This window comes from Vibrio kyushuensis, assembly GCF_050337325.1.
Classification (GTDB): Bacteria; Pseudomonadota; Gammaproteobacteria; order Enterobacterales; family Vibrionaceae; genus Vibrio; species Vibrio kyushuensis.
In genome coordinates, this window is record NZ_JAKJSV010000011.1 from 1 (window position 1) to 57,437 (window position 57,437).

Sequence of the window (57,437 nt, forward strand, 5' to 3'; positions counted from 1 at the left end):
TGAGCTGAGCATCTGGGGTTAAGTCGAATAGGGCTTCTAACGTTTAAGTTTGCAGGGGCTTCAATAGAAAATAACGTGTATCAGTCAGCCCACACATAACAAAGCATTTAAGACGGATTCCCAACGCTCGGCATTTTTGGTTTGCTTCAACTTTAGTCTTTACGGCACAATGCTTTAGGTTCAGTGGTCTGTGTTGCTCACCACTTAATGCGGCGTTATACATTATTCAGAGGTTGTAAATTATATGGCAAGATTAATTTTGGTTTGTGGCCCAACAGGAGTTGGCAAAACAACTTACTCATTATCACTTGCTAAAGAAATAGAGGCAATAAAGTTCTCTATAGATCCATGGATGCAAACACTATTTTCAAAAGATATGACCAGTCTAGATTTTGATTGGATGATGGAAAGAGTGAATAGGTGCTCAGAACAAATTTGGCAGGTTAGTGAGCAAATTTTGGCGATTAATGGAAACGTGATATTAGATCTTGGTTTCACTACTAAAGAGCAAAGAGATCTTTTTTCCAATCGTAGTAGAGAGCTTGGTCTAGCTCCAGAAATACATTATTTGAACGCTTCGACAGATACTCGTAAACAGCGTGTCGAAAAACGAAATATAGAAAAGGAACCGGCTGTATACGCTTTTGAAGTGACTGATATAATGTTTAACTTTATGGAACCAAGATTTGAGGTTCCTGATGAAGATGAACTCAAAGGTGGTCGTACAATTAATGCATAACAAATTGCTTAAACGGAAAAATGAAAATTGGCCATCTTTTCGCGATTATAGCCAACCATCACTTACCGCTTAGCAAGGCGTTTAGGCTCTAAAATAATTTAAGTGTCATGTCCGAATATGGCCAGTATTAAATAAATGGGTGTTTATAATCAAACTCTTTATTTAAAGTAAACAGGTTTAATAAATGACAATTAAATTTTTGATAAAAGCACTAACTGAAGATAACTTTCATGAACTCATGTTCAAAAATAAAAAAGAGTTAAAGTTACTAGGTGCCGCCTGGGTCACTGTAGATGCAGAGCCGGGATACCCGTGTCGTGTTTCGCTCTTAGATGCAAAAATAGGTGAGAGAGTACTAGCGTTATCTTTCTTTCACCATAATGTCGATTCACCTTACAGGGCATCTGGACCCATATTTGTCCGTGAAAAAGCTCAAACGGCTAAGTTAAATATTGATGAAGTACCCAAAATGCTAAGACATAGATTACTTTCAGTAAGAGCTTACGATTCAGAAAAGCTAATGATCGGAGCTGAAGTAGTACAAGGAAAAGAGTTAGAATCCGCAATTGATAGGCAATTTCAGAATAAGGATGTTGAATACATTCATATTCACAATGCAAATCCAGGTTGCTTTAATTGTAGTGTTCACCGAGCCTAACAAGTGGATCAACCGGACAAAAAACATTAGCTTTCACTCGTTCCTCGCTAATTCTAGCCAACTATTTTATATCCACTTAATAAGGCGTTAGGTTTTATTTCATTATCTTCATATCATGAGTAAGGAAACTCAAATGTCATATGAATCTCAATTACAAGCTGCACATAAGCAGCTTGAGGATAAAGGTGTATGGAAATCCAATTTTAATCCTCCAATCGCTAAATTACTTAGATTCTGTGGTTTAAAATTCCCACCACCCTATTATCAAAATTTCATGATCAACTTTAGTTTTTCCAGCATTGTCTTCGGTCTATTATTTAGTGTTTTGAATTGGTTTATAAACACCCAAAGGCTCAATAAGCCTTTAACGCAATTAATCTTAGAAGGCGTGTGTGGCGGCTTACTTTTCGGGTTGATTATGTCTGTTTTTTATCTGGTACGTAGAAAACAGCTAGGCTTATCAAGCTGGAAAGATCTAGCATAAACATATAGAAAACCTAACAAATGGTTCAACTGGATTCCAAAACGCTTGGTATTTTTGTAATGGTCAGATTTTATGGTTATGGTGGTCAGATTAGATTTGGTGGCGTTGTTTTTTACTAGTTAACAAGGTGTTATAGCGACTAAGCTGAATGGAAGCTGAACCCATTTCATATAATAATGTATTTATAGTAGTAGAATACGCTTGGAGCTGATTAAACGTATCCTTAAGTGATAATTTACAAAGCTTTATAAAATAAATGAACGAGTGTTATGAAAAAGGTTGTAGTTATTATAGGTTGTATTTTACTCTCAGGCTGTTCAGCTGAATTAAGCACATTGCAGGAAGGGAATTTTGTATCAGCAAATTACGCTAAAAACATGAGAACCAAATGTGTTTTTGATAGTAGTCCAAATATCGAATATCAATATCTTAAACCTTTAAAAGCAGCTAGAGGAACTTATGGTTCTGTGAGTCGTGTTATGCCAAAATTACTTAATAATGCAGATAGAGCAGGTTCAAATACAGTTGTTAATTTCCAAGGTGGTCAACGCTTTGGATTTTGGCCTTGGCGAATTATTAGACCTGTAATGTACGGAACAGGTGTAAACTGGAAAGGTAAAAATGACTTAGAATGTAAAGCTCTTGGTGGAAGAGTTTATGCCATAGAATCTAATCGTAGGGTTTATGATATTACAAATTCTCTAGACCAATAGTACCTTGTCAATTATATAAACGTTTTCAGTTGCAGCATAACAAATGCATCAGCACCTTTTACTACACTCGGTAATCTCAGTTTGCCGGGTGTTTCTCGTTTTTAAGGCTTCAGTTTCAAGTATGATTGTATAGTAGTAAACATGTTATGCAGGCGTTAGGGAGATTGAGGCTATTAAATGGCTATCTATATTGAAAAAGGTTGGGATGTAGCAAATTCGACTTTAATTGCAGAACTGTACGAAGAGGCGTTTGGTTCGAAATTTTGCCGAGCCATTCCTGATAAAACAAACCGTATTTTAGTGCTTTCTAAGAGTTTTCAGCCCGAATATTCATTTGTGGCTTATCGTGATGGCAGCATTGTTGGCTTATCCGGCTTCAATGTTATTGCAGGCTCTCTAACTGGTGGTATTGGTGTTAAAGGGTTAGTCAAAAGTCTTGGGATTTTTCGTGGGCTTTGGGCATGTGCAGTATTCAGTCTCTTTGAGCGTGAACCGGAAAAGGGGGAACTCGTGATGGATGGTATTGCAGTAATTAATGAGTGTAGAGGGCAAGGAATCGGGTCTTTATTGCTAGATAAAATCATTAAATATGCGAAAACGAGTGGCTTCGAGTCTGTAAGGCTAGATGTCATTGACAGCAATCCACGAGCCAAAAAGCTATATGAGTCAAAAGGCTTTACTGCAGTAAAAATAGAGAGCTTTCCATATTTAAAGTGGCTAGTAGGTTTTTCTGGTTCAACAACAATGAAGCTTGACCTAAGAAAGCTTGCCTAACAAGTGGCTAAGGTTCAACGATTTAGGTTGGGTTAAAGACATCGCTCACCACTTAAAACAGCGTTATGTGTACTTATAATTTGGTGCTAAATTTGAGCACTGGTAATCAATTGATATTCTAGGAAGGTAGATGGAAATATTATTTATCGTAAATCTAATTAGTATGCTCTTATGTTATTACGTAGCGAAACAGCGTAAAGCTAAATTAATATTCTGGGTGTTGGCTGCATTTCTTGTAGGGCCTTTAGCGATCCCATTTGTTTTCTTTTCAAAGCAAGCAGGTAAACCTGATAACTAAACTAAAAATTTGGGCCTAGGTACACATTGCAAGTAAACAAATCAGGACAAATAACAGTTAGTTTTTTCTCCTGCGTCACTTATTTTAACCAACGGATATTTGCCCTTTATTTGGGCGTTAACTGGTTGCCGTTTAAGGTGCATCAATGAAAGAACTAATAGAGCAATATACAGGTGTTGATGAAGATTCTCGCCTTACGAGGCAATTCATTACGCAAATGGAGTTTGATACTACAATGCATGTATTAAGCGAGTATCTTTCTCCCGGAACAAAGGTCATTGAACAAGGCGCAGCAACTGGACGCTACTCTCTAAACTTCGCAAAGATGGGCTGTGACGCTACGGCGATTGAGCTTGCTCCTGACCAAGTGAAAATTTTAGAGAGTAAAGCTACAGAGCAGAGTTTATCGCTTTCTATATATGAAGGTAATGCTTGCTCTGTTCCTTTTATTGAAAGTAACTCACAAGACGTATGCGTTATTCTTGGTCCGCTATATCACCTGAAAACACTAGAAGAACGCGAACTCGCTATTTCTGAAGCTAACCGTGTACTAAAGAAAGGTGGCATTCTGGCTGTGGCGTATATTTCTCGTTATTTTGTCGCGGGCATGTTTGCCCAACAGTCCCCAGAGTTGGTCACACCTGAAGTTTTATGTACGTTATTTGAAACAGGCCTAGTGCCAAGTAAATTGGCTGATGGCTTCTTTAACGTTGGTTACTTTGCTACACCACCAGAGATTGAAGAGCTAATCAATAAAAGTAGTTTCACCAAACTACGTCATGTCTCTACAGATGGATTCGGTCGCTATATATCATCAGGTGTAAATAACTTCACTTCAGAGCAATATAACACTTGGCTAAACTACCATTTAAGGACTTGCGATGAGCCTTCTTTATTAGGTTCTAGTAATCACGGATTGTTAGTCGCAAGAAAAACCAGTTAACAAGACGCTAAACCAGAGACTTCACGCTTGGTATTTTTTGCTCTGAAAAAGTATATGCCAAGGTGCTGTGCAGGTTAGCTTAGCGTTATACACAAGCGGAAATGGAGATTATTTATCATGGAAGATTTGGCGAACTCATTACAAAGCATTGGCTTCAAGACCAAAGTCAGAAATGAGAAAATTCCAGTTAAGCTTGATGAGCTTTCAAATCCAATTTCGGTTATCAAAGACATAGCAGCTGACGAATACGAAGTTAAAACGAATGATTCGGCTCTATCGATAGTAGCCTGTTTATTATTATTTAGCGGTTTATGGGGTATCGATGAGAGTACAGGTAACAACTGGATAAACATCGCGCTTATCTCAGCGTCAATATTGTCTTTAGTCACTGTTTTGCTTACAGAGCTTAAATCAAACAAGTTACGTACTACTATAGCTGAGCTTAATCGTGATAAACGCGCATAACAAACTGTTCAACAGGACGCCAAGACGCTCGGCGTTTTTGTCTTTTTCAATCTCTGTGCCTAGGATAGTAACATTTAGGTCGATGGACATCGTTTTTTCACTAATTAACACGGCATTATTTTTACATCGGAGTATTTATGAGTATCGAACTATGGTTCACATTTGTCGCTGCATCAGTTGTATTATTGCTTATACCAGGACCGACAATTCTGACAGTAATTAGCTATTCGATGTCCCATGGTTATAAAGCTAAGATCCCGCTAATTTTGGCCGTTGCACTTGGAGACTCTACAGCGCTTGCTCTATCTTTACTTGGCTTAGGCGTTTTATTAGCTGAATCGGCTTTTTGGTTCCAAGTAGTAAAATGGATTGGTGGTCTTTATTTAATATTCTTAGGTATTAAATTACTAATGGCTGGTGTTAAACCTGCGGATATCAGTAAAAATGAAAACAAGGCTTCAAGTTGGAAGCTATTTATCAACACTTATTTAGTTACGGCTTTGAACCCCAAAGGCATTGTTTTCTTTGTTGCTTTTTTACCTCAATTTATAAATACAAATGCAGAAGTTACATCCCAATTATGGATTCTTGCAATTACATTTGTAGCTTTAGCTGCCCTAAATGCAACGCTGTATGCTGTATTCGCAGGTAAAGCTCAGCAGGTATTATCGTCACCAAAAACTCAACGTATATTTAATATTTTCGGTGGCTCGTTACTTTCTACTGCTGGGGTATGGGCATTGTCAGCTAAGCAGGCACAGTAAAACTAATATGCATTATAATCCCCTCGAGTGTTGATGAATAAAAGGAGTTTTAATGATTTTGAATCACGTATCGGTTGGAGTTAAAGATATCGTATCAGCAATGAATTTTTACGATGCTGTGTTTAAAACGCTATCTATTAATCGAACTCACCTAATTGAAGGTGTCGCGGCAGCCTATGGCTCTAACTTTGAATTTTGGGTTGGTCTACCATCTGAAGGTTATGCGTCGAATGGCAATGGAACTCACGTAGCCTTTAATGCCCCTAATCAAGAGGCAGTTGATAACTTCTACGCAACCGCTATTGAGTTTGGCGCTAAGTGCGAAGGGAAGCCCGGCTTACGCCCAGAGTATGGTGAATGCTATTATGCCGCCTTTGTCCGAGATCTTGATGGTAATAAGATAGAAGCTGTTTCAATGTAGTAAGCCACAAGATAAATAACAATAGTTTCCAGCTAACTCACGCTGCTTAATTTGGCGTTATAAAACTAGGGGATATATATGCTCAAGGAAATTGGTAACACTATAATTAAAACTCATCATATCGCGAAATGTCATTGTGGTTCAGTCGAACTAGAGCTACATCTGCCCAATGGCATTGAAAAACCAAGACGTTGCGATTGCTCAATATGTCGTAGAAAAGGTGCGATTGTTGCGTCGGTTAAATTAGATGGAATTCGTGTAATCAAAGGCCAAGGGTCCATTAAGCTCTATCAATTCAACACCCTCGAAGCTAAGCACTATTTTTGTTCTAATTGCGGTATCTATACCCACCATCAACGACGTTCAGACCCAACTGAATACGGTTTTAATATTGGGTGCTTGCAAGACGTAAACCCTTTTGATTTAGGTGACGTTGTTACTAATGATGGGATTAACCATCCAGCAGACCGATAGTTTTCTAACAAATTGTTCAACAGAAATCTAATGCACTTGGCTATTTGGTATTGGTTTTGTTCGGTTTATTAGGTGGTAGTGGGTTTGTTATTTCTTCTGTCTTAACTAAGCATTCTTTAAAATATCAAAGATTACCTTTTAAGTACCTTGCCATATTAGGTTTGTTGATTGGAACGAGTCACATTATTTCCCAACTTAATATAGCGTACTTTTTATCTATGCTACCACTACCTCTTTTCATCTCTTGGTTTTCAGTTCTTTCTTGTATCAATTTTGTGGCAAGGTCGGTTAAAGGTATACCTAACAATCTGTTCACAGGACTAAAACAGCAATCATTTTGACCCATAATTCTTATCCTGCTAATAAGGGCATTGGCCGCCATGCTGAAAAATACAGAGGCGGCCTAAATATTAGTTGTTTACAAACATATGATTGGCTTTGGTAACACCTCTGTCATAAGTACAAAAAGTGTCTGTAGCCGCTTCAGTTTTACTATGGATCTTGATGTTGGTAATAACCTCAACAGCCCCTGCGTCATAACAAGCTTGTTGTGCATCTTTTACTACTTCGAGTAGTCGGTTTAATTCGCCTTTCATTGTTGTTTCCATCGCGCTCACTTGAAAAGGCACACCAGAGGCTTTTACCGCCTCAATAGCTTTGTCTACTACTTCAAAGTTATTACCTTCTTCTACTCTAGGGATAACTTGGAATGCGAGCATGACTTCATTTAGTAGTGGTTTTTGAGCTGACATCAATAATCTCTCATCGGTTTCTGTTGGTATCGGATAGCGAATAGTAACATTGTTTTTTACTGCCAAGTTTTACCCTTGAGAATAATGGCTAACTAACCATTCAATACAGCAGCTGGCACTTGGCATTTTTGGTCGAAGCGCTTTATTAATCCAGAGTGGTTAATCGAAGTAGAAGTTGATGCTATTGTAAGTCAAGTGACATAACAAAGCGCTAATTAGGACTCCCAACGCGGAGTGTGCTCAACTTGGAGTCTGATGTGCTTGGAGAAGGTATGGAAATTCAAAAAGTCATAACCACCGATTTAGATGCAGTTACAATGCTTGTTTCTGAGGTATCAGAAAAGGATGTACTTCCATTTCTTAATACCCAAGGAAAACAAGAGTATAAAGAACGAGTTCTACCTGATTTAGCTAGTACATTGGATAATAACAAGTTTCTCTCTATTAAGGCTGTTTCAGGTGAGGAATTATTAGGTTTTGCTGCTTTACGTGATGGAAATTATCTAACCCACTTATTTGTTTCAAGCTCGTTGCAGGGTTCGGGATTAGGAAGTGATTTGTTAAATCACTTGCTGAGCAAGACAGACGCCAATGAAATTAGCCTACGTTCGTCGGTTAATGCAGTCGGATTTTACAGTCGAAATGGCTTTACAGCTACCAGCGAGGAAGCTGAGTTTAATGGTATTAGGTTCGTGCCAATGTCTTTAGTTCGCACATAAATAATTCGATACTTAAGAAACAAGTTCCCATTTAGGTTGTTATGCCAAACTATCAAGGTAAAGGGATTGGTAAAAAACTAACTGTCGAATCACTAACGCACGTTAAAGTTCAGCTTGCTCGTAAAAACTCCATATTAAAGCATGTGTTGGTCACCACAAGAGCCGATAATTACGCTCAAAAATTGTATAAAAATACGCTAGGAGCTGAAGTTGAGACGACCATCTCTAACTTATATTCAGCGGACGAGGTTCTGATGATTGCTCGAAACATCAGCCCAGTTTACGAATAAGACATAGGCACAAAAGGCTTTCGATGAAAAACTTAGCAATGGCCATTGTTATTAGAAATGGAAAAGTCTTAATCCAACAACGATTTAGACGGACTAAAGGTATGGTCTATGAATTTCCCGGTGGAGCCATCGATCAGGGAGAGTCCGGTAAACAAGCCGCTATACGCGAATTATGGGAAGAAACGGGGCTCAAAGCCTGTGAGCTTTTGGGGTCACACGTTGCTGAAAATGACTTTGGTGGAGAGATTCACTATGCCCTACTCTCCATTCCAGAAAATACGAATCCGATTGCCATTGACCCTGAGCGGCAACAAGTTTTCTATTGGTTCCCAGTAGAAGACATTCCACTTCAAGACTTCTTCAAGGCTGATGTTTCTTTTATCCGAAAGCAATTAACCGTGTTCATCACCTCTTAACAAAACACTAATCGCTCCAGAGTGCATTCAGATCAGCTAATGACTTAACTTAAACTAATATCAATTGAATTTTACATACCATTAACGTTATCGTGCTCATAGTAGTAACGACTATAATGAGAATGAATGTGATAAAGCTGAGAAAAATGCAGCAGAAAGAGTTCCCTGCATATTGCCAATATTTCGTGGATGACTACAGCAATGAAATTTCCCAGAACTATGGCCACTCTATTCCTGTCGCCATTGAAAAGGCGAAAAAGGACTTACAACGCTGCTTCCCTAATGGGCTAGAAAGCAACCAACACTCTTTATTATGTATCGATGCTGAAATTAAAGGTATAACAACGTTGGTTGGATACTTATGGCACTCCATCAATAACGATGAACAATCGACCTTTATTTATGATTTTTATATCGCTGATGAGTACCGAAGTTCTGGCTACGGCAAACAAGCGATGGAAGAGCTTGAAAAGCAATTAAAGTCAGTGGGAATTCACCAAATCAAACTCAGAGTGGCTTACCACAATAAACGTGCAGTTAAACTGTATGAGAAAGTTGGCTTTACTATTACAGGGTTTAACATGTCTAAGAACCTAGCCAGAGAGCAAGACGCTTAATTAATATCTAAGGATGGATAGTATGAAATACGGTGACGTTTTAACGTTTTGGTTTGACGAACTAGGTCCATCGAAATGGTGGATCAAAGATAATAAAGTCGATGAGCTTATTAGACGTAGATTTTCTGAACTGCACTCTAGTGCGATAGGGTGTGAGCTTTTTGAATGGCGTGAGTCAGCCAAAGGTCGGTTAGCTGAAATTATTGTTTTAGACCAATTCTCTAGAAATATGTATCGAGATACACCTGAGTCATTTGCATCTGATCCTTTGGCATTGGCACTTGCACAAGAAGCGGTAAAACTTGGGCAAGATAGCGATCTAAACGCCACAGAGAGAAGCTTTCTTTACATGCCTTATATGCACAGTGAATCATTAAAGATTCATGATGTTGCAGTTGAACTCTACAAGAGTAACGGTATTGAAGCTAATCTTGAATTCGAGATCAAGCACCGAGATATAATCGCAAAGTTTGGGCGATATCCGCATCGAAATAACATCCTAGGCCGAACCTCTAGCAAAGAAGAAATTGAGTTTCTAACTCAACCAAACTCTTCATTTTGAAGGTAGTCGAGTCAGATAAGCGAATTTAAGGATAAATACAATGCCAGAGAAAAAAACAGCAAGTTGTCTGTGTGGCAGCATTAAAGTAAAGGCCGCTGAGGTTAACCCTAAGTTTACCGTGTGCCATTGTGATACGTGTCGCGCTTGGGGCGGAGGCCCTCTATTTGCCGTTCAGTGCGGAACAGATGTGACTTTTGAAGGCACAGAACACTTGAAGGAGTTCGCCTCGTCACCCTGGGCAACACGTGGTTTCTGTGGTAATTGTGGCACTCATCTTTTTTATCGCTTGAACAAAGTAGGCAGCTATAACATGCCACTAGGACTATTTACTGATATAGATGGCTTAGAGATGAGTATGCAATATTTCAGTGATCAAAGACCAAGCCATTACTGCTTTTCAAATGAAACTAAGGAATTAACAAAAGCGGAAATTGAAGCTTATTTTGCTTCAATGGGCTGACGAGTAGATAGCCTTAATACCGCTGCAGAAATTTTCCACTAAATAGATGCCCAAATAGCTTGCTGATCTCAGATCGCTGTGGGCATTCATTTTCACACTATGTTCAAAAGTAAGTTGGAACTCAGCTCGTTAGACGGTAAATACAACTCTAAGCGCTAACAGAATTAATACGACACCTGACAAACGATCAATCAAAACCGCTTTTGAGCGAATTTTATCAAGCAGCATTGGGCTTGATAGCATAAAGGTGATGAGCGTATACCAAAGGCCATCCACAACCAGTGGAGTCATGACTATCAAGCCCTTGCTAAAAGTATCACTACCTACCGCCACAAACTGACTGAATAGTGCGATAAAAAACAGTGCGATCTTAGGGCTAAGCAGTGAGATTAGGAACCCTTCCTTCGCTGATTGCCAAAGACTCGTCGTTTCACCTGATTCCAACTTAGCGGCTACACCACCTTTAGACTGCAGCGCATTTACCCCTAAGTAGGCAAGATAAGCAGCACCAGCATAACTAATGGTTTTAAATAATAGAGGCGATTGCTGTAATACCACAGCAAGACCAATAAGCGTGATAAAAGCATATATGCCGATACCAAAGGCGTGTGCCCAGGCAGTAGCCAAACCATTAGCTCGACCACCAGCCAAACTATGCTTAGCAACCATGGCAAGACTCGGACCCGGTGACATTGCGCCCAATAAGCAGATAGTAAGAAGTGATAACCAGATGGTGAATGTCATGAGTAACCTATTTATTTTGAGTTGCGTTATGCAGAGATGAAGTATTAAAAAATTCAGTAAGAACCGTATGAGTAATTAAGTGGCGTAGTTCTGGATAAGATTGCAGCTCATCACGAATTTCGTTTAAACGAGCCATGCTTGCCACTTCAACAAATAGCATCATGTCCGTTTCGCCACTGATAGCGTGACACCACTTAACACCATCAATGGTGTATATTTTCTTAGCGTAGCTTTCACAGTGCTGCGTGGTACTCGTCATATCAAACCTGAGAGCAAGGTAAGCCTTAATGATCTCTTGCGGGCTGTCCTCAGCAAGGTGTGCGTGGTATCCCAGTATGATTTGGTCCGTTTCCAATTTCTTGATTCTGGCCGTTACAGCTGAGCGAGATAAGTTAGCTTCTCTGGCAATATCACTGACCGAACGACGCGCATCTTGACGTAGTATATCGACAATAATCTGATCAAATTTATCCACATTTAGCTCCACTACTCATAACTTTCCTTCTATCAGAATCACTTTTTGTATCTCAACATCGCCAGATAGAACGTAATATTTCATTGGTATAAATATCGTTATTTATCAATTAACCATGTTTAAAGCAGCTGTGCAAGCGTTGCAATTCGATGGTCAATGTCTTCTATATCAATATTTCCAAAACCTAGAACAGCACTTTGCCATTGCCTGTCGTTTGCTGTTTCGTGCTCATACATAGCAAGCGGTCTAATAGTAATACCCTTTTCTATCGCCTTCTCGCACAGCTCTAACTCGCTAATCCCAGCTTCCCACTTTATGGTCACATGAAGCCCTGCAGCTTGACTGATCACTTCAACTTTGTCTGAAAAATGACGTTCAATCGCATCTATCATTAGTTCATATTTCTGTTTGTAGAGTCTTCTCATTTTTCTAATATGGCGTAAAAAATCGCCCTCAACGATAAAATCAGCCAACGCTGCTTGTACATGAGATGGAGTATCACCGCTTAACGCGTCTTTGACTTCTAAACAGCGAGCAACCAATCCTTTCGGTACCACCAAGTAACCTAGCCTTAAACCATTAAACATCACTTTACTTAACGAACCGATGTAGAGAACACGTGCGTCTGCACCTATCTTTGCCGATAATCCTTGCAGGCTTGGATTAGGCCGGTGCGCGAACTGAAACTCACTATCGTAATCATCTTCAATAATCCAACGGTTGTTCTCTTTAGCCCATCGCACTAGCTCAATTCTCTGCTCTAGATTTATCGTTGTTCCCATGGGGTATTGATTACTGGGTGTCACATACAACGATTTGGCACGGCTTGTTTTTACTTGGTCCAGATTTAAGCCCACTTTAGGTGCAACATCGACCGGTTCGAGATCAAGCCTTAACAAGCTGATGACTTTACGCATTTGGGCGTAGCCTGGCGTTTCCATTAATATTTTGTCATTTGGCTCCAATGTCGACATTAATGCGATTGATAACGCTTGCTGTGCACCTGAGGTTATGATGATTTGATCGGCACTACAACTGACTGAGCGACTGCTCGATAGATAGTCACACAGGGCCTGGCGTAAATCGGGATCACCTTGAAGATCTTGGCTTCCCAATAAGTTAACGCGAGAAGCGTGTCGTTGTAATAGACGACTCCATTTGCTCATAGGGAAGTGGGTTAAATCAGGAACGCCCGGAGCAAAGCTGCCATTCAGATCTTGTACCTGTGCTCTGTCACAGCCGGAAATATTCGAATTTGATATTGGTGCGTTTTTTTCAAAAATATAATCAGGGAGTTCAATCGCCACATAAAAGCCCGATCCAACTCTAGACTCAAGATACCCTTCAGAGACCAACTGTTCGTACACTGCTATTGCGGTGTTCCGGCTTATGGCCAATTCATTAGCGAGTTTACGAGTCGACGGAAGCTTCCCGCCCTTGGGCCACAGGTTAGCCGAGATCTTCTCTCGGATAGCCGAAAACAACTGCTTTTGCAGTGAGGAGGTAGCTCGGTCAAATGGCAAGTCACCAATATCAATTGGCTGCATAACTGGATCTACTCTTATTTATAAAGTGGCCCTATTTAACCTACCAGTTTGCTTTTATATTGCAACCATCACTGAGTTCTCAGTTATCAAGTAAACGCTGCCGTTTAAGGCAGTATTGAGCCAAAGGAGTGGGATATGTTATCGACAAGCCAAAGAACCCAAATTAAAAAAAGTGCGAGAAAAGCCGATTTTGAGGTTAAAAACCTTTATCAGATCATCGATGAAAGCCTCATTGCTCACATTGCTATTGAAGATAGTACAGGGCCAATTGTTATTCCTATGCTTGCATGGCGCGTGGACAACAATGTCTATATACACGGTGCTAAAAATAGCCGCCTGATCAAACAGTTAAAACAGGCGAAACAGACTTGTCTGACATTTACGTTGTTTGATGGATGGGTACTTGCTCGGTCTGCTTTTCATCATAGCGCGCATTATCGTTCAGCTGTCGTTCTTGGTCAGTTTGAAGCGATTGAAGACAACGCAGAGAAAGACCGTCTACTTAATCACTTTGTCGAGCAAATCGCTCCAAGTCGATGTTCTGATATACGGTTGAGTAACCAAAAGGAACTAACGGCCACAGACCTTTTAGTCATTCCATTGACCGAAGCGTCAGTAAAAATCAGCAACTCGGGAGTAAATGACGACTTGGCCGATCTGGATGTTGAGGCATGGGCGGGAGTTTTACCTTATCGAACGGTTATAGGACCGCTAGAAGCTAGTGAAGACTTACATTCATCGATACCCACACCCGATTACTCACAGGCTTATGGTCATCGATGGCATAAAGAATAGTTAAGAGTACTAGTCATTGCTTATTTGATTCACCATTTATCAGAGACAGCAGTTAGTTTATTCAAGTAAACACAAAGTGACGTGAACTAACCGAGTAAACCGTCACTTTGACGCATAACTACGACAAATTGATAGCTGTGTTTCTAATTGAGAACGAGTAAGCTGATCATCTGAATCATTCAAGGAGCGAATTGATGAGTCAATTAAAGCAGGAAATAACGTTAATATCAGGTATAGGTCAACTCTCGACCACACTTATGGGAACGGGGTTGTTTATGATCCCTGCGATTGCCGCTGGTATTGCCGCTGAAATGTCTCTATGGGCATGGCTTCTACTTTTTATCGCAATTTGCCCTATCGCCTTAACGTTTGCTGAACTTGGAAAACAGTATCCTAGTGCTGGCGGAACCGCATTTTTTGTTCGCAAAGCTTTTGGTCGCCGACTGGAACGCAGTGTGGCATGGCTATTTGTTAGCGTTATTCCTGTTGGTGTACCCGCAGCCGTTGCGCTTGCTGCTGGCTTTTTACAACAGATCATGCCCTCGCCTATCAACACCCCACTAATTACCCAGATACTCACTGTATTTATGCTTGTGAGTGTTAGCTTAATGGGCAGCAAGTCATCGGGACGACTTCAAACTGTGATTGCTCTTAGTATCTTTGCTCTTATTGGCGCATTTTTATGGCAGGGTGATATTTCAACCGCCGATATGGCAATGCCGCCGTTAACCATCGATTCTTTATGGCCGATCACCGCTGCGCTTGGGGTTATGTTTTGGTGCTTTGTCGGCATCGAAGCCTTTGCTCATATGGGAGAGGAGTTCAAGAACCCTCAGCGTGACTTCCCCATTGCAATACTCATCGGCTGTTTTATTGCAGGCGCTACGTACTGGGCATGTTCCGTCGTGATCTTAAAGTTTTCAGCGTATGGTAGTGCTGAGTTTGAATATGCTTCAATCCCTTTTCTTAGTGATCTTCTGTTTGGGTCAAAGTTTGCGTTACTGATCAGTGTACTTGGGTTTTCAGCCTGCTTTGCTAGCGTCAATTTATACACTCAAAGCTTAGCTCGCATGGTCTGGGCTCAAGCAAGAGAATATCAACCGGAAGGTGCAATTGCGAAAGTTTCATCCAGAGGCGTACCCGCTAATGCCACACTCGTCGTTGGTATAATACTGTTGCTTTCTTGCGTGGGAGGTGAAGTTTCAGGGCTCAACTTAGAATTCTTCTTAAAGTTAGCCAATGGAATCTTTGTACTGGTTTATCTACTTGCAATGCTCGCCGCGTTTAGGCTGTTAAACGGTGTTAAAAAAGGATTAGCTTTAGTCTCACTGGTTCTCTGTACGTTAGTCTTCATCTGCCTTGGATGGTCCATGCTCTACGCAGTATCTATTTTCACTTTATTGAGCCTTCCATGGGGTCGATGGATAAAACGGAATAAACGCCAAACAACCTAGCTCTTATAAACACAAAGATAAAGCCGTGATTATTTATTGATTTCCTTAAATTTTCCGGCTTCAACTTGCTGCCAGAACTTAGAAAGATCACTGACCAACTGCGGATTCGTTAACACACTAGTATGACTCTCATTATATCCAGACATTTGTTCAGCTTGCTGCTGAGCAAAAGGGGTTAACTGGCTTGAGAGTGTGATTGTGCCATCACCGCTTGGGTTGGAAGAAACCCGACCATTGTCATAAGCAAACATCAGATAGTGAGGCGGCTTATTTGAGGCGAGTTCTTGGTTAAATAGATTTTTGATGGTGGTACTGTTCGGCGCGATGTCTTTCCATGAAGGCATCACTACAGGAGACATCTCAACCCCAAGCTGAGCAGAATTAACGCCAGCAAATGGTGATGAAATCGATGTGAAGGAAAGAATGTTCTCGCATCTCTGCTGAGCACTACAAATATTAAAGTAGTGCTGGGTTAATACCCCTCCCATACTATGAGCCACAATATGAATAGGCTGGGTGTGTTGATAATCTTCAGCAATCATAGTGACCATCGCAGAGAGTGAGTGTGCAACGAGCGTTAATGATAGTGCAGTTGGATAATTGACTACCCAAGCTTGATAGCGCTCTTTATCCATTCGGTTAATAATTGATTCAAAATCACTCCCGCTTGCGCCCATCCCATGAATAAACAAAACTGGGATTTTGTTTTTGTCATAAGGCTCCATAAAGATCACGCCAGAGTATCGACGTTCAACAAACTCCAACGGGTTCCACATGCCGAGGTATTTCGCCTCATCGCTGAACATTTCATCATCCAGCGGAACTATTCGACCAATGTTCGATCTATTCACTTCAAGCTCGATATAATCGAGTAGCGGTGCTGTCTCTAAGCCTTTAACATAGTTTGTCGTTGAGAGTTTTTCGTCAACATTAATCACCGAATTATTATCCAGTAAATCTTTAATATCTACACGATAGAGTTCTTCACTCGGTTGATAGATAAGATCTCGACTGACATCTTTAAAAAGATAAATAACACTTGTTTGAGCAACAATGGCAGGTATAGCGACTTTAAGGCTGCCCTCATGGATATCGACACTGATGATATCCTCGATACTCTCGGTGCCCATTTGAATAATGACGTACCGATCGGCAGAAGGAAGTTGAAAGGTTATATCCTGAAACTGCTTATTAACTTCGTTGATATCTCGTTCGAGTGTCGCCAACGGGCCACAGCCACTTATCAATAGTACCAGTAGTATTAATATCGCTTTCAATGGAATATCCTTCCCCTAATCAATGTCGGATCTGACCTATCTGCCCCACTGAACAACTGAACATCGTAAGCACGTCAAAACCAACAATGAGTGTTCAAGCATTACTCACTATAGCCATATGCGAGGAAACTTTCTTTGTAATACAAAGAATTGAATCAGCAAAACCACAAATACGCGCATCAATTAACGTTTTCAATTAACTGATTCATAAAAATTAATGAGACTGTGCGATATCGGTTGGTCCCATCGATACGCCTTTTATCTGAGCGTATACATGAGAACCGCAAGATAGCTTGAGCTCTTCACACGCCCAAGTCGTCACGTTGGCCCAAAGTTCATCCTCGCCAAGCGCTACTTTTATTTGCACTTGCTCGCCGTTGTCATTTGGATGTAACTCTTTAATAAACCCTTTTAAAATATTTCGAATACTTGAATTTTCAGGTTTTGACGTACATATCGAGACGTGATTAGCCTCTACACGTACCTTAAGAGAAGTGTTGTGTAGTGATTCATCTAATACACCATTCACCCATAAATGATTACCGTCTTGAAGCTCTAACCGTGTCATTGGATATTGGGTATGACGCTCAACCACTTTGGCATGGAGTAGAGAACTCAGCTCTTGAGCTGCAATCCACGGTCTCATTTCATCACTATTCCAAACTTGGGCAAGCGGGCCTTGCGCTACAACCTTACCTGCATTTAACACCAACATATGATCGGCAAGTTGTAGGATTTCACTTAAACTATGACTGACATAAACGATAGGAATACTAAGCTGCTTAGCGAGCTTTTGAAGATAAGGGATCAACTCTCTTTTACGAGGCAAATCAAGTGATGCTAACGGCTCATCCATTAAAAGCATAGTTGGGGATGTTAATAGTGCTCGGCCAATGGCGACCCGTTGCTTCTCACCACCAGACAATGAGTTGGGATAGCGTTCGAGTAGATCTTCAATTCCCAGTAAGTGAATGATCTTTTGAAAGCTCTCTTTATCTGACTTCACTACGCCATAATTAAGGTTTCCTTTTACGGTGTAGTGTGGAAACAGGCGAGCTTCTTGAAATACATAGCCAATCTTTCGTTTTTCAGGCGGCAGATTAATGATCTTCGAGCTTGTTGTATTTTTTGAGAAAAGAACTCTTTCCCCTAAATGAATATCACCATAATCTGGATGAGATAAGCCACCAAGTACATTAACCAGCGAAGTCTTTCCAGCACCAGAGCGGCCAAAAATAGCGCAAACACCTTGCAGTGGGATCTCCACTTGAACATCAAGTTCAATATCCCCAAGCTGCTTTTTAATATCCACTTTTAGCATGCTGTTACCCCCTTTTTCTGCGCTTTCTTCGTCAGCCACTGAGAAGCAATTAGAGAAGCAAGGGCAATAACAATTGAGATAATGCACAGACGCATTGCCTGAAATTCAGCACCCGGCGTTTCGATAAATGAATACATCGCCAATGGAATCGTTCGCGTCTCGTCTGGAATATTTGAAACGAACGTAATCGTTGCACCAAACTCGCCAAGGCTTCGCGCAAACCCAATGATCATCCCAGATATTATTCCCGGAGCGGTCAAAGGCAGTGTAATCGTCGCAAATACCCGCCAAGGGCTACTACCCAATGTGCGTGCAGCTTGCTCTAAGCGAGTATCAACCGACTCAATCGATTGACGAATAGCTCGAACCATTAAAGGAAAAGAGACAACAGCTGATGCTAATGCAGCCCCTTGCCAACTAAACGAGAAGCTGACACCAAAGGTTTGATAAAGCCACTGTCCAATAAACCCTTGTCGACCCATCGCTACTAGTAGTAGATAACCAATAACAACAGGGGGTAACACTAAAGGTAGGTGTATAACACTATCTAGTAGTGCCTTACCTCTAAACTCAATACGAGCTAAAATCCATGCCGCTAAAATGGCCAATGGCAAGCTTACAACCACCGCAACAGTGGAAACCTTGATACTTAATACTAATGCAGAGAGTTCATATTCTGTCAGCACAATCAATTCACTCCAAAGCCATGTGCAAGAAATACCGCTTTCGCTTCGTCACTTTGCAAATATTGATAAAACTTTTGGCTTTCTGGTGTCGGTTTTTCGCTTACCATCACCATTGGGTATTCAATATTCTGATGGCTAACAGAGGAGAACGTTGCAATTGATTTTACTTTTGAAGAGATCATGGCATCGGTTTGATACACAATACCTAATGGCGATTCACCTCGTTCTACTAGCACTAACGCCCCACGAACATTATTCGCACGTGCTAAATGAGATTTAACGCTTTCCCATTGCTCATAGTGTTCTAATGCTTGCTTTGCGTATTGCCCAACAGGTACGTGATCAGGATCTCCGACCGCAAGGCGTCCACCGTTTAAAAGGTTAACCAAATCCCATGATTTTGCAGCGCCCTCAATTTTTTCACCAACACCTTGATTAACTGGAACAATGAGCACCAAAGAGTTATTAAGCAATGTAACACTGCTATCTGCATCGACGGCTTGCTGCTCAATGACATAATCTAACCATTTTTGATTGGCTGGGAAGTAGATGTCGGCAGGCGCTCCATACGTTATCTGCCGAGCTAAAGCAGAAGAAGATGCAAAAGATAAACGAATGGTCACTTGATGTTGCTGTTGATATTCGTCAGCAATCTCTGACAATGCATTAGTTAGAGAAGAAGCCGCAAATATGGTTACTTTTTCTTTTGCAAATGATGCAGGTATAGCAGTGATAAAAGTCAGCATAAACACTGATATTAAACGCCATACAGCCCCAAATTTATTCCATTTAATCAACATCTACCTATCTATACATCTTATTAATTCGACCACTGTATGACAACACAACGAGCTAACCTTTTAAAGTGATAACCTCTTAATCTGTGAAAGCTCATACTAGACACTGCGACAAGCTAATAAAAGTTATCATCAAAACGTTTCACATATTGTGTTGGCGTTAAACCACGGTGCTTTTTGAACATACGATTAAAACTTTCGATATTCGTATACCCTAGCCGTTGGTAGGTCTGTTGAATAGGAATACCTTTGGCAAGTAGATTGGTCGCTTCGTTACTCAATACAAATCCACACAGCGACGAAAAGTTATACCCTCTTTTGTTCAGCTTTCGTTGAAACTGTTGGTTGGATAACCCAATTAGACTAGACACTCTTTCTAAGCTGGGCAGACCATAATGACAGCTATAGATGATCATTTCGTACACCACTTTCATCTCATCGTCGAACTGCGGCATGCTTAAAAAGTCATCCAAATCTTTGAAGTCTATCGCCATTGGTTTTTTATAGTTTGACTCACGTTGAGCAGGTAAAAAACGCAAATCAGAATCAAACCACACTTCTGTCTGATTATGATTCCAACCAATATCACAGCCAAAATAATCACGATATAGAGGTTTATTATCTCGTGCACCTGACAGCATCACTCTCAGTGGCGAAAAATCTTCTCCCAAATAGACTCTCATCGCTTTCATCATAAACATCGCAACTCGTATGCTGTCGTGAACTTTCACTTCAGAATCAATGCTTGAGCTTTGATATACCCATTTAATAATCTTCCCACTTTGAGAGCCAATCACAAAAGCACCAGATTGCAGGCAAGTAATCCCACTATTGATCCGGCGGATCATTGAAGCCAAATCGTAACCGGAAAACATCCAATGAGCGAGGCTCCCTAACGCAGTTAAATCGACATTTCGTGATCGATTAAGAATGTAATCAGGATCTTGAGTCAGTTGCTCAATCCTCTTGAGAATAAAATTAAACTCCGAGATAGGAATCAGGGTCATTGGGTGCTCAAACACCGTTGCTGGGATTTTTAGCTGCTCTTGTTGCAGGCCATATGCCTGTACAACACTGCGATAAATAGCAATAAAACCGGCTGCTCGAATAAAATTCACGCCCCTCTCCCGACAGAACACATCAAAATAATTCAATAAACGAGTTAATCTATCGTCTTTATAGGCCTCTAGCAACCACTTGGCATAATGTAACAATTCATTTCGTTGAGGATATTTGCATGAGTCTAGTGAGCGTTCCCTTTGTTGGTACGACAGCGGATACTGTTATTCACGTTGTATCAGGTCTAGTTTTAATTGCCACCATCGGTGCTGTGTTGTTTGGTTTTTGGAAGTTCCATGAGCTACCAATAAGTGAAGCTCACAGTAAAAAGCATCAGCAGATAGGGTTAATCACCGCCTTAACATGGATTGGTTTTCTTTGGCATTGGGTTTGGGTTGTTGCCGTTATCGTTGCGTTTGTTGATGCAGAAAAAGCGATCATCTCTATACGTGACACTTGGCGAAGCGCCCCACCACTTAATCAATCAAACGAGGAATCATAATGTTAGAAGGTTTAGCAGTATGGGCTCTATTTATCTATATTTTGAGGCTAGTTGGTATGCCTTGGAATAAGGGCACAAAAACATTCTCCTACCTAGGTGGGACATCTTGGTTGCTGTTTGTTTGGGTAGGTCTAATTAACTACACTCCTATGGATCTTTCTGGTGGATCAATTGTTCAATCTCCACATATTCAACTTCGTCCTGACTCAACTAACATAAATGGTAAAGTGAAAAATATTTATATCGAGCCTAACCAGAGTGTTGAAAAAGGTCAGCTGATCTATGAGATTGAAGACGAACCGTATCAAATAGCACTCGATCAAGCTAAGGCAAACGGAGCGACTGCTCAAATAGCGGTTACTACGGCAAGAGAAGATATTCTATTGGCAGAAAGCGATTATAAGTCGACACTGCATGGCTTAGAAAAATCGCAAAGTGACCTTGATACTGCAAGAATTGATTATGCCCTACAAAACAAAATGTTGAAGCGCTATCAAGAACAAAATGCGGCCGTAAAGAACACCATCACTGCAAGCGATATCGATAAACAAACCAGCATTGTCGCGATAGCAAAGCAGCAATTAAAAACACTGCAAGCTGAGTTAGATAAAGCACGTGTCGATAGCGAACGTGAAAAGTTAGACATCACTAAATCAAAGCTTTCACTGGCAAGTCGTCAATCAGAACTTGATAGCGCAGAGCAAAAAATAGCCAAAGCACAATGGGATTTAAACAGTACCAAGATCTATGCCCCTGCTGATGGTTTTGTCACTAACTTCATTTTGAGAGAGGGTCAGCTGATTTCACGTGTACCGCGCTTACAGATGTACACTGATGAAAAATATGTGCTTATGAGAGTCAATCATCAGGCTATTCGTAATGTGAAACCTGGCCAGGTTGCCGAGTTCTCTTCATCGGTTTACCCTGGGAAAATATTTGCAGCAGAAGTTGAAGGCATTGTTGAAGCAACGGGGGAAGCACAAAGTAATCTTCTAGGCATAGACCCTTCTGTACGTAGTACGACAGGGAAAAACGTAATGAACAAGCACCACTTTGTTCGACTAAAAGTACTCGAAGACGACAACTACGATTTGCCTGTTGGCGCGGTTGGACTGGCATGGGTTAGTGGTGAGAAGCCCGTTGCGTTTATGTCATTCTTAGATGTTATTCGCGGCATCATTATTCGCATGAAGTCTCAATTGTACTTCTTCTATTCTGTTTAATAGCCCCCCAATGAGACCCGACTGCTTGAATTAGTACTAGGGTCTTATTTCAACAACATTTTTAATGAACAATAGCATTAATGAACAATATGAATTAAATGCACTCAAGTTTATATTTGAATTGCAAATTGCAACTCGATCGCAAAACGCAATCGCACTCTGCAATCGATGGTGAATTTAACAACGAAAATAGACGCAATTGCAGTCAATTATGCACTCTAAAACTTGGCACATATACTGCAATACTAATATTGACCCTTCTTAAGCCGAGGGTCACCTAGCCAACTGACGTTGTTAGTGAACCTATTTGTTCACAAATATTTATATCGGCCAATTGCATACTTGCAGTTGGCTATTTTTTTGCCTCAATTTTGTCATCGATCATAATTTTACTTCCCAACACTGCATTTTCCCCCTGCCTTAGTAGAATGGCGCTACTTGTTTACGTATTTAGGTAACCTTGATGGCAACGGACTATCATCAGCGTTTAACACCTGTTATTCGACATCTAGAAAAACATTACAACTCTGCCCTAAACCTTGAAGAAGTGGCTAAGTTAGCCTGTTTATCTCCGTATCATTTTCATCGTATTTTCAAGGCGGTGACAAGCGAGACGTTAAATGACTACTTAAGGCGACTACGTCTTGAGAACGCTGCCAACGACCTATTCTATAAAAAGCCCGCCATTACGAATGTTGCATTAGAGTACGGATTCTCTAGCTCCCAAAGCCTTGCTAAGGCGTTTAAACAGTATTTTAATCTTACGCCAACACAAATTCGTCAATGTGAAAGCATCGATACGTTTTCGTCACTGTTGAAAAGCAGCAAGATTGGACACTCGTTGCGCAAGATCGGACACGCCTCTTCCAGCGAGGATTCTTATACTGCCCCTGAACTAACAAAAAGGAGCAACAACATGACAGCTGAAACGATGGAAATTCAACACTTTGATGCGGCAAACCTCGCATACGTTAGAGTCAATGGTCCTTATGGAGAGAACTACGATCCTGCTATTGGAAAATTATATGGTTGGGCTGGGCCTAATGGCTTTGCACAAAACGGCAATATTTTTATCTATCACGATAACCCTGAAATAACACCAGATGAGAAATGCCGTACTGATATATGTCTTTTTGTTGATGAAGATACTGTCCCGACTAATGGAATAGAAGCGAAACCATTCTCTGGGGGTAAGTATGGGGTGATTAGAAAAATCATTACTGACAAGTCGCAATACGCTTCTACTTGGGACCTGCTAATGTCCCAGATTGTTAAACAAGGGATCGAGAGCGATGATAGGCCTTGCTTCGAGTTCTACCACAGCTATGACCTTAAAACTGGTGTCGCTGATGTCAGTTTTTGTACCGCAGTGCGCTAGTTAACTCTACTGCGCAAATATGATTTGTCGCTCTAGCTACAAAAAGTGGAGCGACAAAATGAACTCTAATGCATACCCTGCAAGTTAAATTCACAAAAATCCAACAACCTCTCAATCAAACCTAAACACTCCGCAAAATAAACCGAACGCTTTTCTATATTATTATAGAAACACAATTATCTGATTTTATTGATAAAATACACATTACTATTTTACGTAAACGGTTTTATCACAAATAGCCTATTGACTCGTAGATTTTTCGCATCATAATCCTCGCGTTTGCCTGCAATTTGGCTATTGTTTTTACTATTAATTGTTGTGGAGAAAAAGATGTCTGCTGATAATAACTACAGTCTCGGGCCGGTTCCATCATCGGCTAGAAAAGGGGTTTTGTCCCTTACCATGGTAATGCTCGGGCTTACTTTTTTCTCTGCAAGTATGTGGACCGGAGGCTCATTAGGTACAGGGTTGTCGTTTAATGACTTCTTCCTCGCAGTCCTTGTTGGTAACCTTATTCTTGGTCTATACACCTCAGCTCTAGGTTACATCGGTGCTTCAACCGGCCTTTCTACTCACCTTCTCGCTCGCTTCTCTTTTGGTTCAAAAGGCTCTTGGTTACCTTCCGCACTCCTTGGCGGCACACAGGTTGGCTGGTTTGGCGTCGGGGTGGCTATGTTTTCAATCCCTGTACATAAAGCAACAGGAATTGATACCAACACACTGATCATTGTCTCTGGCCTGCTAATGACCGCAACGGTCTATTTTGGCATCTCAGCTTTGATGGTGTTGTCTGCGATTGCGGTTCCTGCGATTGCACTGTTAGGTGGCTTCTCTGTTTTTCAAGCAGTTGATAGTGTGGGGGGTGTTGCCGAACTACAAAAAGTTCAACCAGAACAGCCTATCGACTTCTCTATTGCACTCGCCATGGTCGTCGGTTCATTTATCAGTGCAGGCACGTTAACTGCTGATTTTGTACGTTTTGGTAAAAAGCCAGCAAGTGCGGTCCTAATAACAATGATTGCTTTCTTTATTGGTAACTCTTTAATGTTTATCTTTGGCGCAGCAGGCGCTGCCGCGACAGGTCAATCTGATATATCTGAAGTTATGATTGCACAAGGGTTATTAATCCCAGCAATTATCGTATTGGGCCTAAATATTTGGACGACTAACGATAATGCACTTTATGCATCTGGCCTTGGATTTTCAAATATTACCGGGTTATCAAGTAAATACCTTTCAATGATAAATGGTGTTATCGGTACTTTATGCGCACTGTGGCTTTACAACAACTTTGTTGGCTGGCTAACGTTCCTTTCCCTTGCCATACCACCCATTGGCGGCGTCATTATTACTGACTTCATCATCAATCGTAAGCGTTATAAAAACTTTGCAGAAACCGAGTTTAAAACAATCAACTGGGCAGGTATCCTTGCTGTTGTAATCGGTGTTGCAGCAGGCCACTTCCTCCCAGGTGTTGTTCCTGTTAACGCTGTTCTAGGTGGTGCACTTAGCTACTTAGCATTAAACGCTTTGCTTAATAAAGAAACGTCTGCTGAAAAGTCTGTGGCGTAAGGAATAATAATGACAAGCTTACTGATTAAAAACGCACGCCTTAATAATGATGGCGAGTTAAAGCAAGTGCTTATCGAAGATGGCAAGATTAGCCGTATCTTCGACAATACAGAGTCAACAACGTTGACGGTTGATACTCTTGACGCTCAAGGTGGGCTAGCGGTCGCGCCTTTTTGTGAGCCTCATATTCACCTTGATACAACCCAAACAGCTGGTGAGCCAAGTTGGAATATTTCAGGTACGTTATTTGAAGGTATCGAGCGTTGGTCTGAGCGAAAAAAAACACTCTCTATTGAAGATGTTAAATCGCGCGCTAAGCAAACGCTAAAGTGGCAGATTGCCAATGGTGTTCAACACGTAAGAACACACGTTGATGTTTCAGATCCAACGCTTGTTGCTCTTAAAGCAATGGTTGAAGTACGCGAAGAGATGAAACAGTGGGTTGATATTCAAATCGTCGCGTTTCCTCAAGAAGGTATTCTTTCTTATCCAAATGGTAAGGAGTTACTAGAAGAAGCGGTTCAACTTGGTGCTGATGTCATTGGTGCAATACCACATTTCGAGTTTACTCGCGAGTATGGTGTTGAGTCACTGCATTATGTATTTGAATTGGCTAGAAAGTATGATCGATTAATTGATGTCCACTGTGATGAAATTGATGATGAGCAGTCACGCTTTGTAGAGACATTAGCGGCGTTGGCCCACAAATTTGAAATGGGTGACAAGGTAACGGCGAGTCATACAACAGCAATGGGGTCGTATAACGGTGCTTATGCTTCTCGTTTATTCCGACTATTAAAAATGTCTGGCGTTAACTTCGTCGCAAACCCGCTTGTGAACATTCACCTGCAAGGTCGTTTCGATGATTACCCAAAACGTCGTGGTGTAACACGCGTTAAAGAGATGCTAGCCGCTGACATTAATGTCTGTTTTGGTCACGATGATGTCTTTGACCCTTGGTACCCACTAGGTACAGCGAACATGCTTCAAGTTCTGCATATGGGGCTGCATGTATGCCAAGTCATGGGTTACGATCAGATCAACAACTCGCTCGATTTGATCAGCACCAACTCAGCACGTACGCTCAATATTCAAGATAACTATGGTATTGAATCAGGTAAGCCGGGTAACTTGCTGATTTTACCTGCTGAAAGTGGTTTTGATGCGGTTCGTCGCCAAGTTCCTGTGCGCTACTCCATTCGTCACGGTAAAGTTATCGCAGAAACAAAACCTGCGGAAACAACGATTAATCTTGAGCAAACTGAACAAGTGACGTTTAAGCGTTAATGACTGATCTTTAGGATCAAAAAAAGGGAGATGATGTTCACTATTGCTAGTAACTTCATTTCCCTTTTCTGTATCAATAACCTTTAGCCGTTACCTAGCAAAAAACCGATTAAAACGGCACTTCCACCTGCATCATCACATCGCCTTCATACTTATCATGCCACCGATAATCAAAACGCATTCGTGGCTGTCCTGACTTTTTGTCACCAAAGCCAACACTTAACTGCAGGCCGTGACTCATTAGCCACTCCTCGGTACTCATATCATTAATTTTGTCTTCTAGCTCTGGTGGCATCCAGACACCAAAACCAAAATAATTAGAGGCAATACTTTGAGTTAACAATGGATCCGACTCTGATTTTAAGACCCAATCATCCCAATAGGATTCTGATGTCGAAGGCTCATCGCCAAGCCATTGCATAATCGCAAACCAAGGCCTTGTCGCATACTCCAACGTATCATCCATTGATAAACAGACGCCACTATTACTCGTTAAAACAACAGAATCAACACCTTGCTGGGGATATAACTGCTTATCAAAAAGGTCACATGCATTCACTCCAAAAGGAGAAATGAACAGCAATGACACTACTGCTTTCTTGAGGTTCATTCACTCGTTCCAGACACATCATTCTGCTATGTATTTTCTAATATACTGATAATTCTTTCAATAATTTAGCCACTTTTTGTGTGGTTAATCCTTCAATACTGGAAGCGTGAGCAAGTTTCGTACGTATATCGGTACTTCGCACTTTTACTTTTTCAGGGCAAGCTAGCAAATTCCAACGCAGTAAAATTTCATCCGCTTTATAAAACTGACTAAAACTTAATAAGTTATCAGGGCCAACGACAAACGTAAGTTCGCTATTCGGGTTCTGTTTTTCAAGAGCTTCAAGAACTGAAAAAGTAGTGACTGCTTGAGAGGGTTTTAATAACGCTTCTTCAACCAAACTGCGCTGAACGTTCACTCCTGATAGATCCTCAATAAACGCATCAACGAGCTGGCATCGAATTTTATAATCGAGCATCTCTTTGCCCCAAGCATGAGAGATACTAGGAATAAGCAATACCTGATCAAAATGCCCAAGCGACTCAATCACACTTTTATGCCCTAGGCTTGGTGGGTTAAATGCACTACCAAATACGGCTATTTTGCTCATTTTATCTCCTATCCTTTAATGAAAACTCTTTTCTCGGTTTTCTAACTCAATGTTTAAGGTATGATAATACTAAATAACCTGAATTCAGGTTAATAACAATTTGATTTTTATTGCTTGCAGGATAGGTACACTAATGGAACAGATAATTCGTGATGAAATGCGCGTGCTCCCGTCGATTGACCCACAATTTGAGATCACACGTCGCGTTGATTTTATAAAAACCAAGCTACAGCAGTCTGGCTGTAAGTCACTGGTACTGGGTATTAGTGGCGGTGTGGATTCAACAACGTGTGGTCGCTTAGCTCAAATCGCCGTCGATGAGCTTAACGAGCAATCATCAACAACTGACTACCAGTTCATTGCCGTTAGATTACCATATGGTGAGCAAAAAGATGAAGATGAAGCACAACTTGCGTTATCTTTTATCGAACCGACTCAGTCAGTTTCAGTCAACATCAAGCAAGGCGTTGATGGTATTCATGCAGCAACTCATACCGCTCTAGAAGGAACAGGGCTATTGCCACAAGATCAAGCTAAAATCGACTTTGTAAAAGGCAATGTTAAAGCACGCGCGCGCATGGTTGCTCAATACGAAATTGCTGGTTACGTTGGCGGTCTAGTACTTGGTACCGATCACTCTGCCGAAAACATCACTGGTTTCTACACTAAGTTTGGTGATGGTGCATGCGATTTAGCACCGCTTTTTGGATTAAATAAACGCCAAGTTCGTGAGCTAGCTGATACGTTAGGCGCACCTGAACTGCTAGTAAAAAAAGTACCTACAGCAGACTTGGAAGAACTTGATCCACAAAAAGCCGATGAAGCTGCGCTAGGGCTCACCTACGACCAAATTGATGACTTTTTGGAAGGCAAAGAAGTGAGTAAAGAAGCGTCTGATCGTTTGGTTCATATCTATACGGTAACGCAGCATAAGCGTCTGCCAATTCCTACCATTTATGACTAAATCACTAATGAAGGACGGTAAAGGCTGATTATCAGTATTTACCAAGAATTGATCTAAAAAAACCTTGCTAGTAAGCAAGGTTTTTATTTGGATATACAATACGAGTCAATAATAAATTCGCTTTGCCTGCCCTCTGCATCGTAGATAACGTTAATGGGAAACTGCTGGATATTCATGCTGTAGTTTAATTTAGAACCTTTACCAATCGTGCTGGACATGCGATTACCTGAACCAGAAAGCAATTGTACCTTTCCTGACGAATCACTCGTGGTAAAAAGTAACCGAATAAGAGAGTCTTGCGCACTGCAAGTTATAGAAAGGCCTCTATGTTCAATCATAGATTCACTTCCTGAAGAGGTTGTTGAGACGAATAAAGCGGCGCAGAGCACCGCTTTGATATAAACGTTCATCTAGTATAACTACTTCTGAACAATTTGAATTGCATTAGCATTAGAGTTAGTTAGCGATACATTAGCAAAATCATTGTCAGACTGTCTTATATAAATGCCTTTAGTACCTGCTAAAGCATTATCACCAACATTCATAGCAGAACCAGATAAGTGCACTGTTGCTAATGCATTTGAACCAAATTGATCAATATCGATTTTGTTGTAATCCGATTCATTCAGAACATCCACAAATGCAGTATTACCAAAGCTCTGATCTAATGTAACGACATTCCCATCACTACTAGATACATGAACTAAAGCATAGTTACTGTCGTTTTGTTTGACTATAACAGAGTTTCCGTTACCAGTACCCTCGCTACCTGAGTGTTCTAGCAAGATAGCTGCGTCATTATTACTAGTCTGAGTAAGAGCAATAGTATTATTATTCGATTCGAATGCTCCTACCAAAGCAGCATTATTTTCACCTTGATTCACGCTCAGGTTATTATTGCTAGAGTATGATAGTCCAACGCCTGCGCCGTCCCAACCAGGTGCATTGAACTTGTTGTTTTGTTTTTGTACGATTGTAACTTTATTATTATCAGACTCATGCAACAAAATACCAGCGTCGTTGTTTTGACCTTGAGTAATTGAAATATCTCGATTAGAGTCAGAATTTATTAGGGCAACTCCTGCACGGTTAATATTGCTGTTTTGAGTGATCGCGACTTTTAAATTACTATCAGCACCGTTCATGTAAATAGTGGCTTCGTTTCCAACACCTGTTCCACTCTGTTTCACACTTACATTAGTATTATCGCTCGAGTCAATCATATCTATATTAGAGTAATCTCCAGTCGCTTGGGTTACAGCGATGGTGTTACCACCAGATTCTAGCCCCATAAACTCACTGGTAGACCCAGAGCCTTGCTGCTTGACGGTTATGCGATTCCCTACATCACTTCTAGTTCCATGCGGAGCATTAACACCGGTAGCTTCGATAGTCGATTTATTGTTGGTATTCTGATCAACAATGATGTAGTTACCATCGGCTTTTTTGAGATTGACTATAGAGTCATTATCGCTAGCCCTTTGAGTTACACTTACATTAACGTTCTCATCTGCGCCATTTAAATGCACAACAGAGTCATTATTTGAGCTAAACTGCTTAACCGTCACTACATTTTTATTACTGGTTTTATTTCCATTACCTTTCAATACAACAGCCGATGCATTACTGCTTCCTTGCTGATATACAGTCACTTTATTATTATCACTGTTAACGAGTTCAACAACCGACAGGTGGCTGTCTCCTGATACATTTCCACTATCTTGAGTAAGGGAAACGCTGTTACCATCAGATGCATCAGAAGCTTTAACTACAGCTCGATCACCAGCTTTGCTTTCTAAATCATTGCCATATTGGGTTGCGATTGCAGTTTCAATATCGCTATCCACTGTATAACCAATATTTGTCCCTGCCGCATATACACTACCAGATGCTAATGCTACCGTAATAGCGATGGCTAATTGCTTTTTCATAATAGACGTCCTTTTATTCTAAATAATTTTATGTTGGTTTTCAGTTACTGCTCAATACTGATGTTTCTTCTCATACTGCTTTCAATTACAAATGTCGCATCGCCTGACTGATTTATGCTGTAGTCAGAACCACCGAAATCGACAATTCTTGTATAATTACCACCATTTGACTGCGTCAAATTCACATTTCCTGAAGCACCAAGTTGATTTATATCTGCTTGGTTAAAATCACCTTCCTGGATTATGTATGCCTCGTGCCAATGCCCTAATTGCGTCAGACTTGCCTCATTCGCTCCATTTCTTTGCTCGATTACAGCGATATTTCCCCCGCCAACTTGATTCAAAAAAACTGAACTGCCTGATGCATTAGTCATAGACACTTTGGCTTTATTACTTGAAAAACCTGTTTGTTCTTGCCTAATAACAACCTGACTATTGTGTGTATTTTCTAGACTCACTTCTGCATAATTGTTATATGCGACATCAAGTTCAGAAAAACCATCTAGGTCTAAGTCACTGAATGTATCTGTTGTGTAATTAGGTGCCGCTGATACAACCCCAGACAAAAGCAAAGTGGCAGTTAAAGCAAGTGAGACAACTTTCACTGAATCTAACCTCATCACTTTCTCCCTGATACGTAGAGTTAACAATATTCTCAATGAACGACGAACATTATTAGATTTTGGTAAGCAATCAACAATAAACTTTGAATTGAATCTCAGGGGTAAATGATTTTCTTTTGATTGAATAACCAAATGCACATTTAATATAACGAGTTAGAATATAAATATAAAATTAGCACTAAAGTTTATATACAGAGTTGATTTTTCGATTGGAAAGTAACCTTATTACCACTTAGTATATTTGCCCCTTCTCTGACAGTCTCACAAATAAGAAATTAATGATGAACGGATAATATGGCGCTTTCTTGATTGATAAAAAACAAATATATAATTAGTATCTTCACCTTGAATAAAAAATATCTTAGGCTGTTTTTATACATGCTTATTTGGTGGCCAGTATGACAAAAAAAGTAGTAATGACATTAGCACTCTGTACTACTTTTATTAGTTTTATGGCGCAAGCAAGTAATAGTGTCCCTAGTAAGAACTTAGAACAGAGTACCCCTTTAGAAAATAGCCAAATGTTAGAAGATAAGAAAAGTACGTTTCAGAATTTTGATGAAGTATCAGGGCTTATTGTAGACAGAACCATGACAAGGCTCGGTGAGGATTTCTACTTTTTTTTCTCTCAAAAATTAAACGATAGATACGAAAATTTGAACGAAAACTTCGAGGTGCGAGAAAGACCCACAGCGCTTTCTGGAAGCATCGTGGGGGTTTATCACTCTAGAAAACCGATTTACAGAGCAGCACTATCACCAGGGCGTAGGCAAGCTCAGGAAAAAGCTGATGAGGCTGTGAATGCTGTCAGTGACTATATCATTCGATGGCAGGCTGAGAGGTTATTTCAAGATACTTTTGATCTGGAACACGATGAATTTTAAGTGTAGAGGCAAGAATGAAAACCAAAATTGTAATAAGTTTACTCCTATATTTGACCCCTTTCGTAAACGCGTCCGAGATGATTTACACACCGAATAATCCTAGTTTCGGTGGCTACTCGGGAAACAGCTCTCATCTATTAGGTGTGGCCAACGCGATCAACGATTATAAAGCACCAGTCAGTAGTAGTGCGTTCGAAGAAGAGTCAGCAATCGACCGGCTAGCATCTAGTTTGGAATCTCGACTAATAAGCCAGTTATTGGCAGATATAGGGACAGGGAATACAACGGGGAACCTAGTGACCGAAGCCTTCACTCTAAATGTACAAGAAGAAGGATCCGGACTTGCCGTTATTATCATTGATAATGAAACGGGTGAGTCCACAAAAATTAATGTCAGTGGACTAAACCCTGACTTATAAGTAATACAAGGAAGTACGATGAACAGACTAGTTTTATTAGTCACATTGTTAATTTTAGCAGGGTGTTCTAATTCATTAAGTGTACCAGAGGCAGATGAGGCCCCTCGCCTAATGCCACGTGGGGCAACTTACTCCGATCTTATTGCTTTACCCAAACCCAAAGGCCGAATTCTAGTTTCTGTCTATGATTTCAGAGATCAAACAGGGCAATACAAACCTTCGCCAAACAGTAACTTCTCAACCGCTGTTCCACAAGGCGGTACGGCACTGCTAACAACTTCGCTTCTGGATTCAAGCTGGTTTACTCCTCTGGAACGTGAGGGGCTTCAGAATCTACTAACAGAAAGAAAAATCATCAGGGCTGCACAGAAAAAAGATCAGTCCGTCTCTAATCACGGTGCTGACCTTCCCTCTCTAAGTTCTGCGAATGTCGTAATTGAGGGCGGTATTGTTGCCTACGATTCTAACGTAAAAACAGGTGGCTTTGGGGCCCGTTATTTAGGTATAGGAGGGGCGACAGAGTATCGAAGTGACATGGTTACCGTGAATTTAAGAGTCGTCGATGTTCGTACCGGACAAATCCTACTAAGTGTCACAACCAGCAAAACGATCTTGTCTATGCAAGTCACTGGCGATGTATTTCGATTTGTCGATTATAAAGATCTATTAGAGGTTGAGGCGGGCTATACTAATAATGAGCCTGTTAATGTAGCGGTGATGTCTGCTATTGATGCGTCGGTTATTCACTTAGTCATAGAAGGGATAGAACGAGGGATGTGGCAACCGGCCAATCTCGAAGAGTTAAATAGTCCAATTATTGAAAAATATGCACAAGAGAAGCACCATATTTTGTAGATGATTCGTTGTCATTTCCTGACTATGAGACGGATAAATACAAATAAAAAATCCCTTAATTGAATTAAGGGATTTTTTGGTTTAGAACAACCAATTTAAACAAACTCTTCGAAGCCTATATTTTCTCTCGCCCAAATTAGTGCTTGAAGCCTATTTTTCACGTTTATTTTTTTGAACACATTATGTAAATGCGTTTTAACCGTATTTTCACTAACAAATAGCTTGTCAGCAATTTCTACATTGGTATCGCCATTACCTAATAGTTTTATAATTTGCTGCTCTCTTTTAGTTAGCTTGCTGTATGAATTACTGGTCTTGAAACTTGCACTTTTTCTATAGTGAAGAATGTATTCCTGTGCTAGCTTGCGACTTAACCATAACTCCCCGTGTAAGATTTTACCTATGCCCTGGGCCAGTAGATTAATGTCATCAATGTTATAAAAAACCCCCACCAGATTGGTCCAATGCACAAGGTCAGAATACTGACAAGACTTATCACAGTTAATTAATGCTTCAACACTGTTTGGAAAGTAGTTCTCTCGGCATGTACCGTATATTTCAATTTTATCTTTAGTGCAGACGCTCATATCAATGATAACAAGCTCGCTTACATGACGCCCTTTCAAAAAAAGAGACTCAGATAGGGTGTTAATGGAAATAACATCGATATCCGTATCGAGTAACTTTTCTAAAGCGTCTTTCAATAATGAAGATTGAAGACTATTCTCAGTTATGAGTGTAATAGTCTCATAGACTTTTTTAATATTTTTCATAACGCCACTGATTTATTATGTACTTCATAGACAACTCATTCTCTCAACAGAGAATAACGTCAAATTTAAAATAGTGGGAACAAATGTCAAGTAACGGAGATCTAAGTTCTTTATCACTAGAAACTCTACCGGGTAGCATGCATTACATTTCAATCAGTTACGAACAGTTCTCATTCTTAAGATTGATATAATTATTTTTTATTAATAGAATGATCTTAAGGTTAATACTAAAGTTTAAGAGTTCTCCATCCAAAGCTCAGTCATATTATTCTTTCGACGACCCTACCTTGAGTAAGACCGTTAAAAACCTCACATCTAATTACCCATACGTATTTACAAAGAAATACAAGGTAATAGCGCAACTCGAGAGAGCAACAAAGTTTCGAATATAGATCGCAGGGATCTGCCTTGATACCCTAGCAGCAACATAACCACCAACTAGTGAACCCAGTAACACCACCCCACCGCGCTGCCAATCAATCATATCTTCATAGATAAATATCACAATGGCAGACATTGAGACGCACGAAGATATGACAAGTTTTAGCCCGTTCATCTGGTGAATATTTTGATAGCCAGCAAGTACAAGATAACTCAACGCAACAACGCCTAAACCTGCGTTAAAAAAGCCCCCATAAGCAGACACCAATAACAAAAGCAGAGCTAAAGAGATTGAAGCCATACGACCAAGACTACGCCCCTTTGGCATGACACTAAGGATAGTTTGTTGAAGCCGTTGGCCAAAAATGAATAAGAACGTGGCAAAAGCCAATAGCCAAGGGATCGAGACTAAAAATGTACTGTCTGGGATACTTAATAGTAATAGAGCACCAATAATGCCGCCTAACGAGCTAAGCAAAACAATTTTCATTAGATTCTTATCATTAGAAAACTCATGACGGAAACCGTAGGCACCGCTCAAATAGCCGGCACTGACAGCAAAAGTATTGGTCGCATTGGCGGCAACAGGCGGGACACCAAACGCAAGTAAGGTAGGAAAAGTAATAAAGCTCCCCCCACCAGCTACAGAATTTAATATTCCACCAAATACACCTGCAGAGAACAGTACTATCCACTCGATCGCCATTAACACTCCTTGTTTAAGGCCACATACTCAAGTTCTTGAAGATACACGTATTAGTATAAAATGTAACCTTCCTCTTACACATCATTGGTCTATTATTCGTTTCGACCTAAAACAAAAAGATCCCGTATTGGGATCTTTTTACTGTCAGTTTAAAAGGATCTGAAGTTCAGTGTATTCAATACGACTAACCACCATACCCAAGAACTAACTGTGGTAGCAATAGAGTAAACTGAGGGAATACTGCAACCAATATTAGAACTACAAACAATGGTACAAGCAGCGGAATCACACCCTTCGTTAATGTATGGAAAGGAATGTTACCTACTTTCGAAACCACATATAGCGCCATACCCATTGGAGGAGTAAGAATACCAATCATTAGATTCAAGATTGCCATTACACCAAAGTGAACAGGATCAATCCCCATAGCAGTCGCAACTGGCACCAAGAAAGGAACCAATAACAGTAGCAGTGCTAAAGACTCAATGAATGTGCCAAGGAATAGCAACAGCAAGTTTATCAACAGCAACAGTACCAACGGGTTGTCACTGATCGTTAAGAAGAAATCAGCAAGCATTTGTGGCAATTGTGCTCTCGCAACAATCCAACCAAAGACGGTCACACCCATAACCATCAAACCAACCACCGCCGTCGTATTTACAGTTTCTTTTAAGATGCCAACGAAACTTGATAGCGTTAATTGTTTGTAAACCAGCGTGCCTAAGAACAGTGCATATAGCGATGACACAACCGCTGCTTCAGTCGGTGTAAATTTACCTGAGAAAATACCACCAATAATGATGATCGGCGTTAGTAATGATAAAAACGCTTCTTTAAATGACTTAAATTGCTCTCTGCGTGTCGCACGGGGTAGTGTCATATAGCCGCGTTTTTTACAGATATAGTAACTCATCAACATCAACGCTATGCAGCACATGATACCGGGTACTGCACCCGCTAAAAAGAGTGCACCAATTGATGTACCAGACACAACACCGTAGATGACTAAAGGAACCGATGGAGGAACGAGTGGACCAATAATACAAGATGCCGCCGTAAGCCCGCCTGCAAAATCATCATCATAACCTGCATCACGCATCGACTTAATTTCAAGCTGCCCAAGGCCACCAGCATCCGCTAACGCAGAGCCTGACATGCCAGAAAAGAGCAAGCTTGCCATAATATTCACATGGCCAAGACTACCGGTAATGTGCCCTACCATGGACTTAGCAAAGTTAAAAATACGCTCTGTAATACCGGCACTGTTCATCAGATGTCCAGTTAATACAAAGAAAGGGACTGCCAGTAAAGTGAAATTATTAAGGCCATCGACCATTTGCTGAGCAGCAAAATTAATTCCCGTACTGCCCGTTAAAACTAAAAAAAGCAACGCGACGAAAATTAGAGAGAAGCCAACTGGCATGCCTGCAAAGAGCAGCGCCAACCAGCCAAATATTGAACCAACCATGAGATAATACCTTTAAGCTGCGTGAGTTGAATTAATGTCTTGTGTTTGCTCGACAACCTTAAACTCTTTGACAATACCAATGAGTTTCTGGGTCTGACGAAGAACCATAAAGACACCACCAACAGGTAAACTGTAATTGAGCCAACTCGCTGAAACTCCAAGCGTAATCAGTTCGAAAAACGCGGTGCGCTGAACGTGTTGGTAACCAAGGTAAATGATGGCAAATATTGAAATTAGAACAGCTATTTCCAGAGTAAGTACCAAAGCTAGACGAACTTTCCTAGGTAACATATCTGAGAAAAAAGTTATGTTTACATGGGATTCGGTTTTGATGGCTAGTGCCCCGCCAATCAATACCATGTACATGAAAAGTACTCTCGCTAACTCTTCGCTCCATAATGAAGGAGCGTTAAATAGCCATCGAGTAACGATTTGCCACGTTAGTACGACAAGTAACGCAGCCATTAACGGGACAGTGATGATCTCTTCTATCGAGTCAAATATTTTACGTAACATCTTAAACTCCTAGGCTGACCCAAAGGCCAGCCTAATCGACTACTACATTGAAGCCAGTTTATTTATCACTGGTTGTCCCAATTTCTCATCAAACTCTTTATAAAGTGGCTTCATCGCATCTCTAAATGGACCTAAGTCTGGCTGAGTTACCGTGACACCATTTTTTTCAAAGAACGACACCAACTCTGCTTCTTGCTTTTTAACAGACTGAGTATGAGCGTTACCTGCCTTCTCTACGGCTTGTTGCACAAGGCTACGCTGCTTATCTGATAGCGTTTCCCAAGTTGTATTAGAGAACAGCACCATTTGGTCATTTACAATATGATTGGTTAACGCTAGGTTTTCCTGAACTTCAAAGAACTTCATCGTCTTGATAGTAGGAAGAGGGTTCTCTTGCCCGTCAACTGCATTCGTTTGCAGTGCTAAATACACTTCAGAAAAGGCCATTGGCGTTGGAGATGCGCCAGAAAGTTTCGCGTAGTTTAGATTAGGTTTTGCGTTTGGAACGCGAAGCTTAAGCCCTTCAAAGTCATCAATCGTATTAAGTGGGCGATTCGAGGTCGTTTGACGTGTACCGTTATACCAAGTGTCTAGAGCACGCCAATTAAACTTGGTTAGCATCTCTTGTTTAATATCTTCACCAAATGAAGAATCAAAGATTCGACGAATATGCTCAAAGTCTTTGACGACATATGGCAGACCAACCGCTTCTGCACGTGGGATCCACAAGCCTACACGAGCAAATTCAGCATAAGTGATATCTAGGTCACCCATCGAGAGTTGCTGTAGCATTGCACGGTCATCACCCAACTGTGCGCCAGGGTAAATAGAGACCTTAATGTCCCCGCCACTTATCTTTTCTAGTGTGTCAGCCAAGTATTTTGCAGATGTATACTCGACAGAACCTACTGAAGCTTGCATGCCCATTTTAAGTGTTGTCGTAGCATGAGCAGATAGCGAAAGACCTGCAACCATGAGTGCGATGGTCATTTTATTTAAGTTTTTCATAACAATCCTTCTGTTTCATTTTATTAGCTCATCATGGCTAATTTATATTAAATATCACTTTTCAGAACAGGGTAAAGAAATCCTTCATTTACATTCTCGCTTATTGGAGTTTTATTTCAAACCTTAATGAATCAATCTGTGATCATAAGCAACAATTTATATAAATTCGATATCTCATATCTTCCTTGTATATATGTAAATCAAAAGAAAGACCCAGAGGCGCCAACCTAAGCACTTGTAAAGCAAAGGGAAAACACAGATCAATATGAAGACATAAAAATACAATAGTTTATCGAACCATAAAAAAAGGCCTTCTTGAATTTAATCAAGAAGACCTGGACAAAATAGCCATTCTATTAATTACATAGCAATAGGGGGCATTTAATTAATAAATACCTAAGGGTTAACTAGGTTACTAATTTAATTAAATGAATTCAGCAGAACGCATTTTATTAATAACCGTATCTTTCTGTTCTTGAGTTAAAGGTAATAGCGGTAATCGCGCATCACCGGCGTTGATATCATGTAATGCCATGGCTGCTTTGCCCGCAGAGACACCGCCAAATTCTACCAACACACGAATTAGTGCAATAACATTATCCATTTTGCTGATGACGATATCATGCTGGCCTGCTTCAAATGCTTCAATAATTGAATTGAAGTGTTTCGCTGCATAGTTATAAGTGCTACCTACCGCACTTTTTGCACCTACCGCTAACGCACCGGGTAGAAACTCATCAACGCCCCATGGAATATCAAATTTACCATCGCACGCACGTAAACAGCGTTGATATTCGTACAAGTCACCACTATTAAACTTAAGGCCAGATAAGTTAGGAATGCGTTTATCTGCAGCAATTAAGAACTCTTCCATATTGACGTTTACGCCAGACATACCTGAATGGTAATAGTAGAAACCTTTTGAAGGCGCTGCGGCGGCTACGGTAGCACAGTACTCAACCAGTTCATTGACGCTGCCCGGCTTGAAAAAACATGGGCCAATAGCCGATGTCGCTAGGATATCAAGTGTGTCTGCGTGTTTAGTCAGCTCTAGTGTATCTACAATGCTAAGAGCACCTGTATGAACAATGATATCAAGCTTCCCTTGAGTCGCCATCACCCAACGTTCGGCAATTAGCTTGCGCTCTTCAACGCTACAATGAATACCCTCACCTGTCGTACCACAAATATAGATGCCTTTTACGCCATCCTGAATAAGGTGTGAAGCGATCTTATCAATCTCTTCAAAGTTAACCTTGTTATCCGCACTAAATGGAGTGTGTGGTGCTGCAATTAGACCCGTTAGTTTTTTCATGCTTGCCTCAGTCTGTACAAGTGTACATTTATTAATGAAGATTAACTTCATAAATCCAATACCAAATGGAGTAACACTATATTATGGAGTGAAGTTTCACTATTCAATAAAAACTGTCATGTCGTAGAGCAAAAATGTGACATCGGTATGAATTCATGTATGCATGAACATCTTGAATCGATTATTCAAACAGGACTTAGTTATGAGAAATAATTATGGAGCTTAACTTCAAATCATGATCTTATTGTGTGAGAATGCATATAACCAACGTTTAACGTCGAGTAAATTCAATATGCCACAAATTCGAGCAGGCAATATCATTGATACTATGGGCAGCCTTTATAATAGCCTTACACCATCATCAAAGCGTATTGCAGACTATGTCGCATCCAATCCTGATAAAATCAGCACGCTATCTATCGCTGAGCTGTCTATTGAGGTTAATGCTGGCGATGCAACTATCATCCGCTTTTGTCGAACGTTAGGCTTTAGTGGTTATCAAGATTTTAAATTGCAACTCGCTATTGAAGTATCTACAACACAAGCTGCTGAGCCGACAATATTGGATACCGACGTTACTGAAGAAGATAGTGCAGAAATCATTGGTAGAAAGCTGCAATCCTCCATTGACCAAGTGCTGTCTGAAACTCTTAACTTATTGAACTTCTCACAATTGGCTAAGGCTGCTGAACAAGTAAAAAATGGCAAAGCCATATATTTCTTTGGCGTAGGCTCTTCCGGTATTTCTGCGGAAAGTGCTAAGTACAAGTTTATGCGCATCGGCTTAAATGTAGATGCCTATATAAACAACCACTTTATGTACATCAAAGCATCACTGTTACAGCCAGGAGATGTTGCGATTGGTATAAGCCACTCGGGGGATTCGGTTGAGACAACCAAATCACTTAAACTTGCAAAAGAGAATGGTGCCACAACGATTGCAATCACTCATAACCCTCGGTCCGCTATTACTAAATATGCTGATAGTGTTTTAGTGAATGGGAACCGCCAAGGGCAGTTGCAAGGCGATTCCATTGGGACAAAAATCTCACAGCTATTTGTGCTCGATCTGATGTATGCGCTATTAGTGCAAAAAGACATGTCTGGTACTCATGACATCAAGCTTAAAACGACAGAAGCTTTAGGTTAACAACTTTACCTTTGTTCCAAATCGACGAAAGCCAGTTAATCATTTAACTGGCTTTTTCTTTTATGTCTGAGCTTCTATTTTTTACAAAGATTCTAGATTATACAAATACTCTGTTGGCCGATAATACCGAGTCTAATTTTGATAAACGTGCTTACCCATTTGAATAGTCGTTTTCACATTTAGTTCATCATCTAGAAAAACCAGATTCGCTTTATACCCTTTTTCTAGCTTTCCATACTGGTCATCAACACCAATAGATTTAGCAGGATAAAGAGACGCCATATTTAGCGCTTCAGATATGGGCACATCCGCATGTTTAACTAGGTTGCGAATACTTTGGCTCATGGTTATAGCCGCGCCAGCAATCGTTCCATCTTCGTAATGACACTTACCTTCAGTCACATAAGCCTGCAAGCCTGCCATATCAAAGTGAGTTAAATCAGTACCTGCTGGTGCTACAGCATCCGTCACCAAAAATAATTTATCACCAAGCAATTCACGGGCAATTTTTAGTGACGTGTAATCAACATGAATCCCATCAGCAATAATCCCTGCATACGGTTTTTGATTAAATACATAACCTACAGCCCCAGGTTCTCTATTGGTTAGCGGTGACATCGCATTGTATAAATGTGTTGCCATACCAATCCCAGTTTTCGCTGAAATCTGCTCATAGCTCGCGTCAGTGTGGCCCATAGAAACTGTTATCGACGATTCAGTTAGAAGATCAAGTACCGTCTGATCCACATTCTCAGGAGCAACAGTTAAGACCTTAATATATTGTTGATTATCAGATAAGTACTGAGCCGTTTTCATATCGAGTTCTCGAATATACTTTTCTTGGTGCGCACCTTTACGCTCTACACTAATAAATGGGCCCTCTAAATGCAGCCCAAGCACTCCCTGCTGATCGGCTGAATCCAACTCAGCCATTAGATCAATCGCTTGTCTCATATGATCGGCCTGGCTGGTAATCAAAGTAGGTAGATACTGCGTTGTACCATACTGCACATTGGTAGCATTCATGATATTTAAAGTTTCAAGTGAAATATCAGTATTAAACAACACGCCACCACAACCATTCAGTTGAAGGTCAATAAACCCGGGGCTAACCAGTTGGTGTTCGGCATCAATAAGGTCATTGGGAAGAGAGTCGAATGTCGATCTATCACCGATAGCGACGATCGTATCGCCCTCAATCACGATAACCTGATTATCTAGCCTCTGACCATTTTGGAAGAGACTGGCATTCTCTATCGCATAGCGAAGGATGTTCTTTCGTTGAGCTGTACTTTGGGAGCCTATTTCCATACTGACACCTTAATTTTATTATTTGAAGTTATACTCCATACAATTTCTCATAGTTTATTTTTATGAGCAAGCTGAATTCACCAATCGCTTTAATAGCTTCTGCCTAATCTGGTTAGAGTCTCGATTATTACTAACAATAAAGTGAGAGCAGGATCGCCATTTTAATCAAAACAGTTTGAAGTTATACTCCAAAAACAAAATAATGGAGCAATACTAAGTTGCTAGATGTAGTTTACGGAGTTTAACTCACATGAATAAGAACAATTTTCCACTTCTCGATAAACTAGCACACGGATTTGTGTCTTCATGCCAACCTGTTGATGGTGGCCCTATGGATAAACCTTCAATTGTTGCAGCAATGGCAGCAGCCAGCATTGCAGGAGGGGCTTCAGGACTCAGAATTGAAGGTGTTGAAAACCTTAAAGCCGTACGCCCGTTAGTCTCTGTACCGATTATCGGCATTATTAAGCGCGATCTTATTGATTCAGATGTTCGTATTACTCCTTTCATTGAAGACGTAATTGCTCTGAAAGAAGCAGGCGCTGACATCATTGCCATTGATGCGACTAACCGTGCAAGACCGACTGAAGTAACGACGCTGGTTGATAAAATTCATGAGCTAGGCTGTTTGGTAATGGCCGACTGCTCTAACTATGATGAAGGAATGGCCGCTTTTAAACTCGATGTAGAAATCATCGGTACGACAATGTCTGGTTACGTTTCAGGGTCAGTACCCACAGAGCCTGACTTTCCTTTCATCACTCGCTTAGCTGAACAAGGTTGCTTTGTCATGGCGGAAGGTCGTTTCAATTCACCGGAGTTGGCGGGCGCAGCGATCAAGGCTGGCGCCTCTTGTGTAACGGTTGGTTCTGCGATAACACGCGTTGAACATATCTGCCAATGGTTTGATAATGCTGTACGTAATGCAAAAACAGATGACGCTATACCCGAAAATATGGAGGCAATTGCATGAAAACCTGTCTAGCTGTCGATATTGGTGGAACAAAAATCGCTGCGGCTTTAATTCAGTCAGGTCAGATTTTAAAGCTCAAGCAATTAGCAACGCCTTCATCTGATAATCCTGATGAGTTAACAAGAGCGCTTCGTGAACTTGTTACTCCTTTATACGAGCAAGCTGATTATCTCGCTGTGGCTTCAACTGGCATCATTGACGAAGGTATCTTAACCGCACTTAACCCAAACAACCTAGGCGGACTAAACCAGTATCCAATCGCAGAAGTGTTTGAACACCTCTGCCATAGACCTGTCATGGTTATTAATGATGCTCAGGCGGCAGCATGGGCAGAATATCAACTACTTGACTCTATGCCGAGCTCGATGGGGTTTATCACCGTTTCGACAGGGGTTGGCGCGGGCTTTGTTATCAATGAAGAACTGGTTACAGGCCTACATGGTATTGCAGGTCATGCTGGGCATACATTGGCAGATCCTAATGGCCCAATGTGTGGCTGCGGACGACAAGGTTGTGTTGAAAGTATCGCCTCAGGAACCGCAATCGGTAAAGCGGGACAACTTTATTTTGGTGACGAGTGTACTGGAGAGATGGTTTTCACGCAGTACCTTGATGGAGATAGCCATGCAAAAGATATCGTTGAAAATGCCGCTAAAACCATTGCGAATCTCGTTGCTGACTTGAAGATCTCACTTGATCTACAAGTGATTTGCCTCGGAGGTAGTGTCGGCTTGGCTCCCAAGTTCCTGTCACTTGTTCAACATTATCTAAAACAGCTTCCACCAGCCTATCAAATAGAAGTCATTCATGCTCACAGTGGTGCAAACGCAGGTCTTATTGGTGTCGCATCTTGGGCAGAACATTTTTTTCAACAGACTGATTTATAGAATCTATTTCTCCACACATCTTAATAAATAATAACAACACTTAATAAAACAGTGGGCACTGATGTGCCTTCAATAACCATAATTTAACCCTACAGAAAAAGGTCTACCCCCTATGGAAACAAGTTCATTTGGCACACTCAATTATGTTGCCTTAATAGTTTACCTAGGTGCGATTATGGGAGTTGGTGTTTACTTCGCTAAACGCCAAAAATCAGCGGATGATTATTTTAAAGCTGGAGGCCGTATCCCCGGATGGGCCGCTGGTTTCAGTGTTTTCGCAACCACACTGAGCTCTATTACCTTTATGTCAATTCCTGCCAAAGCATACACAGATGACTGGACATTCTTAATTGGCCAATACATTGCAATAGCGATTCTACCCATCGTATTCTGGTTCTATATTCCTTTCTTTAGAAAGTTAAATTTAACCTCAGTTTACGAATATTTAGAACGTCGCTTTGATGTGAAGATGCGTCTATTTGGCAGTATCTCTTTTATGCTGTTCCATATAGGCCGAATCGCAATCGTTACCTATTTAACGGCGCTTGCTCTCATGCCGTTTATTGATATGAGTCCACTGACCATCGTATTCTTAATCGGTGTACTTTGTATCATTTATACCTTCTTAGGTGGCATCGAAGGCGTTATTTGGACGGACGTTATCCAAGGAATTATGCTCTCCGCTGCAGCCATCCTTATCTTCATCGTGATCTGCTTTAACGTCGATGGCGGTATCGGTGAAATCTTTAGCATGTCAGCACGAGAAAACAAATACTTCCCAGCCGAACAATTCCGCTGGAGCTGGACTGAAAGCACCATCCCGGTATTAATGATTGGCTTCTTCTTTGCGACGCTTCAGCAGTTCACCGCAAGCCAAGATGTTGTACAACGTTACATCGTGACGGACAACATCGAAGAGACGAAGAAAGCACTGATCACTAACGCCAAACTAGTCGCTTGTGTACCCGTATTCTTCTTCGCTGTCGGTGCTGGTTTGTACGCTTACTATAGCCAGAACCCACTCGAGCTCCCAGCAGATTTTAATACAGGTGGCATCTTACCTTTCTATGTGATTTCTCAAATGCCAGCAGGTATTGCAGGTTTGATCATTGCCGCTATTTTCGCAGCATCTCAATCAAGTATTTCGAGCAGCCTAAACAGTATTGCCGCTTGTTTTACTTCCGATATCTACGAAAAAATAAGTCACAACCCAACATCAGAACAAAAACTCAAGGTTGGACGCTTACTAACGGTTATCGCAGGTGTTCTGGGTGTCGTTGCCTCTACCTACCTAATACTGTCTAACGAGAGCGAAATTTGGGACGCGTTTAATAGCTTACTTGGCTTAATGGGTGGCCCAATGACAGGTCTATTCATGCTAGGCATATTCATTCGACGTGCCAACGCAACCAGTGCCTTACTTGGTGTTATTTCCAGCATCGCTGTGGTTCTCGCCGCTCGTTCGTTCACCGACCTGAATTTCTTCTTCTACGGTGTAATTGGAACCATTATGGTCGTGATTGTCGGCACGTTAACAGCGCCACTATTCAAAAGTTCGATCGACGATAGCACCAAAGATCGACTCACTGTCGGTTCAATTTCTAAAGCATAGATATTAATTAGGCGTTGAAACATCAGCGCTTAACCCAAAAATTGTTTGGAGTTCCAATTATGATTTATGGTCACATTCAACATCAGCAAGTTAACCAGTGCCTACCAAAAGCTATCTTACAGGCGCTCTCGTTCTTAAATAGTACCAACCTAGCAGCGCTTCCCAACGGCCGACACGATATTGACGGTGACATGATGTTTGCTAACGTCATGGCTTTTGAAACAGGGCTTTCGAATACTAAGCAAGCCGAAGTTCATAAAGACTACATTGATGTTCAGTGCTTAATTAGTGGTGAAGAAGTGATTCAATACTGCATCGAATCACCTAATAACCCCGCCGCCACAGAGTACGATAAAACGAATGACTTCTGCTTAGTTAGCAGCATGGAAAATGTTAATCAAATCACTCTTCAACCGAATATGTTTGCCGTATTTTTTCCTGGGGAACCGCACAAACCGGGTTGTTTCGTTGAGTCCCCCACTGCAATAAAAAAAGTGGTCGTTAAGGTCCATATAGACCTGATTTAATTTTGATGTAGGCCGCCACACAACCTTTCTTTTATCGGTAAGCGCAGCCTACTCAGCACCCAATCTTAACCTTCACTAAACACTTTGAAATAAAGGTGGGGGTTTTGATATCCAAAAATGCAAATAGGGACTGTTTTGCATAATGATGTATGGATATACCCTACAAACTGGTAATAATAAAAATGAAAAAGATAATCTTAGCTTTAGCACCTGTGGTACTTCTTCCGTTTGCAACGAATGCTGCACAAATCTATCAAGCTGACGATGGCTCAGTGCTGAACATGTATGGCCGTGTTCAGGGCGATTTTAAATATTATGATAAAGACAGCAACCCTGCTGACGATGGCGATAGCAAACTGAACGGTTCAGTAAGTGCGCGTATGGGCTTTAATGGTCGCCAAACAATCAATGATGATTTTACTCTTATGGGCCAAATGCAATACCAACTGGTTCAAAACGATGAGAACGACAATGTCGATTGGAAAGCTCGTTACGTCTGGGCTGGTATTGATATGAATGAAATGGGCCGCATTGAAACCGGTCGTGTGGTTTCTGGCGTAACCATGTTTTCAGACATTGGTGATATCTTCTCAACGGGTGGTGACCCAGTAGCGGGCTACCACGCAGGCGAAGTTGATTCGAGTGCAGCACTTATTTTCCGTCAAAACGGTACTTTTCAATACCGTAATGAGATTGGTGACCTAGCACTTTCTGCAGCGCTCATCACCAACAGCAATGTTGACATGGGCTACAACGCCGCTGCTCGCTATACCCTTGATATGGGCGATGCGGGCATACTGAAACCTGCAGCTATGTTCCAATACACTAAAGCGGATGATAAAGCAGCAGACGTCGAAGATTACCAAACTTGGGGCTTAGGGTCACAGTACTTCTTGGGTAACCTTTACCTTGGTGCTTCTTACAGCCAAGAGTCGATGGGTCTATCAAACAGCGGTAACAACGCCGATACCACGGGTTACGACCTTCGCGCTGCGTACGATTTTGGCAAGTGGGTAGTTCGTGCAGGTTACCGTTACCTAGAGCTCGATGAGTCAACAAGCACGGATGATGTGATTGAAGACGCAATCCAAACCGAAGTTCAATACCGTCTAACAAACCGCTCTTCGATTTTCCTAAACTACACTGATAATAAAGGTGGAAAATCTAATATTTCATCAACAGGCGCAAGTGTTTCTGGTAAGAAAGGTTCTGTGATCACAACGAGCCTGCGCTACGAATGGTAATGAGCACCACTATTTACCGTGCTTAAAGAGTTTGTCCACTCTAAGTAATAAAGTCCGAGGCTCACGGTACATATGATCACAAAGCCCCCGGCCCTTTCTCTGTACGGAAAAAGGTCGAGGGCTTTTTTAACAAGCTATACTTTTACTCTTGTAAATCTAATGCAATATCTTTCCATTTATTCACTTCCTTTCGAAAGTGCTTCCACTGTTTATCACTCATGCTTTGAGCAATCTCTACAATATGTTTTTCACTGACAGAGCGATTGTGCTCAATCATATCTACGAGCTGTGGCGTAAAATACGCATCAGATTCGAATAACAAACGTTGAAAATTAGGCTGAAAGTAACTGAGTTCTTCACGTCGATGAAGCACTGATTGCCATTTATCATGCATAGTTGTCTGGTAATCCATCCACTCATACGCCGATATCATAAAACCATTTCCCCAACGTTCAACCATGCCCTCTTGTTCCTTACTTAAGCGTCCTAGCCATGTTTCAACCTTGTCGCCAATACGCTCTTGATAGCGTTGATGAATATCCTCTTCGGATAGATCTTCATACTTGTCCCTGTACTCCTGATGTCGCTCTGAAATACTCGTTAGCAGCTGTTCTACTTGATCATCGGTCAATGTTTGAGTCAATGCATACAGATCTGGTGCCACACGTCTCAATAAGCGCTCTGAATGAAGTTCAATCTGCTTAAAATGAAAGGCGATACCTTCTTGAGTTACGCTGTCAGCTGTTATCGACAGTAGAGAATCGAGGTGATCAACATACAGTGGGAGCTCTTCGGCTCGATGCCAATCACTGAGTTGGTCAATTTGGAGAGATAATATGTCGTCTTGCTCACTGGTTAGATCAACAAAATCATCTACATATTGAAGAATAAACCAATCTATATTGCGATAGGCAAACTTGGTCCCACAACTGATTAACAATATGCAAACTAACACAATGAACGCTCTACGCATCGATGCTCTCCTTATTGAAAACCTTAGTTTTTATTACAATATAGCAAACCGAAAAGTTCCACTAAACTGTGCTCAATTTTGAGCCTTGTCACATTCATTTTTTAGAGTCATATCAACGTATTGTAAGCGTGTTTATAACCCTAATGAGACACTTTGATGAACAAATACGTACGTTACTCACTGCCCCTAACAATAGTTGGGCTTTGCTTATCAACTAATGCCCTAGCGGATGACCGTAATAAGTCTATAGAAGCTGGTGCGACTTTTATTGGCGATCAAACGCTAGCGACTTTTGGCTATAGTCACGAGCTTGGAAATAACATTGTAACTGGCGGCGGCTTTTCTATCGGTACTGATACGATTGATGGGCTAGAGGAGCCAAATGAACAAGATGCATGGGGCCTGCACGCCAACGTTGGTTACAAATTTGAAGTTGGTGAGTTTGATATCATCCCTAAAGTGGGGATTAACTACCTCAATGCTGATGTTAAATACAACGGTACTGACCCAGCTTCAAACGATTTTAATCTAGACAATGTTTACGCTTCTGTAGGCGGCACGGTTAACTGGCGCATGGTTGGGCTATCAGTAGACTACGGTAAACTTTCAGATACCTACAACCCAGGTACTGGTGACGTAAAATTTGACGAAGACGTGGTTCGAGTAACTGCAAGCTTTAACTTCTAAGGCTTCAACTATTGTCCATATAGTAGTGTTTTCCCTTTTCCTGTGCTGAGTCGATTGACTTAAATATTTGCACAATGGCTTTCGAATATTCGAAAGCCATTTTTTATGACTAGAACAAAAGAGTGACCAAACCTATTTCACCATCAAGCCTTACTCTCAACTTCAAGTAAGTGCTTTGATATCATTTTTTCAAGCTTTCCTACGATAGGGTGTTGATAGCAGGCTCGATGAAATTGCATACCGATATCAAACGTCATTGATTCACCATCTAGCGTTAACGGTATTTTCTTAACACCGTCAGGGATCACATCGTTACCAAGATTAAAGCAAACAAACACATAATCGATCACTTGAGTGCATTCAAGTGCTGAGTGTACAGATGCTACGGTAAGCTTCTGTTTTAATTCAACCCCAGTGACTCGGTGCATTCGTTCGTAATAAGAGTTGGCATCAAGCGAGCCCATAGAGACACGTACGGTATCAACATCTTTGAGGGTCGCTAATTCTATACTCTCATTCCCCGCCATAGCATGGTTCTCAGAAAGATAAGCGTACAAAGACATTGTACCCACTTTTCTTTCAACAAGGCGATCATTCAGCATATTAGGGTAGCCCGAAATGCCGATAGATAGGCTACCACTTTTAGGAAATTCCACGCCTTCTAACGACCAATCAACTATAGAGATCTTAGGTTGAAGCGAGTCTTTAGTGAGCCCCTTTAAAAGAGCAACGGTAAGTAATGAACTGAGTGGGTTTGCGACAAAAAACACATAATCAAGACTGGTATTGTCGCCTTCGAAACTCTGTGAAACTTGCTGTGCTTGCTCTAGTTGTTCTAAAGGCTCTTTAATAATGCCAATTAATTGGTTTGTAAACAGCGTCGGCTCGTAGATACCCTTGGTCGCCAAAAATAGCTCATTACCAAAAAGGTCTCGGCAATCAGATAAATGCCGATTAAACGTCGCTCGGCTAACCCCCAGTGTGTGACACACTTTCACCTGTGATTTTTGCTCGTAAAGAAGATCCAAAAAACGATACAAATTCAGGTCGATGGTATTTTTCACGCATCACCTCTGCAAAATTTAAACATCCATATACAACTCTAAGTTACTCGTCTAGTAGCCATAAGGCGAGAAAATCGTTTGTTATACGAAATATACGGGCTCAAGTGTGAGATTGATCAATATCAATAAGGAATTTCAAATTCCCATACGATGATGACTTATGTTTTTCGTCAAGTGTGATAGCCGTGAAAAAGTCCTACCTAACACTGTTAATAGCGTCATTAATTAGCCTAAACGTGAATGCTTATGAAAAGGCACCGTTCGTAGCTGGTGGTATGAGCTTTATTGAAGATATAGAAGTATTAACGGTTGAATTAGGTGCGGAAATTGCTCCTAATCTTAACTGGTCGTTTGGTGGAAGCTCTACACTCAGTGATTCATATTCATCCAACTTTGCTTCCATCTATCCAACAGAAGTAACAGCATGGGGATTACACACAGCGATCGGTTACGAGCTTTCACTGAATCCTACTGTAGCTATTACGCCAAGAGTTGGACTTAACTACAACAGTATTTCTATTCAGCAAACCGACCCTACAACACATGAAGTTCTATTAGAAGCAAGAAGCGATCACCTTTCTCCAACCGTTGGGTTAAAAGTTGATATTGGCCGAGTTGGTATTATTTCAGACGTTTATAAAACCGAGATGCCCCCACTTGATCAAAATGGTGAGGAGCTAGACGAAACAACAGTGCGTATCATGGCTGTATACAACTTTTAAGTTCACAGGGTTTTGGCTACATTCATCGCTAGTATTTCGTGAGCAGAGGAGTAAAATCAGCCCTCACTTCAATTCAGCGCTTGTTTTGGTTTATTTATGCCCGACTCAACAATACCTTGCTCAGAACTCTGTTTTACTCCGTTTATTGATTCAATAGAAGAAGTTGCTTTACCAGAGCGCTTTACCTTCCCTTTTTACTATCAGCCTCACCTTTTAAGTGAATTGGCAGCGAAGGCTCTTCAATCAAAGTTAGAGACACAAACTGATTGGGTACATAATTTTGGTCTAGATACTGACGTCAATACAGGCACCGGAAAGATGTTTGGGGTACTTGTTGTCAAAAATCAGCAAGGAGAACTTGGTTATCTAAGCGCCTTTTCAGGGAAAATTGCCGATCAAAACCTACTTCCAGGTTTTGTTCCGCCCGTTTTTGATATGTTGAGTAGCGACAGTTTTTTTCGCGGAGAATTAGCTGAAATAACGATAATTAATGACAACATCAAGCAGCGTCAATCAAACCCTAAAATAGCCGAACTAGAACTAGCGTTAAAGACAGCATCTGCCGACTTTGAGCAGAAAATTGAAAAGCATCGGCTAGCTACGATTGAAGCTCGCGCACAGAGAAAACAACAACGTACTCTACTTGATGATACTGATGAGCAGCAAAAACAAGCGCTAATACAGCTTAGCCGAGAAAGTGTAGCTGAAAAAAAACAACTAAAGCAGCTAAAAACCCAGCAAGGTGAGGTTCTCTTCAAGATCCAATCACAGCTTGCTCAGTTAACAGATGAAGTAAGCTCAATGCTTGAACAACGTAAAGCTATGTCTAACGCTTTACAGCACAAATTATTTGAGCAATACCAATTTCTAAATCAAGCGGGCATAGAGAAATCACTAAACGATATTTTTGAAGCAACAACGACGCCTATTCCACCAGCTGGCTCAGGTGAATGTGCAGCACCAAAGTTACTTCAATATGCGTTTCAGCATCAATTTGCACCCATCTGTTTAGCTGAGTTTTGGTGGGGAGTCTCTCCAAAGTCAGAGATTCGCCAACATAAGAAATACTACCCTTCGTGCCAAAGTAAGTGCTTACCTATATTAACTCACATGCTTGAAGGTATTGAGCTTGATGATAATCCACTATTGGAAAATCCAGCAGAAGGAAAGGAACTTGAGATTGTTTATCAAGATGATGCCATTGTTGTCGTTAACAAACCGGCAGATTTTCTCTCTGTACCGGGGAAAAACATCAGCGACTCAGCCTTCACACGATTGAGCGAACAATTTAATGATGTGGAAGGCCCATTTGTTCTCCACCGTCTTGATATGGCCACGTCAGGGTTACTGGTGTTTGCTTTAACTCGCCGCGCGAATAAGAGTCTGCAAAAACAGTTTATTACTCGAACCGTCAAGAAACGTTATGTCGCGCTAATTGACGGTAAGCTTGCCGAATCTGAAGGTGATGTGTCACTTCCTTTACGAGGGGATCTCTACGACAGACCGCGTCAATTAGTCTGTTTTGAGCATGGTAAATCAGCTGAAACACATTGGGATCTAATCGAAGTTACAAACGGCTACTCTAAGGTTTACCTTTACCCTAAAACAGGACGAACTCACCAACTAAGAGTCCACTGTGCTCATCATCAAGGTTTAAACATGTCCATTGTTGGAGACGGCCTATACGGCACTAAAGCTAATCGCCTTCACCTTCATGCTGAATCGCTTAGCTTTGAGCACCCTTACTCTAAAGAGCTAATGCACTTTCAAGTTGACGCTGACTTCTAATAGTCGTTCATCACCTCAATAGACCACCACCCAACCTATTTATTCAATCAAAAATAGGTTGGATCGAGCATTATAGGTACCTAGGAAATAGGATAGTAAAAGATGTCCCTCTACCCGGGGAGCTTTCACACTTGATTGTTCCCATCAAGACTTGCGTCACCAAGTTATAAACAATGTGTAAGCCTAGCCCACCCCCACCCTGACCTCGTTTGGTGGTGAAGAAAGGGTTGAAAACTTTAACCAAATCTTCCGATGAAATACCAGCACCATTGTCTTCATATGTAAGTTCAACGTCTTTATCTAGGCATTTAACTGTAATCGAGACTTCCCCTGATTGACTAGATATAAAACCATGAAGAAGTGAATTCATATAGAACGAATGGAAAATCTGTTTTATCACATTAGGATCAGTATAAATTGAAACCTCATCACCAGAAAAAGTAAAACTATGATTTCCAGTGTCATGGTTTATTCGAAGCTCATAGATCACATGCTGAATGTATTCTTTTAGCTCAAATTTTTCATGGGCATCGACCGAATTGATAACTGATACTTTTTTAAACGTTTTCACCAAGTTTGCCACTCGCTGTAAATTGAGAGAAATAATGGCAGTCCCTTGTTCTGCCGCAGCTAAAAAAGCTTCAACGTCCGACTCTTTTAACTTTCGTTTCTTGTATAGTTCTTCGAGATCGTTGACTTCACTTTGCAAAAAGGAGCTAGCGGTAACACCGATACCCAATGGTGTATTGATTTCGTGTGCGATACCAGCAACCAACTCTCCTAATGAGGCCATTTTCTCTGCCTCAACCAAATCAGATTGAAGCTCTTTGAGTTTCTCTAGTGATTCGGTTAATTGTTGATTAGCCGCTTGTCTATTCTTCATCTCTTGATTGGCAGCATGTAAGACCCTATTGTACTCTCTCGCTATTTGTCCCACCTCCGTATGTGGTTCTTCGTATACTCGTTCAGCGAAATTTCCCGTTTTTTCTTGAGCAACCATCGACGTTAATAGTTCAACGACCTCTGTCGTCGCATTGTGTTCAGAAGCGTTTAATCCTTGTAGTTCACTCTCCGCAGATACTCTTAGAGGAACGACTCTTTTGACAGCCAATAAAAATAGATAGGTAGCGCCAAACGCCCAACAGAAACAGACCAAAATACCAAGTGCCTGAACGCCTAACTGTTGATAGAACCCTAAGTCGTTCGCGATAAGTGTGGGATCACCAAATAAAGCCACACATAACGTTCCCCAAGCGCCTCCCACCCCATGAACAGGCACTGCATTCACCACGTCGTCTATTTTGTTTGATTCTAGAATTTTGACGCTGAGAAGATAAAGACAGCCTGCGATAAATCCTATTAAGACTGCATGGTGCAGATTGACCACATTACAGCACGCAGTAATAGCAACTAAGCCAGTTAATGCCCCATTTAATACATGGGGGACAAAGGGTTTTTCATTTTTACGCCAGGTAAATATTAACGGTGCTATTGCACCAAAACAGGCGGAAATATTCGTATTCAAAAATATTTGTGGGATGGCATCATTAAAGGCCAAGGTACTGCCTCCATTAAAGCCAAACCAGCCCACCCAAAGGATGATCGTGCCGACTGTAGCCAACGGGACATTATGACCTTCAATACGTGCTTTGATATTGGCAAAGCGGCCAATTCGTGGACCAATAATACAAACGGCAGCAAGTGACGACCACCCACCAATGGAGTGAACAACGCTAGCACCAGCAAAATCAACGAACCCTATGCGTTCAAGCAAGCCTAGTTCACCGCTAATATGTCCACCCCAAACCCAACTAGCAAATAAAGGATACACAAAACCAGCAATAAACCCTGCAATGACTAAATAACCCAAGAAAGTCGTACGCTCAGCGACCGCTCCAGACATAATCGTCGAGGCGGTTCCACAAAAAACCAATTGAAATAGGAAAAATGCAAGTAAGTAAGGGGAGGCATCTACACCACTAAAAAAATAGTAAGGCGTACTACTATTGCCATAGATGAGATGAAAACCGATGACTAAGAAAAGGGCTGACGATATACAGAAATCACAGAAATTTTTTGCAGAAACATTAATGCTATTTTTACTACGGACCGAACCCGTTTCTATACAACAAAAGCCCGCTTGCATGAACAAAACTGCAACAGTCGATAACATTATCCACATAAGATCAATTTGGCTACTGTCTACATTCACAAATCCTTCCACACATTAATAGTTAAGAATAAAGTGACACAATTAACATTATGCTGTGTTGAAATTTCAGTGTAGTACAGATCTAATGGCTTTGATTTCCTCCGATGACCTCTCAAATAAAGCGATGACGCTCCTGCTTCCTCATTGTGAAGCTGACATAAAAAAGCCCCTCATAAAGAGGGGCAAAGTTTCCATCGCTTATAGTTATAATATTTACACCAGTAAATATGGTTCGCTGTAATCGAGATTTGGCTAAAAATTAAATCTAGGTTAGCCAAAAACTCTCGATTAGAGCGTAAATCATCAGTCGGTAATTAACCAAAGTCACCGTTTACATAGCCTTTCGTACGATCATCTTTCGGGTCGCTGAAAATAACCTGAGTATCATTGTGCTCAACCAGTTCACCCATTAAGAAAAATGCTGTTCTATCAGAGATTCGACGTGCTTGCTGCATGGAGTGCGTCACGATGACGATGGTATAGTCTTTCTTAAGCTCTTCCATCAACTCTTCAATCTTGTGTGTCGCGATTGGATCAAGAGCTGAAGTCGGCTCATCCATTAAGATAACATCGGGCGCCATAGCGATAGTACGTGCAATACAAAGACGCTGCTGTTGTCCACCAGATAGACCAAAAGCGTGTGCTTTTAGACGATCTTTCACTTCATCCCATAGTGCTGCACCGCGTAATGAACGCTCTACCACTTCATCTAAATGCTTCTTGTCCTTAATGCCTTGAGCTCGTAGACCGTATGCAACGTTTTCGTAAATGCTCATAGGGAACGGGTTTGGTTTTTGGAATACCATTCCAACGCGAATACGAAGATCCGCCACATCAATATCACCGTAGATATCTTGGCCATCCATATCAAGGTTTCCTTTGATAGTGACGCCTTCAATCAGGTCATTCATACGGTTTAGGCAGCGAAGCAGTGTTGATTTACCACAGCCAGATGGGCCAATCAAAGCCGTCACTTGACGAGTAGGAATTGGTAGATTAATTGATTTCAGTGCTTGGTTTTCGCCGTAAAACAGGTCTAGGTTTTCAATATTAAATTTGTTCATTACATTATCTCTAAATTCGGTCTGGTCTATCATCTTATTTCAACTGTGATTTGGGCTTTCTTCTTAAGAAAGGGCAAATCTATCTCTTACTCTGTATGCAATTTTGTATGCGTTAGTAAGTAGCTGTGTTGAAACGACTAGCAATTAATTTGGTTACTGTGTTGATTAGAAGTACAACAACAATCAATACAGTTGCAGTGCCATAAGCTTGGTTCCATTCTTCAATGGTAAACAGCTCAGTAGTCAGTTTGTATAAGTGAACAGTTAATGTACGCCCTGAATCTAATAACGAGTCAGGAATACGCGCAACCATACCTGCAGTCATGAATACCGGGGCAGATTCACCAATAACACGACCAATACTTAGAATAACCGAAGTAACAATACCTGGCATTGCGCTTGGCAAAATCAAGCGCCAGACTGTATAAATTTTTGGAGCACCTAAAGCGTAAGAGCCTTCTCTGTACGTTTGTGGTACCGCCATTAACGCTTCTTCTGTCGTACGGATGATAACCGGAAGTATCAAGATACTTAGCGTTAATGCGCCCGATAGAATCGAGAAACCGAAGCCCATAATGACAACGAAGAACGTCATACCAAACAGACCAAAGATAATCGATGGTATACCAGCTAAAGACTCAGTACAGAAGCGAATCACCTTAACCAATTTACTGCCTACCTTGGCGTATTCAGTTAGGTAAATAGCCGTCATGATACCCAGTGGGGCAGCAACGGCAATCGATGCTATGACCATGTACAATGTCGACATAATCATTGGGAAGATACCTTGAGAATCGCCCGTACGACTATAATCGCCACTGATGAATGCCCAATCTACGTGTTGTAGGCCATTAGAAAGAATGTACCAAATAATCCAAAATAAAAATCCTACTGTCGCTGCTGCTGCTGCCCAAACGAAACCGCTAAGAATATTATCTTTGAACTGACGAGACTGCTTTAATTTAATTTGATTCATTGCCATTACCTCGCCTTTTCGCGATTAAGGAAAAGAAGAACACCATTTAGCATCATGATGAATACTAATAAAACGACACCTGTTGCGTACAACGCATTGGCGTGAATGCCACTTGCATAGGACATTTCAATTGCAATGTTAGCCGTTAGTGTACGTGCTGAATCTAAAATACCTTCTGGCATTGCCGGAGCATTACCCATCACCATGATAATCGCCATCGTTTCGCCTAATGCACGACCGATACCCAAAATCACACCTGTCATGATTCCTGAGCGAGCCGCCGGTACAAGCAGTTTAAAGATGGTAAAGATTTTTGAAGCGCCTAATGCTAGCGAGCCTTCTTTATACGTTCTCGGTACTGCGCGAATTGACGTTTCAGAGACCGTTATAACGGTTGGTAAAATCATCACACCTAGAACAATGATACCGGCTAGAATTGTGTTACCTGCTGGTACTTGGAAGATGTCTTGAATTAAAGGGACAATGATAACCAAGCCGAAGAAACCGTAAACAACCGAAGGGATGCCCGCCAACAATTCAACCGCAGGACGGATAATATCAGCTAGACGCTTGGGTGC

The 57,437-nt window shown here is 41.1% G+C and carries 62 protein-coding genes and 1 pseudogene (1 of these 63 running past the window's edge); 36 read left to right on the forward strand and 27 right to left on the reverse strand.

Annotated features, from left to right (window positions below):
* The first annotated feature begins 244 nt into the window (after positions 1–244).
* The 10 genes from L4D20_RS20400 (at position 245) to L4D20_RS20445 (ending at position 6,733) form a co-directional block, all read left to right on the forward strand.
* Positions 245–739, forward strand: coding sequence for a P-loop nucleotide/nucleoside kinase family protein (locus L4D20_RS20400; protein WP_428803431.1), 495 nt, complete (start codon positions 245–247; stop codon positions 737–739).
* A gap of 184 nt (positions 740–923) precedes the next feature.
* The gene (locus L4D20_RS20405; protein WP_428803432.1) at positions 924–1,397 is read left to right on the forward strand and encodes a DUF1203 domain-containing protein; all 474 of its coding nucleotides are present in this window, start codon (positions 924–926) and stop codon (positions 1,395–1,397) included.
* Positions 1,398–1,530: 133 nt separating this feature from the next.
* On the forward strand, positions 1,531–1,881 hold the full coding sequence (locus L4D20_RS20410; protein WP_428803433.1) for a DUF6404 family protein: 351 nt from the start codon (positions 1,531–1,533) through the stop codon (positions 1,879–1,881).
* Positions 1,882–2,150: 269 nt separating this feature from the next.
* On the forward strand, positions 2,151–2,594 hold the full coding sequence (locus tag L4D20_RS20415; RefSeq protein WP_428803434.1) for a hypothetical protein: 444 nt from the start codon (positions 2,151–2,153) through the stop codon (positions 2,592–2,594).
* A gap of 177 nt (positions 2,595–2,771) precedes the next feature.
* The gene (locus L4D20_RS20420; RefSeq protein ID WP_428803435.1) at positions 2,772–3,368 is read left to right on the forward strand and encodes a GNAT family N-acetyltransferase; all 597 of its coding nucleotides are present in this window, start codon (positions 2,772–2,774) and stop codon (positions 3,366–3,368) included.
* Positions 3,369–3,811: 443 nt separating this feature from the next.
* Positions 3,812–4,609 carry a class I SAM-dependent methyltransferase gene (locus L4D20_RS20425; RefSeq protein ID WP_428803436.1) on the forward strand — a complete coding sequence of 266 codons (798 nt, stop codon included), beginning with the start codon at positions 3,812–3,814 and terminating at the stop codon, positions 4,607–4,609.
* 117 nt (positions 4,610–4,726) lie between these two features.
* Positions 4,727–5,074, forward strand: coding sequence for a hypothetical protein (locus L4D20_RS20430; protein WP_428803437.1), 348 nt, complete (start codon positions 4,727–4,729; stop codon positions 5,072–5,074).
* A 137-nt stretch (positions 5,075–5,211) separates the two neighbouring features.
* Entirely contained in the window at positions 5,212–5,838 is a 627-nt protein-coding gene (locus L4D20_RS20435; RefSeq protein ID WP_428803438.1) for a LysE family translocator, read from the forward strand.
* A gap of 52 nt (positions 5,839–5,890) precedes the next feature.
* On the forward strand, positions 5,891–6,259 hold the full coding sequence (locus tag L4D20_RS20440) for a VOC family protein (RefSeq protein WP_428803439.1): 369 nt from the start codon (positions 5,891–5,893) through the stop codon (positions 6,257–6,259).
* Between the two features lie 78 nt (positions 6,260–6,337).
* Positions 6,338–6,733, forward strand: coding sequence for a GFA family protein (locus tag L4D20_RS20445; protein WP_428803440.1), 396 nt, complete (start codon positions 6,338–6,340; stop codon positions 6,731–6,733).
* A gap of 410 nt (positions 6,734–7,143) precedes the next feature.
* On the opposite strand, the gene L4D20_RS20450 is transcribed toward L4D20_RS20445, so the two are convergent.
* On the reverse strand, positions 7,144–7,485 hold the full coding sequence (locus tag L4D20_RS20450) for a thiamine-binding protein (RefSeq protein WP_428803549.1): 342 nt from the start codon (positions 7,483–7,485) through the stop codon (positions 7,144–7,146).
* A 272-nt stretch (positions 7,486–7,757) separates the two neighbouring features.
* Here L4D20_RS20450 and L4D20_RS20455 point away from each other — a divergent pair, with 272 nt between their 5' ends.
* From L4D20_RS20455 to L4D20_RS20480, 6 genes and pseudogenes are all read left to right on the forward strand, one after another.
* The gene (locus L4D20_RS20455) at positions 7,758–8,204 is read left to right on the forward strand and encodes a GNAT family N-acetyltransferase (protein ID WP_428803441.1); all 447 of its coding nucleotides are present in this window, start codon (positions 7,758–7,760) and stop codon (positions 8,202–8,204) included.
* Between the two features lie 38 nt (positions 8,205–8,242).
* Positions 8,243–8,494: pseudogene (locus L4D20_RS20460) on the forward strand (GNAT family N-acetyltransferase); the annotation flags it as partial.
* 23 nt (positions 8,495–8,517) lie between these two features.
* Positions 8,518–8,910: an NUDIX hydrolase gene (locus tag L4D20_RS20465; RefSeq protein WP_428803442.1), complete on the forward strand. Its 393-nt coding sequence runs from the start codon at positions 8,518–8,520 to the stop codon at positions 8,908–8,910.
* Positions 8,911–9,038: 128 nt separating this feature from the next.
* A complete protein-coding gene (locus L4D20_RS20470) occupies positions 9,039–9,527 on the forward strand; it encodes a GNAT family N-acetyltransferase (RefSeq protein WP_428803443.1) in 489 nt (162 codons plus the stop codon).
* Positions 9,528–9,549: 22 nt separating this feature from the next.
* A complete protein-coding gene (locus tag L4D20_RS20475) occupies positions 9,550–10,089 on the forward strand; it encodes a DUF924 family protein (protein ID WP_428803444.1) in 540 nt (179 codons plus the stop codon).
* A 40-nt stretch (positions 10,090–10,129) separates the two neighbouring features.
* On the forward strand, positions 10,130–10,549 hold the full coding sequence (locus L4D20_RS20480) for a GFA family protein (protein WP_428803445.1): 420 nt from the start codon (positions 10,130–10,132) through the stop codon (positions 10,547–10,549).
* Positions 10,550–10,678: 129 nt separating this feature from the next.
* Here L4D20_RS20480 and L4D20_RS20485 read toward each other — a convergent pair whose 3' ends face one another.
* The 3 genes from L4D20_RS20485 to pdxR all read right to left on the reverse strand — a co-directional run bounded on the left by L4D20_RS20485 (position 10,679) and on the right by pdxR (position 13,315).
* Positions 10,679–11,293: a LysE family translocator gene (locus tag L4D20_RS20485; RefSeq protein ID WP_428803446.1), complete on the reverse strand. Its 615-nt coding sequence runs from the start codon at positions 11,291–11,293 to the stop codon at positions 10,679–10,681.
* Between the two features lie 7 nt (positions 11,294–11,300).
* A complete protein-coding gene (locus L4D20_RS20490; protein WP_428803447.1) occupies positions 11,301–11,768 on the reverse strand; it encodes an Lrp/AsnC family transcriptional regulator in 468 nt (155 codons plus the stop codon).
* Between the two features lie 119 nt (positions 11,769–11,887).
* Positions 11,888–13,315, reverse strand: a complete 1,428-nt coding sequence (pdxR, locus tag L4D20_RS20495) for a MocR-like pyridoxine biosynthesis transcription factor PdxR (RefSeq protein WP_428803448.1) — start codon at positions 13,313–13,315, stop codon at positions 11,888–11,890.
* A gap of 135 nt (positions 13,316–13,450) precedes the next feature.
* Here pdxR and L4D20_RS20500 point away from each other — a divergent pair, with 135 nt between their 5' ends.
* Together L4D20_RS20500 and yjeH are read left to right on the forward strand one after the other, a co-directional pair.
* The gene (locus L4D20_RS20500) at positions 13,451–14,110 is read left to right on the forward strand and encodes a pyridoxamine 5'-phosphate oxidase family protein (RefSeq protein ID WP_428803449.1); all 660 of its coding nucleotides are present in this window, start codon (positions 13,451–13,453) and stop codon (positions 14,108–14,110) included.
* Positions 14,111–14,304: 194 nt separating this feature from the next.
* The gene (gene yjeH / locus L4D20_RS20505) at positions 14,305–15,564 is read left to right on the forward strand and encodes an L-methionine/branched-chain amino acid transporter (RefSeq protein WP_428803450.1); all 1,260 of its coding nucleotides are present in this window, start codon (positions 14,305–14,307) and stop codon (positions 15,562–15,564) included.
* A gap of 29 nt (positions 15,565–15,593) precedes the next feature.
* Here the strand turns inward: yjeH and L4D20_RS20510 are convergent, their stop codons facing one another.
* The 5 genes from L4D20_RS20510 to L4D20_RS20530 all read right to left on the reverse strand — a co-directional run bounded on the left by L4D20_RS20510 (position 15,594) and on the right by L4D20_RS20530 (position 20,763).
* On the reverse strand, positions 15,594–16,841 hold the full coding sequence (locus tag L4D20_RS20510; protein WP_428803451.1) for an esterase/lipase family protein: 1,248 nt from the start codon (positions 16,839–16,841) through the stop codon (positions 15,594–15,596).
* Positions 16,842–17,055: 214 nt separating this feature from the next.
* On the reverse strand, positions 17,056–18,162 hold the full coding sequence (modC, locus tag L4D20_RS20515; protein ID WP_428803452.1) for a molybdenum ABC transporter ATP-binding protein ModC: 1,107 nt from the start codon (positions 18,160–18,162) through the stop codon (positions 17,056–17,058).
* Positions 18,156–18,848, reverse strand: coding sequence for a molybdate ABC transporter permease subunit (modB, locus tag L4D20_RS20520; RefSeq protein ID WP_428803453.1), 693 nt, complete (start codon positions 18,846–18,848; stop codon positions 18,156–18,158). Before modB ends, modC begins: the two co-directional genes overlap by 7 nt.
* A gap of 2 nt (positions 18,849–18,850) precedes the next feature.
* Positions 18,851–19,648 (reverse strand): molybdate ABC transporter substrate-binding protein, encoded by a 798-nt coding sequence (gene modA, locus L4D20_RS20525; RefSeq protein ID WP_428803454.1) that lies wholly within the window; start codon positions 19,646–19,648, stop codon positions 18,851–18,853.
* 113 nt (positions 19,649–19,761) lie between these two features.
* Complete coding sequence (locus L4D20_RS20530) at positions 19,762–20,763, reverse strand: AraC family transcriptional regulator (RefSeq protein WP_428803455.1); 1,002 nt, start codon at positions 20,761–20,763, stop codon at positions 19,762–19,764.
* Positions 20,764–20,882: 119 nt separating this feature from the next.
* Here L4D20_RS20530 and L4D20_RS20535 point away from each other — a divergent pair, with 119 nt between their 5' ends.
* From L4D20_RS20535 to L4D20_RS20555, 5 genes are all read left to right on the forward strand, one after another.
* Positions 20,883–21,206 carry an MFS transporter gene (locus L4D20_RS20535; protein WP_428803456.1) on the forward strand — a complete coding sequence of 108 codons (324 nt, stop codon included), beginning with the start codon at positions 20,883–20,885 and terminating at the stop codon, positions 21,204–21,206.
* A complete protein-coding gene (locus L4D20_RS20540; RefSeq protein WP_428803457.1) occupies positions 21,206–22,429 on the forward strand; it encodes an HlyD family secretion protein in 1,224 nt (407 codons plus the stop codon). The genes L4D20_RS20535 and L4D20_RS20540 overlap by 1 nt, the downstream gene beginning before the upstream one ends.
* Before the next feature lie 463 nt (positions 22,430–22,892).
* Positions 22,893–23,807, forward strand: coding sequence for an AraC family transcriptional regulator (locus tag L4D20_RS20545; protein ID WP_428803458.1), 915 nt, complete (start codon positions 22,893–22,895; stop codon positions 23,805–23,807).
* A 330-nt stretch (positions 23,808–24,137) separates the two neighbouring features.
* Positions 24,138–25,379 carry a cytosine permease gene (gene codB / locus L4D20_RS20550; RefSeq protein WP_428803459.1) on the forward strand — a complete coding sequence of 414 codons (1,242 nt, stop codon included), beginning with the start codon at positions 24,138–24,140 and terminating at the stop codon, positions 25,377–25,379.
* Between the two features lie 9 nt (positions 25,380–25,388).
* Positions 25,389–26,666 carry a cytosine deaminase gene (locus L4D20_RS20555; protein ID WP_428803460.1) on the forward strand — a complete coding sequence of 426 codons (1,278 nt, stop codon included), beginning with the start codon at positions 25,389–25,391 and terminating at the stop codon, positions 26,664–26,666.
* Positions 26,667–26,775: 109 nt separating this feature from the next.
* Here L4D20_RS20555 and L4D20_RS20560 read toward each other — a convergent pair whose 3' ends face one another.
* Both L4D20_RS20560 and L4D20_RS20565 read right to left on the reverse strand, forming a co-directional pair.
* A complete protein-coding gene (locus L4D20_RS20560; RefSeq protein WP_428803461.1) occupies positions 26,776–27,276 on the reverse strand; it encodes a hypothetical protein in 501 nt (166 codons plus the stop codon).
* A gap of 37 nt (positions 27,277–27,313) precedes the next feature.
* Positions 27,314–27,826, reverse strand: a complete 513-nt coding sequence (locus L4D20_RS20565) for a nicotinate-nicotinamide nucleotide adenylyltransferase (protein WP_428803462.1) — start codon at positions 27,824–27,826, stop codon at positions 27,314–27,316.
* A 133-nt stretch (positions 27,827–27,959) separates the two neighbouring features.
* Here L4D20_RS20565 and nadE point away from each other — a divergent pair, with 133 nt between their 5' ends.
* Positions 27,960–28,790 (forward strand): NAD(+) synthase, encoded by an 831-nt coding sequence (gene nadE, locus L4D20_RS20570; protein ID WP_428803463.1) that lies wholly within the window; start codon positions 27,960–27,962, stop codon positions 28,788–28,790.
* Between the two features lie 83 nt (positions 28,791–28,873).
* Here the strand turns inward: nadE and L4D20_RS20575 are convergent, their stop codons facing one another.
* The 3 genes from L4D20_RS20575 to L4D20_RS20585 are packed head-to-tail and all read right to left on the reverse strand — an operon-like array spanning position 28,874 to position 31,341.
* On the reverse strand, positions 28,874–29,200 hold the full coding sequence (locus L4D20_RS20575; protein ID WP_428803464.1) for a hypothetical protein: 327 nt from the start codon (positions 29,198–29,200) through the stop codon (positions 28,874–28,876).
* Between the two features lie 9 nt (positions 29,201–29,209).
* Positions 29,210–30,721 (reverse strand): hypothetical protein, encoded by a 1,512-nt coding sequence (locus L4D20_RS20580; RefSeq protein ID WP_428803465.1) that lies wholly within the window; start codon positions 30,719–30,721, stop codon positions 29,210–29,212.
* A 44-nt stretch (positions 30,722–30,765) separates the two neighbouring features.
* Complete coding sequence (locus L4D20_RS20585; protein ID WP_428803466.1) at positions 30,766–31,341, reverse strand: hypothetical protein; 576 nt, start codon at positions 31,339–31,341, stop codon at positions 30,766–30,768.
* A 401-nt stretch (positions 31,342–31,742) separates the two neighbouring features.
* Between L4D20_RS20585 and L4D20_RS20590 the strand changes: the two genes are divergently transcribed.
* Genes L4D20_RS20590 through L4D20_RS20600 form a run of 3 tightly spaced genes read left to right on the forward strand, consistent with a single transcriptional unit; the run spans position 31,743 to position 33,502 of the window.
* Entirely contained in the window at positions 31,743–32,228 is a 486-nt protein-coding gene (locus tag L4D20_RS20590) for a curli production assembly/transport protein CsgE (protein ID WP_428803467.1), read from the forward strand.
* A 14-nt stretch (positions 32,229–32,242) separates the two neighbouring features.
* Positions 32,243–32,647 carry a curli assembly protein CsgF gene (locus L4D20_RS20595; protein ID WP_428803468.1) on the forward strand — a complete coding sequence of 135 codons (405 nt, stop codon included), beginning with the start codon at positions 32,243–32,245 and terminating at the stop codon, positions 32,645–32,647.
* 18 nt (positions 32,648–32,665) lie between these two features.
* Positions 32,666–33,502 (forward strand): CsgG/HfaB family protein, encoded by an 837-nt coding sequence (locus tag L4D20_RS20600; RefSeq protein ID WP_428803469.1) that lies wholly within the window; start codon positions 32,666–32,668, stop codon positions 33,500–33,502.
* Positions 33,503–33,597: 95 nt separating this feature from the next.
* Here L4D20_RS20600 and L4D20_RS20605 read toward each other — a convergent pair whose 3' ends face one another.
* The 6 genes from L4D20_RS20605 to L4D20_RS20630 all read right to left on the reverse strand — a co-directional run bounded on the left by L4D20_RS20605 (position 33,598) and on the right by L4D20_RS20630 (position 39,669).
* On the reverse strand, positions 33,598–34,275 hold the full coding sequence (locus L4D20_RS20605; protein ID WP_428803470.1) for a LuxR C-terminal-related transcriptional regulator: 678 nt from the start codon (positions 34,273–34,275) through the stop codon (positions 33,598–33,600).
* Between the two features lie 319 nt (positions 34,276–34,594).
* On the reverse strand, positions 34,595–35,362 hold the full coding sequence (locus L4D20_RS20610) for a sulfite exporter TauE/SafE family protein (RefSeq protein WP_428803471.1): 768 nt from the start codon (positions 35,360–35,362) through the stop codon (positions 34,595–34,597).
* A 184-nt stretch (positions 35,363–35,546) separates the two neighbouring features.
* Positions 35,547–36,830 carry a TRAP transporter large permease gene (locus L4D20_RS20615; RefSeq protein WP_428803472.1) on the reverse strand — a complete coding sequence of 428 codons (1,284 nt, stop codon included), beginning with the start codon at positions 36,828–36,830 and terminating at the stop codon, positions 35,547–35,549.
* Between the two features lie 12 nt (positions 36,831–36,842).
* Positions 36,843–37,346: a TRAP transporter small permease gene (locus L4D20_RS20620; protein WP_428803473.1), complete on the reverse strand. Its 504-nt coding sequence runs from the start codon at positions 37,344–37,346 to the stop codon at positions 36,843–36,845.
* A 42-nt stretch (positions 37,347–37,388) separates the two neighbouring features.
* Positions 37,389–38,354, reverse strand: coding sequence for a sialic acid TRAP transporter substrate-binding protein SiaP (locus L4D20_RS20625; RefSeq protein ID WP_428803474.1), 966 nt, complete (start codon positions 38,352–38,354; stop codon positions 37,389–37,391).
* 424 nt (positions 38,355–38,778) lie between these two features.
* A complete protein-coding gene (locus L4D20_RS20630) occupies positions 38,779–39,669 on the reverse strand; it encodes a dihydrodipicolinate synthase family protein (protein ID WP_428803475.1) in 891 nt (296 codons plus the stop codon).
* 292 nt (positions 39,670–39,961) lie between these two features.
* Between L4D20_RS20630 and L4D20_RS20635 the strand changes: the two genes are divergently transcribed.
* A complete protein-coding gene (locus L4D20_RS20635) occupies positions 39,962–40,819 on the forward strand; it encodes a MurR/RpiR family transcriptional regulator (RefSeq protein WP_428803476.1) in 858 nt (285 codons plus the stop codon).
* 132 nt (positions 40,820–40,951) lie between these two features.
* Here L4D20_RS20635 and nagA read toward each other — a convergent pair whose 3' ends face one another.
* Positions 40,952–42,130, reverse strand: a complete 1,179-nt coding sequence (gene nagA / locus L4D20_RS20640; protein ID WP_428803477.1) for an N-acetylglucosamine-6-phosphate deacetylase — start codon at positions 42,128–42,130, stop codon at positions 40,952–40,954.
* 250 nt (positions 42,131–42,380) lie between these two features.
* On the opposite strand from nagA, the gene L4D20_RS20645 reads away from it, so the two are divergent.
* From L4D20_RS20645 to L4D20_RS20665, 5 genes are all read left to right on the forward strand, one after another.
* Positions 42,381–43,103 (forward strand): N-acetylmannosamine-6-phosphate 2-epimerase, encoded by a 723-nt coding sequence (locus L4D20_RS20645; RefSeq protein WP_428803478.1) that lies wholly within the window; start codon positions 42,381–42,383, stop codon positions 43,101–43,103.
* The gene (locus L4D20_RS20650) at positions 43,100–43,990 is read left to right on the forward strand and encodes an N-acetylmannosamine kinase (protein ID WP_428803479.1); all 891 of its coding nucleotides are present in this window, start codon (positions 43,100–43,102) and stop codon (positions 43,988–43,990) included. Before L4D20_RS20645 ends, L4D20_RS20650 begins: the two co-directional genes overlap by 4 nt.
* 112 nt (positions 43,991–44,102) lie before the next feature.
* The gene (locus L4D20_RS20655) at positions 44,103–45,602 is read left to right on the forward strand and encodes a sodium:solute symporter family protein (RefSeq protein WP_428803480.1); all 1,500 of its coding nucleotides are present in this window, start codon (positions 44,103–44,105) and stop codon (positions 45,600–45,602) included.
* A 59-nt stretch (positions 45,603–45,661) separates the two neighbouring features.
* A complete protein-coding gene (gene nanQ / locus L4D20_RS20660) occupies positions 45,662–46,129 on the forward strand; it encodes an N-acetylneuraminate anomerase (protein WP_428803481.1) in 468 nt (155 codons plus the stop codon).
* A 182-nt stretch (positions 46,130–46,311) separates the two neighbouring features.
* The gene (locus L4D20_RS20665) at positions 46,312–47,373 is read left to right on the forward strand and encodes a porin (RefSeq protein WP_428803482.1); all 1,062 of its coding nucleotides are present in this window, start codon (positions 46,312–46,314) and stop codon (positions 47,371–47,373) included.
* A gap of 142 nt (positions 47,374–47,515) precedes the next feature.
* Here L4D20_RS20665 and L4D20_RS20670 read toward each other — a convergent pair whose 3' ends face one another.
* Complete coding sequence (locus tag L4D20_RS20670; RefSeq protein WP_428803483.1) at positions 47,516–48,346, reverse strand: DUF6279 family lipoprotein; 831 nt, start codon at positions 48,344–48,346, stop codon at positions 47,516–47,518.
* A 156-nt stretch (positions 48,347–48,502) separates the two neighbouring features.
* On the opposite strand from L4D20_RS20670, the gene L4D20_RS20675 reads away from it, so the two are divergent.
* A complete protein-coding gene (locus L4D20_RS20675; protein WP_428803484.1) occupies positions 48,503–49,033 on the forward strand; it encodes a hypothetical protein in 531 nt (176 codons plus the stop codon).
* 143 nt (positions 49,034–49,176) lie between these two features.
* Here the strand turns inward: L4D20_RS20675 and L4D20_RS20680 are convergent, their stop codons facing one another.
* The gene (locus L4D20_RS20680; protein WP_428803485.1) at positions 49,177–50,097 is read right to left on the reverse strand and encodes a LysR family transcriptional regulator; all 921 of its coding nucleotides are present in this window, start codon (positions 50,095–50,097) and stop codon (positions 49,177–49,179) included.
* A gap of 185 nt (positions 50,098–50,282) precedes the next feature.
* On the opposite strand from L4D20_RS20680, the gene L4D20_RS20685 reads away from it, so the two are divergent.
* Together L4D20_RS20685 and L4D20_RS20690 are read left to right on the forward strand one after the other, a co-directional pair.
* Positions 50,283–50,819, forward strand: a complete 537-nt coding sequence (locus L4D20_RS20685; protein WP_428803486.1) for an autotransporter — start codon at positions 50,283–50,285, stop codon at positions 50,817–50,819.
* A gap of 96 nt (positions 50,820–50,915) precedes the next feature.
* Positions 50,916–52,607 carry an RluA family pseudouridine synthase gene (locus tag L4D20_RS20690; protein WP_428803487.1) on the forward strand — a complete coding sequence of 564 codons (1,692 nt, stop codon included), beginning with the start codon at positions 50,916–50,918 and terminating at the stop codon, positions 52,605–52,607.
* A gap of 70 nt (positions 52,608–52,677) precedes the next feature.
* Here L4D20_RS20690 and amt read toward each other — a convergent pair whose 3' ends face one another.
* The 4 genes from amt to pstC all read right to left on the reverse strand — a co-directional run.
* Positions 52,678–54,819, reverse strand: coding sequence for an ammonium transporter (gene amt / locus L4D20_RS20695; protein WP_428803488.1), 2,142 nt, complete (start codon positions 54,817–54,819; stop codon positions 52,678–52,680).
* Between the two features lie 314 nt (positions 54,820–55,133).
* On the reverse strand, positions 55,134–55,883 hold the full coding sequence (gene pstB / locus L4D20_RS20700) for a phosphate ABC transporter ATP-binding protein PstB (protein WP_428803489.1): 750 nt from the start codon (positions 55,881–55,883) through the stop codon (positions 55,134–55,136).
* Positions 55,884–55,995: 112 nt separating this feature from the next.
* Positions 55,996–56,859: a phosphate ABC transporter permease PstA gene (pstA, locus tag L4D20_RS20705; protein WP_428803490.1), complete on the reverse strand. Its 864-nt coding sequence runs from the start codon at positions 56,857–56,859 to the stop codon at positions 55,996–55,998.
* A gap of 5 nt (positions 56,860–56,864) precedes the next feature.
* Positions 56,865–57,437, reverse strand: partial view of a phosphate ABC transporter permease subunit PstC gene (pstC, locus tag L4D20_RS20710; protein WP_428803491.1) — the 3' portion only. Its footprint extends 357 nt past the window's final position; the window shows 573 of its 930 coding nt (coding positions 358–930); its start codon lies beyond the right edge, outside the window; it ends in the stop codon at positions 56,865–56,867.

Bases quoted from the DNA above. Each gene is read 5' to 3' on its own strand.
- L4D20_RS20400 (WP_428803431.1), top strand. From the start codon at position 245: ATGGCAAGATTAATTTTGGTTTGTGGCCCAACAGGAGTTGGCAAAACA.
- L4D20_RS20405 (WP_428803432.1), top strand. From the start codon at position 924: ATGACAATTAAATTTTTGATAAAAGCACTAACTGAAGATAACTTTCAT.
- L4D20_RS20410 (WP_428803433.1), top strand. From the start codon at position 1,531: ATGTCATATGAATCTCAATTACAAGCTGCACATAAGCAGCTTGAGGAT.
- L4D20_RS20415 (WP_428803434.1), top strand. From the start codon at position 2,151: ATGAAAAAGGTTGTAGTTATTATAGGTTGTATTTTACTCTCAGGCTGT.
- L4D20_RS20420 (WP_428803435.1), top strand. From the start codon at position 2,772: ATGGCTATCTATATTGAAAAAGGTTGGGATGTAGCAAATTCGACTTTA.
- L4D20_RS20425 (WP_428803436.1), top strand. From the start codon at position 3,812: ATGAAAGAACTAATAGAGCAATATACAGGTGTTGATGAAGATTCTCGC.
- L4D20_RS20430 (WP_428803437.1), top strand. From the start codon at position 4,727: ATGGAAGATTTGGCGAACTCATTACAAAGCATTGGCTTCAAGACCAAA.
- L4D20_RS20435 (WP_428803438.1), top strand. From the start codon at position 5,212: ATGAGTATCGAACTATGGTTCACATTTGTCGCTGCATCAGTTGTATTA.
- L4D20_RS20440 (WP_428803439.1), top strand. From the start codon at position 5,891: ATGATTTTGAATCACGTATCGGTTGGAGTTAAAGATATCGTATCAGCA.
- L4D20_RS20445 (WP_428803440.1), top strand. From the start codon at position 6,338: ATGCTCAAGGAAATTGGTAACACTATAATTAAAACTCATCATATCGCG.
- L4D20_RS20450 (WP_428803549.1), bottom strand. From the start codon at position 7,485: ATGTCAGCTCAAAAACCACTACTAAATGAAGTCATGCTCGCATTCCAA.
- L4D20_RS20455 (WP_428803441.1), top strand. From the start codon at position 7,758: ATGGAAATTCAAAAAGTCATAACCACCGATTTAGATGCAGTTACAATG.
- L4D20_RS20465 (WP_428803442.1), top strand. From the start codon at position 8,518: ATGAAAAACTTAGCAATGGCCATTGTTATTAGAAATGGAAAAGTCTTA.
- L4D20_RS20475 (WP_428803444.1), top strand. From the start codon at position 9,550: ATGAAATACGGTGACGTTTTAACGTTTTGGTTTGACGAACTAGGTCCA.
- L4D20_RS20480 (WP_428803445.1), top strand. From the start codon at position 10,130: ATGCCAGAGAAAAAAACAGCAAGTTGTCTGTGTGGCAGCATTAAAGTA.
- L4D20_RS20485 (WP_428803446.1), bottom strand. From the start codon at position 11,293: ATGACATTCACCATCTGGTTATCACTTCTTACTATCTGCTTATTGGGC.
- pdxR (WP_428803448.1), bottom strand. From the start codon at position 13,315: ATGCAGCCAATTGATATTGGTGACTTGCCATTTGACCGAGCTACCTCC.
- L4D20_RS20500 (WP_428803449.1), top strand. From the start codon at position 13,451: ATGTTATCGACAAGCCAAAGAACCCAAATTAAAAAAAGTGCGAGAAAA.
- yjeH (WP_428803450.1), top strand. From the start codon at position 14,305: ATGAGTCAATTAAAGCAGGAAATAACGTTAATATCAGGTATAGGTCAA.
- modC (WP_428803452.1), bottom strand. From the start codon at position 18,162: ATGCTAAAAGTGGATATTAAAAAGCAGCTTGGGGATATTGAACTTGAT.
- modA (WP_428803454.1), bottom strand. From the start codon at position 19,648: ATGTTGATTAAATGGAATAAATTTGGGGCTGTATGGCGTTTAATATCA.
- L4D20_RS20535 (WP_428803456.1), top strand. From the start codon at position 20,883: ATGAGTCTAGTGAGCGTTCCCTTTGTTGGTACGACAGCGGATACTGTT.
- L4D20_RS20540 (WP_428803457.1), top strand. From the start codon at position 21,206: ATGTTAGAAGGTTTAGCAGTATGGGCTCTATTTATCTATATTTTGAGG.
- L4D20_RS20545 (WP_428803458.1), top strand. From the start codon at position 22,893: ATGGCAACGGACTATCATCAGCGTTTAACACCTGTTATTCGACATCTA.
- codB (WP_428803459.1), top strand. From the start codon at position 24,138: ATGTCTGCTGATAATAACTACAGTCTCGGGCCGGTTCCATCATCGGCT.
- L4D20_RS20555 (WP_428803460.1), top strand. From the start codon at position 25,389: ATGACAAGCTTACTGATTAAAAACGCACGCCTTAATAATGATGGCGAG.
- L4D20_RS20560 (WP_428803461.1), bottom strand. From the start codon at position 27,276: ATGAACCTCAAGAAAGCAGTAGTGTCATTGCTGTTCATTTCTCCTTTT.
- L4D20_RS20565 (WP_428803462.1), bottom strand. From the start codon at position 27,826: ATGAGCAAAATAGCCGTATTTGGTAGTGCATTTAACCCACCAAGCCTA.
- nadE (WP_428803463.1), top strand. From the start codon at position 27,960: ATGGAACAGATAATTCGTGATGAAATGCGCGTGCTCCCGTCGATTGAC.
- L4D20_RS20575 (WP_428803464.1), bottom strand. From the start codon at position 29,200: ATGAACGTTTATATCAAAGCGGTGCTCTGCGCCGCTTTATTCGTCTCA.
- L4D20_RS20580 (WP_428803465.1), bottom strand. From the start codon at position 30,721: ATGAAAAAGCAATTAGCCATCGCTATTACGGTAGCATTAGCATCTGGT.
- L4D20_RS20585 (WP_428803466.1), bottom strand. From the start codon at position 31,341: ATGAGGTTAGATTCAGTGAAAGTTGTCTCACTTGCTTTAACTGCCACT.
- L4D20_RS20590 (WP_428803467.1), top strand. From the start codon at position 31,743: ATGACAAAAAAAGTAGTAATGACATTAGCACTCTGTACTACTTTTATT.
- L4D20_RS20595 (WP_428803468.1), top strand. From the start codon at position 32,243: ATGAAAACCAAAATTGTAATAAGTTTACTCCTATATTTGACCCCTTTC.
- L4D20_RS20600 (WP_428803469.1), top strand. From the start codon at position 32,666: ATGAACAGACTAGTTTTATTAGTCACATTGTTAATTTTAGCAGGGTGT.
- L4D20_RS20605 (WP_428803470.1), bottom strand. From the start codon at position 34,275: ATGAAAAATATTAAAAAAGTCTATGAGACTATTACACTCATAACTGAG.
- L4D20_RS20610 (WP_428803471.1), bottom strand. From the start codon at position 35,362: ATGGCGATCGAGTGGATAGTACTGTTCTCTGCAGGTGTATTTGGTGGA.
- L4D20_RS20615 (WP_428803472.1), bottom strand. From the start codon at position 36,830: ATGGTTGGTTCAATATTTGGCTGGTTGGCGCTGCTCTTTGCAGGCATG.
- L4D20_RS20620 (WP_428803473.1), bottom strand. From the start codon at position 37,346: ATGTTACGTAAAATATTTGACTCGATAGAAGAGATCATCACTGTCCCG.
- L4D20_RS20625 (WP_428803474.1), bottom strand. From the start codon at position 38,354: ATGAAAAACTTAAATAAAATGACCATCGCACTCATGGTTGCAGGTCTT.
- L4D20_RS20630 (WP_428803475.1), bottom strand. From the start codon at position 39,669: ATGAAAAAACTAACGGGTCTAATTGCAGCACCACACACTCCATTTAGT.
- L4D20_RS20635 (WP_428803476.1), top strand. From the start codon at position 39,962: ATGCCACAAATTCGAGCAGGCAATATCATTGATACTATGGGCAGCCTT.
- nagA (WP_428803477.1), bottom strand. From the start codon at position 42,130: ATGGAAATAGGCTCCCAAAGTACAGCTCAACGAAAGAACATCCTTCGC.
- L4D20_RS20645 (WP_428803478.1), top strand. From the start codon at position 42,381: ATGAATAAGAACAATTTTCCACTTCTCGATAAACTAGCACACGGATTT.
- L4D20_RS20650 (WP_428803479.1), top strand. From the start codon at position 43,100: ATGAAAACCTGTCTAGCTGTCGATATTGGTGGAACAAAAATCGCTGCG.
- L4D20_RS20655 (WP_428803480.1), top strand. From the start codon at position 44,103: ATGGAAACAAGTTCATTTGGCACACTCAATTATGTTGCCTTAATAGTT.
- nanQ (WP_428803481.1), top strand. From the start codon at position 45,662: ATGATTTATGGTCACATTCAACATCAGCAAGTTAACCAGTGCCTACCA.
- L4D20_RS20665 (WP_428803482.1), top strand. From the start codon at position 46,312: ATGAAAAAGATAATCTTAGCTTTAGCACCTGTGGTACTTCTTCCGTTT.
- L4D20_RS20670 (WP_428803483.1), bottom strand. From the start codon at position 48,346: ATGCGTAGAGCGTTCATTGTGTTAGTTTGCATATTGTTAATCAGTTGT.
- L4D20_RS20675 (WP_428803484.1), top strand. From the start codon at position 48,503: ATGAACAAATACGTACGTTACTCACTGCCCCTAACAATAGTTGGGCTT.
- L4D20_RS20690 (WP_428803487.1), top strand. From the start codon at position 50,916: ATGCCCGACTCAACAATACCTTGCTCAGAACTCTGTTTTACTCCGTTT.
- pstB (WP_428803489.1), bottom strand. From the start codon at position 55,883: ATGAACAAATTTAATATTGAAAACCTAGACCTGTTTTACGGCGAAAAC.
- pstA (WP_428803490.1), bottom strand. From the start codon at position 56,859: ATGAATCAAATTAAATTAAAGCAGTCTCGTCAGTTCAAAGATAATATT.